Origin of the sequence: Gordonia sp. 852002-50395_SCH5434458 (genome assembly GCF_001665905.1) — a bacterium.
Classification (GTDB): Bacteria; Actinomycetota; Actinomycetes; order Mycobacteriales; family Mycobacteriaceae; genus Gordonia; species Gordonia jacobaea.
Genome location: NZ_LZTC01000090.1, coordinates 1 through 57671, shown reverse-complemented (window position 1 = coordinate 57671; position 57671 = coordinate 1). Strand labels below are relative to the sequence as shown.

50 protein-coding genes, 1 tRNA gene, 1 other RNA gene and 2 pseudogenes (1 of these 54 running past the window's edge) are annotated in these 57671 nt (G+C 66.4%); 22 read left to right on the top strand and 32 right to left on the bottom strand.

Annotation, left to right across the window (positions count from 1 at the left end; translation table 11 throughout):
- The 5 genes from A5785_RS19185 to aceE all read right to left on the bottom strand — a co-directional run.
- Nucleotides 1–996, bottom strand: partial view of a KasA/KasB family beta-ketoacyl-ACP synthase gene (locus A5785_RS19185; RefSeq protein ID WP_005206423.1) — the 5' portion only. Its footprint begins 276 nt before the window's first position; 996 of the gene's 1272 nt are visible here — the first part of the coding sequence; it begins with the start codon at nt 994–996; the stop codon falls past the left edge of the window.
- Entirely contained in the window at nt 993–1304 is a 312-nt protein-coding gene (gene acpM / locus A5785_RS19180; RefSeq protein ID WP_005206424.1) for a meromycolate extension acyl carrier protein AcpM, read from the bottom strand. Before acpM ends, A5785_RS19185 begins: the two co-directional genes overlap by 4 nt.
- Nucleotides 1305–1463: 159 nt before the next feature.
- On the bottom strand, nt 1464–2360 hold the full coding sequence (locus A5785_RS19175) for an ACP S-malonyltransferase (RefSeq protein WP_064868037.1): 897 nt from the start codon (nt 2358–2360) through the stop codon (nt 1464–1466).
- 195 nt (nt 2361–2555) lie between these two features.
- Nucleotides 2556–3806 carry a PucR family transcriptional regulator gene (locus tag A5785_RS19170; protein ID WP_197494428.1) on the bottom strand — a complete coding sequence of 417 codons (1251 nt, stop codon included), beginning with the start codon at nt 3804–3806 and terminating at the stop codon, nt 2556–2558.
- Nucleotides 3807–3926: 120 nt separating this feature from the next.
- On the bottom strand, nt 3927–6821 hold the full coding sequence (gene aceE / locus A5785_RS19165; protein ID WP_064867981.1) for a pyruvate dehydrogenase (acetyl-transferring), homodimeric type: 2895 nt from the start codon (nt 6819–6821) through the stop codon (nt 3927–3929).
- Nucleotides 6822–7012: 191 nt separating this feature from the next.
- On the opposite strand from aceE, the gene A5785_RS19160 reads away from it, so the two are divergent.
- From A5785_RS19160 to A5785_RS19150, 3 genes are all read left to right on the top strand, one after another.
- Entirely contained in the window at nt 7013–7642 is a 630-nt protein-coding gene (locus A5785_RS19160) for a hypothetical protein (protein ID WP_064867978.1), read from the top strand.
- A 197-nt stretch (nt 7643–7839) separates the two neighbouring features.
- Nucleotides 7840–8301: a DUF3052 domain-containing protein gene (locus A5785_RS19155; protein WP_064867975.1), complete on the top strand. Its 462-nt coding sequence runs from the start codon at nt 7840–7842 to the stop codon at nt 8299–8301.
- Nucleotides 8298–8852, top strand: coding sequence for a redoxin domain-containing protein (locus A5785_RS19150; protein ID WP_269449550.1), 555 nt, complete (start codon nt 8298–8300; stop codon nt 8850–8852). Before A5785_RS19155 ends, A5785_RS19150 begins: the two co-directional genes overlap by 4 nt.
- Before the next feature lie 29 nt (nt 8853–8881).
- Here the strand turns inward: A5785_RS19150 and glgX are convergent, their stop codons facing one another.
- Nucleotides 8882–11020: a glycogen debranching protein GlgX gene (glgX, locus tag A5785_RS19145; RefSeq protein ID WP_064867972.1), complete on the bottom strand. Its 2139-nt coding sequence runs from the start codon at nt 11018–11020 to the stop codon at nt 8882–8884.
- A 137-nt stretch (nt 11021–11157) separates the two neighbouring features.
- Between glgX and A5785_RS19140 the strand changes: the two genes are divergently transcribed.
- The gene (locus A5785_RS19140; RefSeq protein WP_064867969.1) at nt 11158–12033 is read left to right on the top strand and encodes an aldo/keto reductase; all 876 of its coding nucleotides are present in this window, start codon (nt 11158–11160) and stop codon (nt 12031–12033) included.
- Nucleotides 12034–12052: 19 nt separating this feature from the next.
- On the opposite strand, the gene A5785_RS19135 is transcribed toward A5785_RS19140, so the two are convergent.
- The 7 genes from A5785_RS19135 to A5785_RS23825 form a co-directional block, all read right to left on the bottom strand.
- Nucleotides 12053–13024 carry a GmrSD restriction endonuclease domain-containing protein gene (locus tag A5785_RS19135; protein WP_082937777.1) on the bottom strand — a complete coding sequence of 324 codons (972 nt, stop codon included), beginning with the start codon at nt 13022–13024 and terminating at the stop codon, nt 12053–12055.
- A 110-nt stretch (nt 13025–13134) separates the two neighbouring features.
- Nucleotides 13135–13206, bottom strand: a tRNA-Val gene (locus A5785_RS19130).
- Between the two features lie 227 nt (nt 13207–13433).
- Nucleotides 13434–14144, bottom strand: coding sequence for a CPBP family intramembrane glutamic endopeptidase (locus A5785_RS19125; protein WP_064867966.1), 711 nt, complete (start codon nt 14142–14144; stop codon nt 13434–13436).
- Nucleotides 14144–15244, bottom strand: a complete 1101-nt coding sequence (locus tag A5785_RS19120; RefSeq protein ID WP_064867963.1) for an NAD(P)H-binding protein — start codon at nt 15242–15244, stop codon at nt 14144–14146. Before A5785_RS19120 ends, A5785_RS19125 begins: the two co-directional genes overlap by 1 nt.
- A gap of 85 nt (nt 15245–15329) precedes the next feature.
- Complete coding sequence (locus A5785_RS19115) at nt 15330–16298, bottom strand: helix-turn-helix transcriptional regulator (RefSeq protein WP_039855806.1); 969 nt, start codon at nt 16296–16298, stop codon at nt 15330–15332.
- A 55-nt stretch (nt 16299–16353) separates the two neighbouring features.
- Nucleotides 16354–16872: an alpha/beta hydrolase family esterase gene (locus A5785_RS23830; RefSeq protein ID WP_231894023.1), complete on the bottom strand. Its 519-nt coding sequence runs from the start codon at nt 16870–16872 to the stop codon at nt 16354–16356.
- A 26-nt stretch (nt 16873–16898) separates the two neighbouring features.
- Nucleotides 16899–17336 carry a hypothetical protein gene (locus A5785_RS23825; RefSeq protein WP_231894022.1) on the bottom strand — a complete coding sequence of 146 codons (438 nt, stop codon included), beginning with the start codon at nt 17334–17336 and terminating at the stop codon, nt 16899–16901.
- Between the two features lie 215 nt (nt 17337–17551).
- Between A5785_RS23825 and A5785_RS19105 the strand changes: the two genes are divergently transcribed.
- The 3 genes from A5785_RS19105 (at nt 17552) to A5785_RS19095 (ending at nt 21045) form a co-directional block, all read left to right on the top strand.
- Nucleotides 17552–18853 carry a family 1 glycosylhydrolase gene (locus A5785_RS19105; RefSeq protein WP_064867960.1) on the top strand — a complete coding sequence of 434 codons (1302 nt, stop codon included), beginning with the start codon at nt 17552–17554 and terminating at the stop codon, nt 18851–18853.
- Between the two features lie 77 nt (nt 18854–18930).
- Entirely contained in the window at nt 18931–20154 is a 1224-nt protein-coding gene (locus tag A5785_RS19100) for an oxygenase MpaB family protein (protein ID WP_064868028.1), read from the top strand.
- A 66-nt stretch (nt 20155–20220) separates the two neighbouring features.
- Nucleotides 20221–21045: a maleylpyruvate isomerase family mycothiol-dependent enzyme gene (locus A5785_RS19095; RefSeq protein WP_064867956.1), complete on the top strand. Its 825-nt coding sequence runs from the start codon at nt 20221–20223 to the stop codon at nt 21043–21045.
- Nucleotides 21046–21161: 116 nt separating this feature from the next.
- Here the strand turns inward: A5785_RS19095 and A5785_RS19090 are convergent.
- Nucleotides 21162–21984: pseudogene (locus A5785_RS19090) on the bottom strand (spermidine synthase).
- A 22-nt stretch (nt 21985–22006) separates the two neighbouring features.
- Between A5785_RS19090 and A5785_RS19085 the strand changes: the two are divergent.
- The gene (locus A5785_RS19085) at nt 22007–23026 is read left to right on the top strand and encodes a cobalamin biosynthesis protein (protein WP_064867953.1); all 1020 of its coding nucleotides are present in this window, start codon (nt 22007–22009) and stop codon (nt 23024–23026) included.
- Here A5785_RS19085 and A5785_RS19080 read toward each other — a convergent pair.
- The 3 genes from A5785_RS19080 to A5785_RS19070 form a co-directional block, all read right to left on the bottom strand.
- Entirely contained in the window at nt 23004–23987 is a 984-nt protein-coding gene (locus A5785_RS19080; protein WP_064867950.1) for an SURF1 family cytochrome oxidase biogenesis protein, read from the bottom strand. The two genes, A5785_RS19085 and A5785_RS19080, sit on opposite strands and share 23 nt — an antisense overlap.
- Nucleotides 23988–24052: 65 nt before the next feature.
- Nucleotides 24053–24529, bottom strand: coding sequence for a low molecular weight protein-tyrosine-phosphatase (locus tag A5785_RS19075; protein WP_064867947.1), 477 nt, complete (start codon nt 24527–24529; stop codon nt 24053–24055).
- Nucleotides 24522–25208 (bottom strand): HAD hydrolase-like protein, encoded by a 687-nt coding sequence (locus A5785_RS19070; RefSeq protein ID WP_049698295.1) that lies wholly within the window; start codon nt 25206–25208, stop codon nt 24522–24524. The genes A5785_RS19075 and A5785_RS19070 overlap by 8 nt, the downstream gene beginning before the upstream one ends.
- 91 nt (nt 25209–25299) lie before the next feature.
- On the opposite strand from A5785_RS19070, the gene cobC reads away from it, so the two are divergent.
- The 4 genes from cobC to A5785_RS19050 all read left to right on the top strand — a co-directional run bounded on the left by cobC (nt 25300) and on the right by A5785_RS19050 (nt 29014).
- Nucleotides 25300–26391 carry an Rv2231c family pyridoxal phosphate-dependent protein CobC gene (gene cobC, locus A5785_RS19065; protein ID WP_064867944.1) on the top strand — a complete coding sequence of 364 codons (1092 nt, stop codon included), beginning with the start codon at nt 25300–25302 and terminating at the stop codon, nt 26389–26391.
- Nucleotides 26381–27538, top strand: a complete 1158-nt coding sequence (locus A5785_RS19060) for a Nif3-like dinuclear metal center hexameric protein (protein WP_064867941.1) — start codon at nt 26381–26383, stop codon at nt 27536–27538. Before cobC ends, A5785_RS19060 begins: the two co-directional genes overlap by 11 nt.
- A gap of 70 nt (nt 27539–27608) precedes the next feature.
- On the top strand, nt 27609–28346 hold the full coding sequence (locus A5785_RS19055; protein ID WP_049698292.1) for a zinc ribbon domain-containing protein: 738 nt from the start codon (nt 27609–27611) through the stop codon (nt 28344–28346).
- Nucleotides 28347–28354: 8 nt separating this feature from the next.
- Complete coding sequence (locus A5785_RS19050) at nt 28355–29014, top strand: histidine phosphatase family protein (protein ID WP_064867938.1); 660 nt, start codon at nt 28355–28357, stop codon at nt 29012–29014.
- A 136-nt stretch (nt 29015–29150) separates the two neighbouring features.
- On the opposite strand, the gene rnpB is transcribed toward A5785_RS19050, so the two are convergent.
- An RNA gene (gene rnpB, locus A5785_RS19045) (RNase P RNA component class A) lies at nt 29151–29554 on the bottom strand.
- Nucleotides 29555–29748: 194 nt separating this feature from the next.
- Here rnpB and A5785_RS19040 point away from each other — a divergent pair.
- Nucleotides 29749–31182, top strand: coding sequence for an RNB domain-containing ribonuclease (locus tag A5785_RS19040; protein ID WP_064868025.1), 1434 nt, complete (start codon nt 29749–29751; stop codon nt 31180–31182).
- A 27-nt stretch (nt 31183–31209) separates the two neighbouring features.
- Here the strand turns inward: A5785_RS19040 and A5785_RS19035 are convergent, their stop codons facing one another.
- The 3 genes from A5785_RS19035 to panB all read right to left on the bottom strand — a co-directional run bounded on the left by A5785_RS19035 (nt 31210) and on the right by panB (nt 34677).
- Complete coding sequence (locus A5785_RS19035; RefSeq protein ID WP_049698290.1) at nt 31210–32706, bottom strand: CYTH and CHAD domain-containing protein; 1497 nt, start codon at nt 32704–32706, stop codon at nt 31210–31212.
- Between the two features lie 46 nt (nt 32707–32752).
- Nucleotides 32753–33721 carry a prolyl aminopeptidase gene (gene pip / locus A5785_RS19030; protein ID WP_064867935.1) on the bottom strand — a complete coding sequence of 323 codons (969 nt, stop codon included), beginning with the start codon at nt 33719–33721 and terminating at the stop codon, nt 32753–32755.
- 86 nt (nt 33722–33807) lie between these two features.
- On the bottom strand, nt 33808–34677 hold the full coding sequence (gene panB / locus A5785_RS19025) for a 3-methyl-2-oxobutanoate hydroxymethyltransferase (RefSeq protein ID WP_064867932.1): 870 nt from the start codon (nt 34675–34677) through the stop codon (nt 33808–33810).
- Nucleotides 34678–34895: 218 nt separating this feature from the next.
- Here panB and A5785_RS19020 point away from each other — a divergent pair, with 218 nt between their 5' ends.
- The 5 genes from A5785_RS19020 (at nt 34896) to A5785_RS19000 (ending at nt 42506) form a co-directional block, all read left to right on the top strand.
- Nucleotides 34896–36410 carry an alpha/beta hydrolase gene (locus A5785_RS19020; protein ID WP_231894021.1) on the top strand — a complete coding sequence of 505 codons (1515 nt, stop codon included), beginning with the start codon at nt 34896–34898 and terminating at the stop codon, nt 36408–36410.
- 85 nt (nt 36411–36495) lie between these two features.
- Nucleotides 36496–37836 carry a type I glutamate--ammonia ligase gene (glnA, locus tag A5785_RS19015; protein WP_064868019.1) on the top strand — a complete coding sequence of 447 codons (1341 nt, stop codon included), beginning with the start codon at nt 36496–36498 and terminating at the stop codon, nt 37834–37836.
- 56 nt (nt 37837–37892) lie between these two features.
- Nucleotides 37893–40901, top strand: a complete 3009-nt coding sequence (locus A5785_RS19010; RefSeq protein ID WP_082937775.1) for a bifunctional [glutamine synthetase] adenylyltransferase/[glutamine synthetase]-adenylyl-L-tyrosine phosphorylase — start codon at nt 37893–37895, stop codon at nt 40899–40901.
- A 19-nt stretch (nt 40902–40920) separates the two neighbouring features.
- A complete protein-coding gene (locus A5785_RS19005) occupies nt 40921–41871 on the top strand; it encodes an endonuclease/exonuclease/phosphatase family protein (RefSeq protein ID WP_064867929.1) in 951 nt (316 codons plus the stop codon).
- Nucleotides 41868–42506, top strand: a complete 639-nt coding sequence (locus tag A5785_RS19000; RefSeq protein WP_064867926.1) for a biliverdin-producing heme oxygenase — start codon at nt 41868–41870, stop codon at nt 42504–42506. The genes A5785_RS19005 and A5785_RS19000 overlap by 4 nt, the downstream gene beginning before the upstream one ends.
- Here A5785_RS19000 and A5785_RS18995 read toward each other — a convergent pair.
- On the bottom strand, nt 42452–43261 hold the full coding sequence (locus A5785_RS18995) for a TetR/AcrR family transcriptional regulator (RefSeq protein ID WP_064867923.1): 810 nt from the start codon (nt 43259–43261) through the stop codon (nt 42452–42454). The genes A5785_RS19000 and A5785_RS18995 overlap by 55 nt on opposite strands.
- 102 nt (nt 43262–43363) lie before the next feature.
- Here A5785_RS18995 and A5785_RS18990 point away from each other — a divergent pair, with 102 nt between their 5' ends.
- Nucleotides 43364–44878, top strand: a complete 1515-nt coding sequence (locus tag A5785_RS18990; protein ID WP_064867920.1) for an MFS transporter — start codon at nt 43364–43366, stop codon at nt 44876–44878.
- Here the strand turns inward: A5785_RS18990 and A5785_RS18985 are convergent.
- The 3 genes from A5785_RS18985 to glnA (A5785_RS18975) all read right to left on the bottom strand — a co-directional run bounded on the left by A5785_RS18985 (nt 44859) and on the right by glnA (A5785_RS18975) (nt 47409).
- Nucleotides 44859–45044 carry a hypothetical protein gene (locus tag A5785_RS18985; RefSeq protein WP_049698283.1) on the bottom strand — a complete coding sequence of 62 codons (186 nt, stop codon included), beginning with the start codon at nt 45042–45044 and terminating at the stop codon, nt 44859–44861. The genes A5785_RS18990 and A5785_RS18985 overlap by 20 nt on opposite strands.
- 85 nt (nt 45045–45129) lie before the next feature.
- Nucleotides 45130–45828 (bottom strand): DUF4189 domain-containing protein, encoded by a 699-nt coding sequence (locus tag A5785_RS18980; RefSeq protein WP_064867917.1) that lies wholly within the window; start codon nt 45826–45828, stop codon nt 45130–45132.
- A 147-nt stretch (nt 45829–45975) separates the two neighbouring features.
- On the bottom strand, nt 45976–47409 hold the full coding sequence (gene glnA, locus A5785_RS18975) for a type I glutamate--ammonia ligase (RefSeq protein WP_049698281.1): 1434 nt from the start codon (nt 47407–47409) through the stop codon (nt 45976–45978).
- A gap of 404 nt (nt 47410–47813) precedes the next feature.
- Here glnA (A5785_RS18975) and A5785_RS18970 point away from each other — a divergent pair, with 404 nt between their 5' ends.
- Nucleotides 47814–48311 carry a hypothetical protein gene (locus A5785_RS18970; protein WP_064867914.1) on the top strand — a complete coding sequence of 166 codons (498 nt, stop codon included), beginning with the start codon at nt 47814–47816 and terminating at the stop codon, nt 48309–48311.
- Here the strand turns inward: A5785_RS18970 and A5785_RS18965 are convergent.
- From A5785_RS18965 to A5785_RS18935, 7 genes are all read right to left on the bottom strand, one after another.
- Nucleotides 48298–48702 (bottom strand): nuclear transport factor 2 family protein, encoded by a 405-nt coding sequence (locus A5785_RS18965; protein ID WP_064867911.1) that lies wholly within the window; start codon nt 48700–48702, stop codon nt 48298–48300. The genes A5785_RS18970 and A5785_RS18965 overlap by 14 nt on opposite strands.
- A 15-nt stretch (nt 48703–48717) precedes the next feature.
- A complete protein-coding gene (locus A5785_RS18960) occupies nt 48718–49461 on the bottom strand; it encodes a DUF4191 domain-containing protein (RefSeq protein WP_049698278.1) in 744 nt (247 codons plus the stop codon).
- 101 nt (nt 49462–49562) lie between these two features.
- A complete protein-coding gene (gene lipA / locus A5785_RS18955; protein WP_064867908.1) occupies nt 49563–50600 on the bottom strand; it encodes a lipoyl synthase in 1038 nt (345 codons plus the stop codon).
- Nucleotides 50597–51328, bottom strand: coding sequence for a lipoyl(octanoyl) transferase LipB (gene lipB / locus A5785_RS18950; RefSeq protein WP_064867905.1), 732 nt, complete (start codon nt 51326–51328; stop codon nt 50597–50599). Before lipB ends, lipA begins: the two co-directional genes overlap by 4 nt.
- 8 nt (nt 51329–51336) lie before the next feature.
- The gene (locus A5785_RS18945; protein WP_064867902.1) at nt 51337–52221 is read right to left on the bottom strand and encodes a TIGR01777 family oxidoreductase; all 885 of its coding nucleotides are present in this window, start codon (nt 52219–52221) and stop codon (nt 51337–51339) included.
- A gap of 7 nt (nt 52222–52228) precedes the next feature.
- Nucleotides 52229–54013: a 2-oxoglutarate dehydrogenase, E2 component, dihydrolipoamide succinyltransferase gene (gene sucB / locus A5785_RS18940; RefSeq protein WP_064867899.1), complete on the bottom strand. Its 1785-nt coding sequence runs from the start codon at nt 54011–54013 to the stop codon at nt 52229–52231.
- A 198-nt stretch (nt 54014–54211) separates the two neighbouring features.
- Nucleotides 54212–55765, bottom strand: coding sequence for a leucyl aminopeptidase (locus A5785_RS18935; protein WP_064867896.1), 1554 nt, complete (start codon nt 55763–55765; stop codon nt 54212–54214).
- 119 nt (nt 55766–55884) lie between these two features.
- Here A5785_RS18935 and A5785_RS18930 point away from each other — a divergent pair.
- A pseudogene (locus A5785_RS18930) lies at nt 55885–56280 on the top strand (CHAP domain-containing protein); the annotation flags it as partial.
- Between the two features lie 58 nt (nt 56281–56338).
- Nucleotides 56339–57448 carry a glycine cleavage system aminomethyltransferase GcvT gene (gene gcvT, locus A5785_RS18925; RefSeq protein ID WP_064867893.1) on the top strand — a complete coding sequence of 370 codons (1110 nt, stop codon included), beginning with the start codon at nt 56339–56341 and terminating at the stop codon, nt 57446–57448.
- Nucleotides 57449–57671 lie beyond the last annotated feature (223 nt).

Genomic DNA, 57671 nt, shown 5'->3' with positions numbered 1-57671 from the left:
GATACCCGCTGCCTCGGCGGTGTCGCCGATGGGGGTCGAGGTGGCGTGAGCGTTGATGTGGGTGATGTCGGAGGGCTGCAGGCCCGCCGTCTGGATAGCGCGGGTCATCGCCCGCGCGTTGCCCTGACCACTCGGATCAGGTGCGACCAGATGGAAGCCATCCGACGTGATACCCGCACCGAGGATGCGCGCGTGGATATGCGCACCGCGTGCTTTGGCGTGCTCTTCGCGTTCGATGATCAGCATGGCTGCGGCCTCACCGAAGACGAAGCCGTCGCGATCCTTGTCGAACGGGCGCGAAGCGCCTGCCGGGTCGTCGTTGCGGGTGCTCATCGCGCGCATCATCGAGAACGCCGCGATCGGGATCGCATCGATGTGTCCTTCGACGCCGCCGGCAACCACCATGTCGGCCTCGCCGAGCACGATGTGACGCCATGCGTGGGCGATCGCCTCAGCACCCGACGAGCACGCCGAGACCGGGGTGATGACGCCCGCACGGGCACCGATGTTGAGTCCGACGACCGCCGCGGGACCGTTCGGCATGGCCATCGAGACGGCCAGCGGCGACACCTTGCGGTAGTTGCCGGACTGTTCGATCGCCTTGACGGCGTCGACCATCGCGTCACCGCCACCCTGTCCGGTGCCGATCACAACGGCCAACCGGTCGGGATCGACCTCGGGCTCGCCCGCCTGCGCCCAGAGGCGCTTGCTCATGACGTGGGCGACGCGCTCGACGTACGCCATGCGGCGTGCCTCGATCCGGGTCACCTCTTCCGCGGGGTCCTTGACCATGCGGCCACCGACGCGGCAGGGGAGCTCACCGTACTTCGTGACGAAGTCGTCGGTCAGCTCACGAATGCCGGTTTCGCCTGCGAGAAGACCCTTCCAGGTCGAATCGAGGTCCTCACCGAGCGATGTCGAAGCAACCATCGACGTGACCACCACGCTGGGGAAGTTGCCCCCCAGCGTGGAGTAATCGCGGAGCGATGAGGTCACGAGCCGGCTTTCTGATCGGACGCGACCTGTGCCTGGATCGCGGCCGCAGCCTCGGGGTTCTCTGCTTCGAGCTTCTGGATGTACGAGACGGCGTCGCCGACGGTACGCAGGCCCGCGAGGTCCTCGTCGGGGATCTTCACGCCGTACTTGTCCTCGGTCTGCACGGCGATTTCCACCATCGACAGCGAGTCGATGTCGAGATCGTCGACGAACGACTTCTCCATGGTCACCTCGGACGGCTCGATGCCGGTGACCTCTTCGATGATCTCGGCGATGCCGGCGATGAGTTGTTCCTGGGTGGCAGCCACTGTGTGGTTCCCTTCGTTGTGCTTGTGAATGTGAACTCCGGAACATCGCTGGCGCGTGGCCACTGATGTTTGGACAACCGGTTCATCCGGTTTCCGGGGGTCGCGGATGAGCGCGACCGCTATCCAAGCTTGTCGACCTTCTCGGTCAGGTTTTCTCGGTCAGATCTTTTCGATGTCGGCGGGGACCTTGAGCGCCACCGAACCGACGCCCTTGAGTTCGCGTTTGGCGATCCCGACCAGCGTTCCGGCCGGCGTCAGCTCGATGATGCTGTCGGTGCCCGCGTCGCGCATGTAGGCCGAGCAGAGATCCCAGCGGACAGGTGAGGTGACCTGCTCGACGAGTTTGCTCAGGGCTTCTGTGCCCGTCGTGACGGGCTGGCCGTCGGAGTTGGACAGCAACGTGCGCGTGGGGTCGGCGGGGGTGATCGACGCGGCCGCCTGCGCGACGGCGTCGCGAGCCGGTGCCATGAAGCGCGTGTGGAAGGCGCCCGCGACAGCCAGTTTGCGGGTGCGTGCCTTCTCGGGCGGATTGGCGATGAGTTCGTCGATCGCTGCGACGTCACCGGCTGCGACGATCTGGCCGACGGCGTTGCGGTTCGCCGGGACCAGATCGAGCTCGTCGAGACGTGCGAGGACTTCCTGCTCGTCGCCTCCGAGGACGGCGGCCATCGTGGTCGGCTGCAGCGAGCATGCCTTGGCCATCTGGGCGCCGCGCACGGCGGCGAGCGTAACGGCCTCGTCGAAGGTGATCACACCGGTGATGGCTGCCGCGGTGAGCTCGCCGACGGAGTGGCCCGCGACGACAGCATCGTCGGGTAGCTCGTGGTTCTTGGCGTACTCGTTGAACGCCAGAAGCGCACTCGCCACGACGAGCGGCTGGGTGACCGCGGTGTCGGTAATCTCGTCGGCAGTTGCGGTCGTCCCGAGCCGTTCGAGGTCGAGTCCCGCGAGTTTGGACCAGATGGCCAGCTGGTCACGCGCGCCGGGAAGCTCTAGCCAAGGAGCGAGCATGCCGGGTGTCTGTGAGCCCTGTCCGGGCGCTAGCAAGGAAAGCACGTGACCAGAGAACACCCTCTGGCGTGAATTTGTGGGTGTTGAGGTCGATGAACCTTCACGAGAGTTTTTGTGGAGTTCCCACAATGGTGACCTCAGTGGCTACCCCATCGTCACCACTCTGAGATTCGTTACACAAATGTGCCCAAAACGCGTCTGCCTGCGAAAACGGTACGGAGGTCTTGTTAACGATGTTTCTCATGTGGCTCGTGACGATGATTCGTTCTTGAAGTGTGTCAAACGTCCTACTGTGGCGGCGATTCGTAGGACATAGCCATCTCGGGAGTGTGTTGGATCACGTCCGGTCAATTCGGCGACCTTCTTGAGGCGATAGCGAACAGTATTTGGATGAATGAACAGTTCGCGTGCGCACGCCTCCACGGAGCCGCCGGTGTCGAGATAGGTCTCGAGGGTCGTCGCCAACGTGGGCCCGCCCTTGGCGAGTGGCCGAACGAGGGTATCGATGAGTGCCGTGGTCGCCGACGGATCTCCATTCAGCGCGCGCTCCGGGAGTAATTCGACGCTGTGTACCGGACGCGGGGCGTTCGGCCAGCCGTCGACGGCGGCCATCGCGGCCATTGCCTCGTTGGCGCTCGCGTGGGCGGCGGTCAGATTGGGCATTGTCGGTCCTATGACGACCGGGGCGTCGGCGAAGTGATCGAGGAGCGCGCCGCTGAAGGCGTCGCTCGTCGCGATCGGTCCGCTGACGATGGCCACCAGCATCGACCCCTGCACGACCGACAGTGCGGCGCGGTCGTGCTGTTTGGCCGTGTTGTGGATGGCGAGCGGCACCGACACGTTCTGTTCCGGCGGGGGCGCTCCGATAATCACGGTCGCAGGCGCATCCGAGTCCCAGTTCAGGGCTGCCGCGCGCGACATCAACTGAGGTCCGCTGTCGCCGCGGACCACGGCGTCGACGACGAGCGCTTCAAGGCGCGAATCCCAGGCTCCGCGCGATTCCGCGGCCGACGCGTAGATCGACGCCGCGGCGAATCCGATCTCACGGCCGTAGCGCAGCACCGATTCGGTCAGGGCACGTAGTTGTGTGTCGTTGCGCGCGAGCAACGGCAGCCACTTCTCGAAGAACTCCATGGCGACGCGAACCATCTCGACCGTCTGAAGCAGCGAGATGCGTCGTGCGAGGTCTTGGGGAACCACCTGGAACGCCTGAACGGTGAACTTGACGTTGCCCTCGGGGTCTTGAATCCACTCCACGAAGTTCACGACGGCGGTCTGGACGACCAACTGCACGCTCGCGCGCTGTGCGGCGTCGAGGTCGGAGAAGTACGGCAGCTGATCGGCCATCGAATGCACGGCCTCGGTCGCCAGTCGGCCGCTGTACTGCTTGACGCGGCGCAACAGTGTGTCGGGCAGTGCGTCGTGAACGGTTGCCGGTGCGGGCACATGAGCGCCCCGCGCGCCGAAGACATCGACGGGCGGGGGCGTCATGTTGGGCTCGGACACACCCTCAATGTAGTCGGGCTCGATGGGCTCAGGGTCCGACTATCGGGCGGACCCGAGGAGAGGACCCTGAGACGACGACCCTGAGACTACGCTGGCCCGACGTTCCTACGCGCTGCCGGTATCGGCGTAGGACACCTCGGCGGCGTTGACGTCGGTGATCCGATACTTCTCCGCCGCCTGAGCCGCCGTGGTGAACGGGATGTTCCCGTCGCGCGCCAAGCCGACCAGGGTTGCGACGACGATCGACTCGGCGTCGACGTTGAACACCCGGCGTGCAGCGGGACGGGTGTCGGAGAATCCGAAACCGTCTGTGCCGAGCGTCAGATAGGTCCCCGGCACATATGCGCGGATCTGTTCCTGGACGCCGCGCATGTAGTCGCTGACCGCGATCGACGGGCCGACGGTCTGCGCGAGTACCTCGGTCAGATAGGGCTCGGGGTGTGTCACGCCCGGTTCGCGCACGGCGGCGCGGTCGAACGAGATCCCGTCACGAGCCAGCTCGCCCCACGAGGTGACCGAGTAGACGTTCGCTCCGACGCCCCAGTCGTCGGCGAGTATCGCCGCGGCCTTCAACGCGTCGGGCATCGTCACGCCGGAGACGAGGATGTTGGCGTAGAGCTGCTTGTCCGACGGCGCCTGCTGGTAGAGGTACATGCCCTTGAGCAGGCCCGCGACGTCGAGGTTTTCCGGCTGCGCGGGCTGGCTGATCGGCTCGTTGTACACGGTGAGGTAGTAGTAGATGTTCTCCGGCTCGTCGCCGTACATGCGACGCAGCCCGTCCTGGACGATGTGCGCGAGCTCGTAAGCGAACGCGGGGTCGTAGGACACGACAGCGGGATTGGTTGCCGCGAGCAGCGGCGAGTGGCCGTCGGCGTGCTGGAGACCTTCACCGGTCAGCGTGGTGCGGCCGGCGGTCGCGCCGATGACGAAGCCGCGTGCCATCTGGTCGGCCGCAGCCCAGAAGCTGTCGCCGGTGCGCTGGAAGCCGAACATCGAATAGAAGATGTAGAGCGGAATCATCGGCTCGCCATGGGTGGCGTACGACGTCCCGACCGCAGTGAACGAAGCGGCCGATCCGGCTTCGTTGATGCCCTCGTGGAGGATTTGTCCCTGCGCGCTCTCTTTGTAGGCGAGCATCAACTCGGCGTCGACCGAGGTGTAGAGCTGCCCGTTGCGGTTGTAGATCTTGAGGGTCGGGAACCAGGAGTCCATGCCGAATGTGCGCGCCTCGTCGGGGATGATCGGCACGATCCGCTTGCCGACCTCCTTGTCGCGCAACAGTTCTTTGAAGACGCGCACCAGTGCCATCGTCGTCGCGACCTGCTGTTTGCCCGACCCCTTTGCCGTCGCTTTGATCGCGCCACTGAGATCGGGTTTGAGTGCTTTCGACGCCGAGCTGCGGGCCGGGAGGAAGCCGCCGAGCTGCTTGCGACGATCGAGCATGTACTGGATCTCCGGCGCATCCATCCCCGGGTGGTAGTAGGGCGGCAGGTAGGGATCCTTCTCGAGTTCGGCGTCGCTGACCGGGATGCGCACGGAATCGCGGAACGCCTTGAGGTCGTCGAGGGTCAGCTTCTTCATCTGGTGCGTCGCGTTGCGACCTTCGAAGTGCTTGCCGAGGGTGTAGCCCTTGATGGTGTGCGCGAGGATCACCGTCGGCTGACCCTTGTGGGCGAGCGCTGCGGCATAGGCCGCGTGGATCTTGCGGTAGTCGTGACCGCCGCGGCGGAGGCGCCAGATCTCCGCGTCGGACATGTCCTTGACGAGTTCCTTGGTGCGCGGATCGCGATTGAAGAAGTGCTCGCGAACGAAGGCGCCGTCGTTGGCCTTGTAGGTCTGGAAGTCGCCGTCTGGCGTGGTGTTCATGAGGTTGACCAGCGCGCCGTCGCGGTCGGCATGCAGGAGGGCATCCCACTCGCGACCCCAGATCACCTTGATGACGTTCCACCCGGCCCCACGGAAGAACGACTCGAGTTCTTGGATGATCTTTCCGTTGCCGCGGACCGGTCCGTCGAGACGCTGCAGGTTGCAGTTGATGACAAAGGTCAGGTTGTCGAGAGCCTCGGTTGCGGCGAAGCTGGCGAATCCGCGTGACTCCGTCTCGTCCATCTCGCCGTCGCCGAGGAACGCCCACACGTGCTGGTCGGAGGTGTCCTTGATACCCCGGTCATGCAGGTAGTGGTTGAATCGCGCCTGGTAGATCGCATTCATCGGGCCGAGGCCCATCGAGACCGTCGGGAACTGCCAGAACTCCGGCATCAACCGCGGATGCGGGTATGAGGGCAGGCCGCCGCCCTCGCCTGCGTGGCTGTGTTCCTGACGGAACCCGTCCATGCGGTCGGCGCTGATCCGACCTTCGAGGAATGCGCGCGCATAGATTCCGGGAGACGCGTGGCCCTGGATGAAGATCTGGTCGCCGCCGCCCGAGTGATCGGTGCCGCGGAAGAAGTGGTTGAAGCCGACCTCGTAGAGCGCTGCCGATGACGCATAGGTGGAGATGTGCCCGCCGACGCCGACGCCGGGCCGCTGCGCCCGGTGAACCATGATCGCGGCGTTCCAGCGGAGGAAGTTGCGGAACCGACGTTCGACGTCCTCGTCGCCGGGGAACCACGGCTCACCCTCGGTGGAGATCGTGTTGACGTAGTCGGTCGAGGTCAGCGATGGGATGGCGACCCGCTTCTCGCCCGCGCGCTCGAGGAGACGCAGCATCAGATACCGAGCGCGTTGGGGCCCTTCGGATTCCACGAGCTTGTCGAAGGACTCGAGCCACTCGCTGGTCTCCTCCGGATCGATGTCGGGCAGATACGACGCCACGCCCTCACGGATGACGCGTACTCGCTGGCTCTGCTGGCTGCCGACCTGATTCGACGCGGCAGTATTTTTCGACGCGTCTGCGGTCCCGCTTCCAACGTCGGTGTTTCCGGTGTTGGTGCTGGCTGCCTGTTCGGTCACGGTGATGCCCACTCCCTCGTTTGGCCTGGGCACGGTGGTGCCCGGCATGACGACAATTCGGCGACGGGTCGCGTTGGTGTGTGGACTCCGTCGTCCATCCATATCGTGCCCCATGTCACGTCGCTTGGCACCGGTCTGGACGGTCTTGCCCGGGATCGTCGATCCCGCCTGCGGTAGCGTTTCGGTGTTTGGTGCCAGATATGGGCAACGGCCGTCGGGGAAACAGCCGTGGGGGAGACATGACAAGAGGACTGCGCTGCCGTGCAACGGGCACGCGTCTGATGCTGCTCGCTGCGGCACTCACGACGTTCACGCTGCAGGGCTGTTCCGCAGTCGGGGGTAGCGCAAGTCCCGCACCGGGAGAGGCTGCGGCCTATCGATCTGATGTGTCGACGTCCCGTCAGGCGCAGTCGCTGAGGGCCGGAGCGGAACTCTGCGAGGCGTCGACGAAGTCGATGGTCGTGATGCTGCGCGGGTACAACGCGTTCGTCGCGCGGCTCAACGAGGTGCAGTCCTACGACAAGGTTGGCGACCTTGGAGACAAAGCCCGAGCCGCGATGATCGCGGGCACCGACATGGTCAAGCCCAAACAGACAGCCGAGGTTCCCAGTGACCTCGGGACCGTCGTCGCATCATTCGTGACCAGCAGCAGCGCGCTGGGCGATGTGATCGGCCGCCGGCAGACCGCCGAGTTGAACACAGCGTCGACCCGCTGGACGGGTGACAGGCGAACGGTGCTCGACGTCTGCCGCGCCTACCTTCCAACGCCTCCCGCGACATCGGCGACCGCGGCGCCGCAGTCGAGCCCTGGCTCATCGGCACCTGGCCCGTCGGCACCGGCCACATCGTCGCCGCGGCCGACGGGCTGACGGGTGCAGGATGATGGCCTGGTCCTCCGTTTGGCCCATCCCTGGTTTGGGTGATGTCCTCCGTTCGGCTGGTGTCGGAGTTCGTGTCGCTAGTTGGCGCGCGGAGTGTCCTCGTGTTGCACTGAGGTCCACTACGCTGTCTCGTAAGCTGAGAAGCGATGAAATCTGAAAACGTACCGGTAGGAGGTCGACACGCGGTGGTAGCCGCCACAGGGAGCAATGGCTCCGAGGGCAGCGGGGGCAGTGGCTCCGAGGGCAGCAACGCCCAGAAACTCGGGTTCGCGCCCGGAATGATGGTGCAGGAACTCGGTTGGGACGAGGACACCGACGACAATCTGCGCGCCGACATCGAGGACGCGATCGACGCCGAGATGCTCGACGAGGACGCGATCGACGTGGTCGACGTCGTATGGCTGTGGTGGCGCGACGACGACGGTGATCTCGTCGATCGCCTCATGGACGCCATCACACCGCTCGCCGACGACGGATACGTCTGGGTCGTGTCACCCAAGACCGGCAACCCCGGGTATGTCGATCCCAGTGAGATCGCCGAGGCCGCTCCGACGGCCGGGCTCACACAGACCAACGTCGTGAGTTTGGGTGAATGGTCGGGTTCACGCCTGGTGCAGCCGAAGGCGCGGTCCGGAAAGCGGGCATGAGCGACGACTCGACCTCCGAGGTCGATTCGGTTGCTCGCGCCACCGATGTGGCGACGACCGATGTTGTTCCAACCCAGCCGCAGGCCGTGTTGTCAGTCGGCGACGTCGCACCCGACTTCGAGCTGCGTGATCAGAACAATCAGCGGGTGAGCCTCTCGCGGTTGCTCGAAGAGCGTCAGGTGCTCATCGTGTTCTTTCCGCTCGCCTTCACTGGAACATGTCAGGGAGAGCTTGGTTTCATTCGCGACCACTACCATCGGTTCATCAACGATGAGGTTGCGACAGTTGCTGTTTCGATCGGACCGCCGCCCACACACAAGGTGTGGTCGTCGGCGCAGGGTTTCCTCTTCCCGATTCTCTCCGACTTCTGGCCGCACGGTGAGGTCGCGCGCAGCTACGGGGTGTTCGACGAGAGCCGTGGCTTCGCCCAGCGCGGGACATTTCTCGTCGGACGTGACGGCCGGATCGTCTTTCGCGACGTCGTCGGGCCCGGTGAGGCGCGGACCGAAACCCACTGGGAGATCGCGCTCGCCGCGGCAGCTACACAGTGAGCGGCGCCGAGTGACTTTGCGGACGGGCGTTACCCGCCGGAGCGTGGAACCACAGAACGCAGGACGACGATAGATCGCGCCCGGACGTGACATGTCGAGCCGACGATCGACGACGACGCGTCGGGTGCGAACGTGTCGACCACGACGTCCCACTTCTGTTGTGCGAGAACAGGTGCCAGCACGAAGTCGACGCCCCGCCACCACGAGTTCAGCAGGATGACGAAATCGTTGGCCGCCAGAAGCGTACGGGCGCCGGCCGATTGCGGTGGCCTGAGCGACCATGCGACGCTGCGCGCAGCCTGGTCCTGCCAGTCGTCGTCGGACATGGGTGTGCCGTCCGGGGTGAACCAGTCGGGTGCGTCGGAGAGTTCGACCGCCGGCCGGCACAGGGCGCTGTGACGCAGGCGTAGTGAGATGAGACTGCTGGTGAATGCGACGAGCGCGTCGTCGCCCGAGGTCCAGTCGAACCAACTGATCTCGTTGTCCTGGCAGTAGGGGTTGTTGTTTCCGCGTTGCGTGCGGCCCCGTTCGTCGCCGCCGAGCAGCATCGGCGTGCCCGCAGAGAGCAGCAGCGTCGTGAGCATGGCGCGCATCTGACGTCGACGTAGCGCGATGATGGCCTCGTCGTCGGTTGGCCCTTCGGTTCCGCAGTTCCACGACCGATTGTCGTCGGTGCCGTCCGAATTGTGGGAACCGTTGTCCGCGTTGTGTTTGCGCTCGTAGGACACGAGATCGTGCAGTGTGAAACCGTCGTGGGACGTCACATAGTTGATCGACGCCGCGCGGCGTCGGATGACCGTCGCAGGATTGTGACGACGGCCCCCGAAGATGTCGGCCGAGCCGGTCAGGCGTCGTGCCATCGGTGCGAGCAGGCCTTCGTGGCTGCGCCAGAAGTCGCGGACGCTGTCGCGGTAGCGGTCGTTCCACTCGCCCCATTCCGGACCGAATGCGCCGAGTTGATGACTGTCGTTTCGACCGACGTCCCAGGGTTCGGCGATCAGCCGCACCCGCGACAGCACGTCGTCCTGGCCGAGTACGCGAAGGAAGGTTGCGGTGGGGTCGAAAGGTCCACCACCCCAATCGTTTCGGGTGCTGTCGGTGCCCTGGCGCGCAAGGGTGGGCGCGAGGTCGAAGCGAAATCCGTCGACGCCCAGCGACGCCCAGTAGCGCAGGGAGTCGGTGACCATGCGCAGCGTCGTCGGATGCGCCACCGCAACGGAATTGCCGCATCCGGTGGTGTCGACGTACGAGCCGTCGTCCGGGTCGAGCACGTAATACGCGCGATTGTTGAGGCCGCGGTGGCACAGTGTGGGGCCGGAGTCGTCGCCTTCTGCGGTGTGGTTGTAGACGACATCGAGGATCACCTCGATCCCGGCGCCGTGCAGAGCATCGACCATGTGGCGGAACTCAGCGACGGAATCCTCACCCCGGCCGGCGCGGTCGGCGGCGCTGTAGGCGTTGTGCGGGGCGAAGAAGCCGATGGTGTTGTAACCCCAGTAGTTCGTCAGGTGCCGTTGGGCGAGTTCGCGTTCGGACACGCTGCGATGCACCGGAAGCAGCTCGACGGCGTTCACCCCGAGCGATGTCAGGTAGTCGAGTGCGGCCGGGTGTGCGAGTCCGGCGAATGTGCCTCGGAGCTCGGCGGGAATGTCGGGGTGGGACTGCGTGAACCCGCGGACGTGCACCTCGTAGATCACCAGCTCCGACGCCGGTCGGCGCGGGCCCGGTGTGGCGGCGGTCCGGGCTACCGCCGGTTGCTCGACGACGACGCTGCGCGGTACGAACGGTGCGGAGTCGAGCGCGCTGGGACGTGAGGGGTCGTCGACGTCGTGGTCGAGGAGCGCGTCGCAGTACTCGATGTCGCCGACGATGCGTCGGGCGTAGGGATCGAGGAGGAGTTTGGCCGGGTTGTAGCGCCGACCGCGCTCGGGTGCGAAGGGGCCGTCGACCCTGAATCCGTATCGGGTTCCGGCACGCACGCCGTCGACGACGCCGTGCCACACGTCGATCTCGCGCCCTGGAAGCAGCAGTCGGGTCTCGGCGCCGGCGTCGTCGAAGAGACAGAGCCACACCGCATCTCCGCCCGAACTGACGGCGAAATTGGTTCCGCGTTCGGTGACGGTCGCTCCGAGGATCGACGGATCTCCGGGGGAGATGGTCCCGGTCATCAACGTCCCTTCTCGTCGGTGAGGGCGGCGAGACGATCACGTCTCGGCGATCGCGCGACGCCGAAGGTGACGATACGGGAGCAAAGCGGTTGCGGCAGCCGTGCCGACTGGGCGGGTGCCTCTGGTAGACCGGAGAGATGAGTGCTCCCCTCATCGAACTGAATTCAGGCATCGAGATCCCTCAGCTCGGACTGGGGGTGTGGCAGTCGACTCCGGAGGAGGCGCAGCGCGCCGTCCGATTCGCGATCGACGAGGCCCGCTATCGACACATCGACACGGCTGCGGCCTACGGCAACGAGTCGGGCGTCGGCGAGGGCATTGCCTCCGCGTCGGTGCTGCGCTCGGAGGTGTTCGTCACGACGAAGCTCTGGAACTCCGATCACGGATACGACCGCGCTCTCGCGGCGATCGACACCAGTCTGCGCGCGCTCGGAACCGACTACGTCGACCTGTACCTGATCCACTGGCCGCTGCAGGATCGCGACCGACTGCTGCGCACCTGGGACGCAATGGAGAAGATCCTTGCCGACGGTAAGGCGCACTCGATCGGCGTCTGCAACTTCGAGCCGCATCACCTGCAATGGCTCATCGATCGCGGGGGAGTGCTGCCCGCCGTCGACCAGGTGGAACTGCATCCGCACCTACAACAACGCGAACTGCGGGAGTTCGCGGGGGAGCACGGAATCGCGATCGAGTCGTGGAGCCCGCTCGGCGGAACGTCGGGGTCGGGGTGGGGTCCGAACTCCAAGCCCAACACCGTCTTGACCGACCCGACGATCGGCGACATCGCGACCAAGTACGGACGGTCACCCGCCCAGGTGGTCCTCGCCTGGCACATCAAGCTCGGGCTGATCGTGATCCCGAAATCGGTGCACGACGACCGCATCAAGCAGAACATCGACGTGTTCGATTTCGAACTCGACGACGAGGACATGGCTCGGATCGCCGCTCTCGACGACGGTCAGCGGGTGGGCATACACCCGGACGAGATGAACCTGGGCGCGCCCGACTGATCGCGGCGACGAAACCTGCTCATTCGCACGCGACCCCGTCGCCGTCGCGGTCGAGCTTCGCGGAGTAGCCCGGCTGCCCGCGGTGCAGGGGCGCGACGCCGGCCGCACGTGCCTGGGCGCAGTTGGCGTAGGTGGTGCTCGACGGTGCGACCTGCGGCGGGGCCACGGCCTCTGGCGGTGCGGTCTGTGGGGCCGGGGCGGGCTTGGGTGAATCAGCTTCGGGTGCAGAGCAATTCGACAGGATGCGGATCATGGCCTGCTTCTCTGCCGCGGTCACCCACAGGTGGTAGTTGGCTTTGACCGCGATCTGCCGCTCGACGTAGGTGCATCGATACGACTTGTTGGGCGGCAACCATGTCGCGGCATCGCCGGCACCCTTGGCCTGGTTGGTGCGGCCGTCGGTGGCCTGCAGATTGCGCGGATCGTTGGCGAGGTTGCGGCGCTGCTCGGCCGAAAGCTGTTGCGCGCCTTTCTGCCACGCGTCGGACAGCGCGACGACATGGTCGATCTGGACCTTCGACGACGTCGCCGAGCCGCGCGTGAAAGCGATCGACGTTCGCGTGTACGGATCGTCGAGCGTTCCCGACAGCACCACACATCCGTTGGTTCCGGGTTTGAGGGTCACGCCGGACAGATCACGTCCGAGGATGTCGTTGCGGGTGTCGCACCCGTTGTGGCCGTCGGCGACCGAGACGTCGTCGGACCATGCCTGTCCGAATTGTGACCGCTCGTAACCGGTCTTCGGCGCGCGTCCCTTCACTGCGAGCGACTCGAGCGTCGTGCGCGCGCTCGACTGCGCCACCTGAGATGGGGTGACCGGCGCGGGCGCGGCGTGCGCCGTCGCGGCGGGGACCAGCGCGCTCGCGGCGAGAACGGTCACGGCGATGGGCCAGACGATGTCGGCGCGTCGGGAGGCGCGAACGTTCTGCGCGTCGTCGTGTTGCATACCGTCGTGCGGCAAAACGTCGACCGGCGCGTCTTTGATCAGCATGGCGGAAACGTATCAGCCGGTACCGACAGCGAGCCCGAGCGAGTGGGTGCGGAGGTGAGATGCCCTGATCACGCTGCTGGAATCACACTGCCGGGATGATGATGAATGTGTGCGCGCAAAGGGATTCGAACCCCTGACCGCTGGTGTGTAAGACCAGAGCTCTACCGCTGAGCTATACGCGCTCGACGCGTCGTCGGGCCGAGGCCTCGCGCGTCAACACACGAATCTAGCCGGTCGGCTGGTCGGAACCCAAACTGCAAGCCCCGGGCGGCCGAGCGGCACCGTAAATGTGTGTCGAATCGAAGGATGTGGATGCTGCAGCACACACATCCTTCGATAAGACACACATCTACGACGCGGGTCGGCGGTGGAGGGCCGGAAGCGTCCTGGGGTCAGCCGCAAACCGGGGTCACCCGAAAATCGGCGGCAGGGCGAACAGAACGATCGTCGACCAGACGACGTGCGTGCAGATCGGTGCCACCACTCCGCCGGTGCAGCGACGCAGGATGGCGCACACCGCGCCGAGGAGTATCGCGGCGAATCCGAGCATCACGTTTCCGCTGGCCAGGGTCGCGATCGTGTAGACGACCGTGGACACGACGACCGGGTGATGCGGCCGCACCGCCGAGTACACCGCGCCGCGGAAGAACAATTCCTCGGCGGCGCCATTGATCAGGGTGATCGCGGTGACGACCGCGATGCTGCCGTAGTCGGCGAAGGCGAGCACGTTGCTGACGAGCTCGCTGAGCGGTCCGATCAGCTTGGTGAGGAATGCGCCGATGACGAACACCGCGCCCATCGCAACGCCCGCGACCACTCCGAGCGCAACGGCGCCCGACGTCGAGCCCTCGCCGTCGAGGGAGAACCTTCCGGCAGAGAGCCTGCTGGTGGCTATCGCCCCGATGATCCAGGTGGCCGCGAGGCCGAGCGTCAGCGGGTAGAACGCGGTGTCGCCGGGTGTCACCGAGAGAGAGACCCCCAAGAAGACGGCGCCGATGAGCAGGAATCCGACCACGGCGAGGCGACGGCGCGTCGAATAGATGGGTTGATCTGTGTTGCGGTCGACGGCGACAGCGTCGAGGAGTCGGGTCACCGACCGGGGCAGGGAGGCGGTCGACATCAGGGCAGGAACTGCCCGAGAACACGCCGGGCGACGAGCGTCACGCCCGCTACTGTTCCGATCACGCCGACCGCCGCGCCGAGTGCTGCGCGGCGGGCCCGCAGTAGGTCGCCGCCCGCCCAGTCGGGGTCGGTGTCGGCGAGGTGGTGCAGATCGTCGAGCTCGGAAACCGGACGGGGATAAGGCGACTCGACCGACGCGCGAATGGCGTCTCGCATGGTGGTGAGACCTCCGGTCGGTGGGGACACGAACTCGGTGATGCGGTGCTCGGAGGCGCGCATCGGATACCGCAGCGACGTGACCAGTTCTTCGGTCAATGCTGCTGGGGCTGGCGTGATGATGCCCCCGACCTTACCCGCGAGCCGGGTGCTGATCGACGGAACGCGCACGCGTAGGCGAGGCATGCGGACCGCGCGGAGATACTCGTCGAGGATCGATCGGTAGACGCCGGTGTCCGGGCCGGCGATGTCGTAGGAGCCCGCCGGTAGTGACGGGTCGGCGGCCGCGACGAGGTAGTGGATGACGTCGCGGATGGAGATCGGGTCCATCGGATTGTCGATCCAGCCGGGCTCGGGGATCACCGGGAAGCGGTCGGCGAGGTAGCGCAGGATCTCGAACGACGTCGAGCCCGCCCCGAGGATCACCGCTGCACGCAACCAGACGAGTTCGGCGCCGCCGTCGATAGCGAGTCCCTCACCGACGTCCGCGCGGCTCTGTAGGTGCGCCGACATCTCGTCGCCGTCGGGCACGAAACCGCCGAGGTAGATGATGCGGGGGATGCCTCGACTGCGCGCCGCCTGTGCGACGGCCCGTGCGGCGGCGCGGTCGCCGTCGGCGAAGTCGGCCTGCCCGATGCCGTGCACGAGGTAGTACAGGGCGTCGACCGGGTGGTCGTCGGGGCTGGCCGCGTCGATGGCGGCACGTACCGAATCGGCGTCGTCGACGTCCATCTCGACCGCGGTCACATCGTCGGACCATCCGTACCGCGACAACCGCTTTGGCGATCGTGACGCGACGACCACCTCGTGGTCGGACGCGAGAAGGGCGTCGACGAGTCGTGAGCCGACGTATCCGGTTGCACCGGTGACCAGGAGCCGCATTGTCGCCACACTAGCCAGCACACCGCGGCGTGGCCCACTCGTGATTACGGCATCACGGACGCATCACGGCGACATCGCGCGGGGGTCAGGCGCGGCGGTACCGTTCGGCGAGCTGCACATGGCGTTCCGCGACGGCCCGGCACTCGTCGCGCAGTGCCGCGGGTTCGAGAACCGAGAAGTCGGAGTCGAAGGCGTGTAACCAGCGTGCGATCGAGGTGAGCGAGGTGCTGTAGATCGTGAGCTCGCAGCTCGAACCATCGCCGAATTCGATTGTGCCCCAAGCATCGTCGACCATCTTCTCGACAACGGCCAGTGGTGCGTGAATGCGCACCCGCGCGGTGGCGGACCGATACGCAGCGCCGAGGCTGCGCGCCAGATATGCGGCGGCACCACCTTCGGGGAGTTCACGAGGGACGAAACGTGCCCCGTTGGGTGTCTTGACCGTCATGCGGTCGACGCGAAACGAACGCCAGTCGTCGCGGTCGGGGTCCCAGGACACCAGATACCACCGAGATCCCTTGCGCACCAGTCTGTATGGCTCGACCTCGCGTCGACTCTCGGTTCCGTCGTGGCGTCGATAGTCGAATCGCAGGCGTTCCGTGCGGTGGCAGGCGGTCGCGATGTCGGACAGCACCTCTGCGGCCACTTCGGTGTCGCGCGGTCCCTGCGGAAGGGAATCGAGCGTGAGCGCGTCGAGTCGATGCCGCAACCGTGAGGGCATCACCTGCCGCAACTTGGCCAGTGCACCCGAAGACGCCTCGGTCATATCGCTGACGGCGGCGCTGCTGATCGCGTTGAGTCCCAGCGCGACGGCGAGTACCTCCTGGTCGTCGAGCAACAGTGGGGGCATCTCCGCTCCCGCGCCCAACCGGTACCCGCCTCCGACACCGACTGTCGAGTCGACGGGATATCCGAGGTCGCGCAGCTTGTCGACGTCGCGCCGGACCGTCCGCTTGGTGATGTTCAGTCGCGTGGCGAGATCGTCGCCCGACCACTCCTGGCGCATCTGGAGTAGGGACAGGAGCTGGAGTAGTCGCGCAGACGAATCGAGCATGGGGTCATTGTTGCGCGCATTGCGGACAATTGTGGTCCGCAATGCGCTGATCGTGTCACTTTGTGTGGCGGGTGAAGAACTGCCAGATCAACGACGTTGCCGAGATCGAATTGCTCATCTGCCCGGCCTGTGACGGGCTTCCGGTGGAGCCCGGCCACACGTGCGCGCCGCCATTGACGCGGTAGTGGGTGATTTCGTGACCCGACGCTGCGCAGAACGGCCAGTCGATACGGGTGACGTAGCGATTGACCGGAAACTTGAGCGGCTGCGGCAGGCAACCGTCGCGTGCCGCCCACCCCGACAGCCAATCCATCACGGGCGTATAGGCGCCGCCGTGGCGAACGCCGCCGTCGTAGTGGATCGTTCGGTCGGCCGTGCCGTGGAAATCGATGATGGACGCGGGCGGGGCACCGGGACAATTCGGGCGCCCGGCGTCGTAGAACGCCCCGCTCACCACCGCGTAGGCGGCGAACTCGGCGGGCAGCCTGCACGCGAGCATCGCGACGAGTCCGCCACCGTTCGACCGGCCCGCCGCGTACGTGCGGCTCGAGTCGATACATGCCGCCGCCCGCATCTCGCGCAGGATCGTTCTGGTGAAGGCTATGTCGTCGGCGCGCGGCGAGGAGTACGGCGCCCCTTGCCACGAGACGAGCCATCGGTGCCGCGCAGTCCCTCCGGATAGACGACGATCGCGGGGAGCTGCGCGAGACCGGTGAACCGTGCAAAGGTCGCTGCGGGTTCGGCGTGCCCGTGAAACGCCAGAATCAACGGGTACGTCGACTGCCCGCTGTAACCGGCGGGCACGTTGACGCTGTAGGTGCGCTCGACGCCGCCGACAGTCGTCGTATGCTTCGACGTCCCCGGTGCGAGGCGGTGCGGCCCGGCGCAACCGGTGAGGTCGGCCACGTGATGACGTGGTTCGACGGCGTTCGCCGCCGGGACGGTCTCGGCAACCGAGGCAACAGCGACAGCGGTGAGAACGCCGAGGACGAGTGAGAGTGCAGTGCGCCAGGCACGGCGTCGGGCGGATCGCGGCACCCGGCAAGAATAGTGGGTCGGCGCAAACATCGGTGTGATCCGTCCGGGGGATTCACGTGCCGGCGCAGCCTCGCGGTGCAGTCGTGCCGATTCGGCACGACCGAAGCGTCTTGTTTGCGATGCTGAGCGCCATGATGGTGCGTCGCCCGGCCCACACACCGATCGGCAGGGGAGTCTGTGGGGTTCTTCGTCGGAAATACGCTGGCACACCGCTGATGTTGCTGGTGGTCGCCTTGCTCGCGGCGGTGTGTGCTCTTCCCGCCCAGGCAGGAGCGCAACCGCCTGGAGCGCATCCGTCGGCAGGTGGACCGGGAACCCTGCCTCCGGGATTCCTCTGGGGAGTGTCGTCGTCGGGTTTCCAGTCCGAAGGATCGTCACCGGACAGCAACTGGACACGATATGTCGCGGCGGGAAAAACCGACGACAAGGTGGGGTCGGCCGTCGACTTTCGTCATCGGTATCGCTCGGATATCGCGCTCGCGAAGTCGCTCGGTGTCACGGTCTTTCGGGTCAGCGTCGAGTGGGCCCGCATCGAGCCGAAGCCCGGAGTCGTCGACCGTCGTGAGCTCGCCTACTACGACGACCTCATCGCAGCGATCGTGAGCGCGGGGATGCGGCCGATGATCACCCTCGACCACTGGGTCTACCCGGGATGGGTCGCAGCACGCGGTGGGTGGGCAGATGCGTCGACTCCGCGGGCGTGGCTGCGGAACGCGCGATTCGTCGTCGACAGGTACGCACGTGCCAATCCGCTGTGGATCACGATCAACGAGCCGACGATCTACGCCGTCAACGAGTTGCGCATGGGTGGGCTTCCCGTGTCCGCGAGCGTGACGATGCGCGATCGGCTCATCGACGTGCACACCTCGATCTACCGATACATTCACCAACGCCAGCCCGGCGCCATGGTGTCGTCGAACATCGCATACGTCCCGACAGTCGAGCCGATCGTCGACGCCGCGTTCGTCGATCGGGTGCGCGATTCGCTCGACTTCATCGGCGTCGACTATTACTACTCGGCATCGGTCACCGATCTGAGCGCGATCAACGCGGCCACCGGAAAGAACTGGAACGCAACGGTATCGGCCGACGGCATCTACTACGCCCTCCGTGATCTCGCGCGGCGCTATCCCGGCACGCCCCTCTACGTCGTCGAGACGGGCATGCCGACCCAGAACGGCGCACCGCGCCCCGACGGCTATCGGCGCGGCGATCACCTGCGTGACCTCGTCTACTGGGTCGGACGGGCGCGCGCAGCCCACATCCCGGTCATCGGGTTCAACTACTGGAGCCTGACCGACAACTACGAATGGGGTTCGTACACACCACGATTCGGGCTGTACACCGTCGACGTCAAGACAGATCCGACGCTGCGCAGACAACCGACCGACGCGGTGGCGGCCTATCGCGACATCACCGCGCGCAACGGGGTGGGGTCGACGTATCGTCCGACTCGCCCCGCCCAGTGGTGCTCGCTGGTCGCCGCTCCCGCGAGTTGCGACCAGCCGGTGCGCTGACCCGCAGCGATCCGTGTGTCGGACAAGTGGTCATTGCGGTGAGTGAGACAGATTGTTAGTTTAGTCTCATGTCGGTCATGGAACGGCCCGAGGGCTCGGCGATACATCCACCATTGCGATTCCACTCGGCCGAGCGACGAGGTCGACGAATCGGACGCATCCTGAAGGTCTCCATGCGCCTGCGTGAGCCGACCACCGCCGAACTCGACATCATCGGTCAGCGCATGATGATGCGCGACGAACCTGCTGCCGCTCTGGTCCGGGCGATGCGCGCACCACGGGATTCGGCCGATCGGGTCAGCATGCAACAGTTCCGCGACGCGCTCGAGGAGGTTCCTGCCGATGCACCCCCGGCCCTGCGCGAGTTCTTCGCCACCGTCGAGAACACGCCCGAGTGGGTTGATTCCGACCTCCTCGAGCGAGGCGCCGGTGTGTACAGACGGCTGGGACAGAACGCCAACGATGTCCTCCTGCAACTGTCGTTGATCGGAGGCTATCGATTCGGTGGGCCTCCCGATCTCCTTGTCGCCACCGGAGGCCTCACCGGATCGACCGTCATGCGCAGGCTCGGCGAAACCCAGGCCTGGGGGATCGAGGTCGGCCGCCGTGGCGGCATGCAGCGTAGGGGCGAAGGCTGGAAACTCACGGTTCACGTGCGACTCATGCACGCACTGGTCAACCACTCGTTCGAGAACAACGGCCGGTGGGACGTCGCCCGTCACGGGCTACCGATCAATCAAGCCGACCTGGCCGGAACGCTCAGCCTGTTCAGCGGGACGCTCCTGATGGGTGTGCGGGCGCTGGGAGTGCCTGTCAGTCGCGAGGACTCTCGCGCGTTGATGCATCTGTGGAAGTACGTGGGGTGGCTGGTCGGTGTCGACGACGACTGGTTGTTCGACGAGGAGGTAGCCCAGCATCAGTTCAGCTACGCGGTGCTGTTGGCGCAGGGTGACGTCACCGACGCCGGAGCGCAGCTCACGACAGCGCTGGTCGATTCGCAGAAAGATCTGAACTACAAGTGGTTTCCCGCTGCGTCGGCAATCTACACCCGGCTCCGACTGCTCAGCATGCTGCAAGCTTTTCTCGGCCCTAGAGGAATGCGAGATCTGGGGCAGCGACAGGCACTTCCGTGGGCAATCGGTTCCGCGTGGCTGCGCAATACGGTGAACCACCGCATCATCGGCAAAACGCCGGTCGGCGAACGCTACCTCGAGTTTCTCGGTGCCAAAGCCGTTGAGCGCGCCCACTTTCGCCATTTCGGCGACCGCCAACCGCACCTCGGAGCCCTCGAGAACCGCTAGTGTCAGCGGTGCATTGACAGCCCCGCGCGCAGGCGCACAGCGCCGCAGGACCCGAAGGACGAGAACATGCCACTCACCGTCGTCGACAAGGACTCGATCACCGCGGCACTTTTCGCCGAGTGGTCCACTGTGCGGTCACTCGCGGCGCAACTGAGCGACGAGCAGTGGTCGGCGCCATCTGTGCTCCCGGGCTGGACCAACGCCGACATCGTTGCGCACATCATCGGCACGGAGAGCATGCTCGCCGGCCGGGATGTCGAGGCTGCCGACGACATCGCCTCGCGAACGCACGTGAAGAATCCGATCGGCGAACTCAACGAGCGATGGGCCGATCACTTCCGTGACAAGCCTCGGGAAGAGGTACTCGCCGCACTCGACGAGATCATCGAGGTGCGCACCGCAGCACTCACGGCGATGACGCGGGACGAGTTCGACGCGCAGACGGCCACTCCGGCCGGGCCCGACACCTACGGGCGATTCATGCGCATCCGCGTCTTCGACTGCTGGATTCACGAGATCGATCTGCGTGACGCCCTTGCCGACGGCGTGCCGTCCGATCCTGTCGCCGCGGGCGTCGCACTCGACGAGATCTGCTCGTCGTTGCCGTTCGTGGTGGGCAAGCGTGCGTCGGCGCCCGAGGGCAGCAGGGTTCGGTTCGAGATCGGTGGTGTCGCACCTCGTGACGCCAGGGTCGCGGTGGAGGGGCGTGCCGGGCTCGTCGAGTCATTCGACGGTGGCGACGACGCCGCGGACGTCACCCTGCGGGTCGACGGAGTCGACTTGGCCCGCCTGGTCGGCGGTCGGCGTGATGCGGATCCGAGCACGGTGCACGTCACCGGTGACGAGGGGCTGGCGAAGGACGTGCTCGCTCGGCTCGACTATGTGATCTGAGACGTCGAACGGGTTTTCTATCGGGTTTTGAGATATCGCATCGGTCAATTTTAGTTACCCAAGAAAGTGTCATCTGAACGATCGATACCGGGGGTATCGGGGGGTATTAAATACCCCTATCGCACACCTTGTTCGGGATCGCGAAGTTGCTTTCCACGCCCGAACGCTCGGGCTTCGCTTCCTGCAATCGTGCGTGCGGGTAGAGGATCGCTCAGCAGGGTGCGCACCAAGGTCGACGACGGACCGAGGTCGTCGTCGCTGCCCACGACGACGACGTTGCCGGTTCGACGTCCCTTGAGCATCGCGGGATCGGCGATCAGCATGACATTGGCGAAGACCTCCGCGACTGCTGCGGCGTCGGCGCGCACCAGGTCGAGAGTTCGCGCATCGCCGCAGTTGGCGAGATAGAGCCCGCCGGGAGTCAACACTCGTTTGACCGCCTGTACGAACTCGACGGTCGTCAGATGCGACGGCGTACGCGCGTCGGCGAAGGCATCGCGGATCACCACGTCCCGCGACCCCTCGGTCAGCGACTCGGTCACGGACCGCGCATCGCCGACGCGAATACGTAACAGCGGTGCGCGGCAGGTCGAACCACTCCCGCACCAATCGGGCGAGCTCCGCGTCGATCTCGACCGCAACCTGCCTCGCCCGCGGGTAGCGGTCGGCCAGGTTCCGGGGAAGCGCGCACGCCGCCCCGCCGAGGTGGAGAACTCGTAGCGGCGTCGACGTATCGGGATATCTGTCCTCGATGACCGCCGCCATCTGCCGGAGATATTCGAAATCGAGTGCCGACGGATCGTCGGGGTGGATGTGCGAACTGTGTGTCCCGTTGATGAGGAGCAGCCAGCCGCCCGAGATGGGATCGGCAACCACCTCGGCGGTGCCGCTGTCGATCGGGTGGCTACCCGGGACGGGTGCGGGACGGGGTTTGGCCATGAGGTGACGATACGATCGCGCGGTGCGTCGAGCCCCATCCAGTACCAGTCCGCGCGCGTTAGGTCCGGCGGGTCGAGCACTCGACGTCCCCGTCGGCCTGTGCGTCGGCTACCTCCTCGACCGCGCACTGGGCGACCCACGCCGGTGGCATCCCGTCGCCGGTATCGGGCGCGCGATCGGCCGACTCGAGCGCAGCGTCTACGCCGACTCGCGCTCGGCGGGCGTAGGTTTCGCCGCGACGTCGGTCTGTGCGGCGATCGCCGTCGGCGTCGGAGTCGACAGCGCCACCAGGCGCGTCGATTTCTCCCCTGTGCGGATTGCGACCATTGCCGCGGTGACCTGGGCAGTACTCGGTGGCACCACGCTCAACCGGGTCGGGCGCGAGGTGGCGGACAGTCTCTCCGTCGACGACATCGACGCCGCCCGCGCCCTGGTACCCAGCCTGTGTGGTCGCGACCCCGAACACCTCGACGCTGCCGGGATCGTGCGTGCCGCAGTCGAATCGATCGCCGAGAACACCTCGGATGCTGCTGTGGCCCCGCTGTTCTGGGGTGGCGTCGCGGGTGTGCCGGGGCTGATCGCGTACCGAACCGTCAACACCCTCGATTCGATGGTCGGCTACCGCAGCGACCGGTACCGACGGTTCGGATGGGCTTCGGCGCGACTCGACGACGTCGCAAACCTCGTGCCGGCACGGCTCGCCGGGGTGTTGGTCGTTGTGCTCGGAGACGACCGCGCAGGCGCTCTGCGCGCGTGGCGACGCGATGCCGCGGCGCATCCGAGTCCGAACGCGGGCGTCGTCGAATCGTCGTTCGCGGGAGCGCTGGGGCTTCGTCTGGGCGGTCGCACGGTGTACCCGCACGGCGTCGAAGAGCGTCCCGCGCTCGGAGACGGTCACCCGCCGGAGGTTGCGGATCTGTATTCGACGACGCACCTGTCGCGGCGGGTACAGCTCGGAGCTCTGGCATCGAGTGCGTTGATCGCGTGCGTGCTCGGCGCAGTTCGACAGCGTCGGCTGCTCAGCCGCCGTAGCGCTGGGTGAGCTTGTCGCGGACGTCGTCGGGCGCGTGTTCGGTGTCCGGACCGAGGCCGATCCGAGTCGTCTCGGAGTGGTCGGAGTCGTCGACGGCGGTGTCGCCACGCAGTTCTGCGCGCAATCGTTTGCGGCGCGCGGCGCGTTCGGAGGTGACACTCGCAGAGGTCGCGGCGGCGGGGGGCTGCGAATCCGTGGTCACCGCAGCGGAATCCGTCGACGCCGTGCCGCGTGTCCGGCGACGCTGCTTGATCTCGGCATAGATGAAGTACCCGGCCCCGAGCGGAGCCATGATTCCGAACGCGAGCCACTGCAGCCCGTAGGAGAGATAGGGGCCGGAATCGAGTTGGGGAAGCGGGATCTCACCGAGCGCTCCCGGCTGGTTCGGCGAAATCTGGATATAGAAGGGGTCCATTGCGGTGGACGTCGCGCGCGACAGTTCACCGGGGTCGATCGTGTACACCGACAGCGCGCCGTCGACGACCGCCGCGCCCCGACCCGGCGACGTGCCCTCGCCGGCCCTGATTCGACCGTCGATGGTCACCTCACCCTGTGGCGGTGGGGGAACGACCGGAGTCTGGCCCTGCTCGGGTCGCACGTATCCACGGTCGACGACCAGCACGCGGTCTGAATCCGCGACCCGGAACGGTGTCAGGACCTCGACGGCCGGGCGCTCGCCGACCGAACGCAATCGCACGAGGGCCTGCTTGTCGGTCAGGAAGGTGCCGGTGATGTGAACCTCGCGCCACTCGGTGTCGGATCGGAATCCGCTACCGGCAGGCGCCACGGACGCCAGGGGAACGGGCGCGATCGACACCGCCTGCTCGATGAGGTGGTTGCGGTCGCTGGTTTTGCTGTTCTTACCCAGTTGCCACGGAGCGAGGATGGAAAAACACAGCGCCGCGAATGCCACGACCACCACGGCCAGGGCAATCCACCCAGGTCGGAGGAAGGTTCGCAGCACACGCATGCCTCAACGGTACCGAGGTGCCCGCAGACGTCGCCTGTGCGGGGCGCCGTTCGACGCCGCGGCGGCTAACTGTTGCCCAGGCGGTCGTTGACCCAGGCCAACATACCCGGAACGGCCGCCTCGATCTGTTGACGGGTGAGCGCGAAATCTCCCTGTGTCCCGTAGTACGGGTCGGCGACGTCGAGGTCGTCGCCTGCGTCGGGGTCGAAGCTGCGCAGCAGGCGCACGCGGTCGCCGAGCCGTTTGCGTTCGAGATCCTTGGCGTGGCCGGAATCCATCGCGACGAGCAGGTCCGCATCGAAGTCGTCGGGGGCCAGATGTGCCGCGGTGTGGGCGTCGGAGTAGCCGTGGGCGAGCAGTTCGGTGCGTGCGCGATTGTCGGCGGGTTCGCCGACGTGCCAGCTACTGGTACCCCGACTGGTCACTCGGACCCTGTCGGAGAGCCCGGCGTCGTCGATGGCGGAGCGGAAAATGTTCTGCGCCATCGGCGACCGGCAGATGTTGCCCGTGCACACGAAACAGACGTGTAGTTGATCAGACACCTAGGACCTCACGCAGATCGACAACAGAATCGACGCGCCACGAGGCAGCGTCCCCTTCCCCGGCCCGAGCGTAACCCCACGAGACAAAGACCGTCGGGATTCCGAAGCTCTCGGCACCCTCGACATCGTGCGAACGGTCGCCGATCATCACGACGGGGTGATCGGGAAGTCCGGTGTCCGGGTCGGGCGCGATGCCCGATTGCCTCAGTGCCCACGCGATCACGTCGGCCTTGCTGCGACGTGAACCGTCGTCACTGGCACCGCAGATCGCCTCGAAGTGGTCGGCGAGCGCAAAATGCTCGAGGATCGCTCGCGCCGTGTTCTCGTTCTTCGACGTCGCGATCGTCATCTTCCGGCCTCGGGCCGCCAGATCCTCGACAAGCTCGCGGATCTGCGGGAACACCGAATTCTCGAGCCATCCGACGTCGGTGTAGCGCTTGCGATAGGCGCGCATCGCCTCGTCGGCGGTCTCCTGATCGAGTCCGAGGCCGGTGAGCGTGTCGATCATCGGCGGTCCCGCGACTCCCGCGACCACGTCGTCGGGTGGCTCGGGCGCTCCGACCTCGGCGAGGGCGTACCGGAAGCTGTTGACGATGCCGGAGAAGCTGTCGGTGATCGTGCCGTCGAGGTCGAACAACAGTGCTGTCCGCGGATCACGCGGATCTGCCGGAGAAGTCACGGCTCCATCGTGACATGTACCGCCGTGGGTGTCCGAATAGCGTGGTGCGGTCGGGGTGTCCGTCGGCCCTCGACCGTTAGGCTCGACGGTTATGACAGCAGGCTCGATTCCGCAGGACGGCGTGTACCGGCTCAGCCGACACGGCGACGTCGACGTTGAGCCCGGCGTCGTCGATTTCGCCGTCAACGTCCGCGGCGAGGCGCCGGAGTTCGTCCGCGCAGCGATCGTCGACGCCTGTGCACACCTCGCGTCGTATCCGAGTGCCGCGCACGCCGATACCGCGATCGCTGCGATCTGTGCGCTGCACCAACGGGATCCGAGCGAGGTCATGCTGCTCGCGGGTGCCGCGGACGGGTTCGAGATGCTGCCGCGGCTCGGCTTTCGGCATGCCGCGCTCGTCCAGCCGTCGTTCACCGAGCCGGAGATCGCGCTGCGGGCAGCCGGAATCCCCATCACCCAGGTGGAATTGCCGCCGCCGTGGCGCATCGACCCCGACGACATCGCCGACCGTATCCCCGACGATGCCGACCTCGTCGTCGTCGGCAACCCGACCAACCCGACGTCGGTGTTGCACAGTAGAGCCGCGCTCGATGCCATGCGCAGGCCGGGTCGAATACTCGTCGTCGACGAGGCGTTCGCCGACCTCACCGTCGACGCGGTTACCGGAGAGCGTGAGCCGGAGTCCGTCGCGTCGATGCGAGCCGACGACGTCGTTGTGATCCGCAGTGTGACAAAGACCTTCGGACTTGCCGGCCTGCGCGCGGGGTACCTCCTGGCGTCACCCGAGATCGTCGAACGGTTGAGCCGAGGGCGTCGACCATGGCCGTTGTCGACGCCCGCGCTCGCCGCGCTGGCGGAGTGCGTCGGTCCCGCCGGACAACGCTTCTGCGACGACGCCGCTCGCGCCGTCGCGGCCGAGCGAGAATTCATGCTGGAGCGGCTCGCACTCGCGGGGATCAGGGTGTGCACACCACCCACCGCGCCGTTCATCCTCATCGAGATGCCGAATGGCATCGCGGTCAAGAATGCCCTTCGCGCAGCGGGTTTCGGAGTGCGGAGCTGCGCCAACTTCGTCGGCCTCGACGGCGATCACCTGCGGCTCGCGGTACGCGACAACGCCACTGTCACCGCGATGGTCGACGCACTCGCCCGCGCACGAAAGGACGTCGACGATGACGCATGAGGATGAGTTCGCAACGGGGACATCAGGGGTTGAGACATCAGTGGGGTCGGTTGCCGATCTACTCGATCGCGTCTACCCGCCGAGGTTGGCGGAAGCGTGGGACTCGGTGGGACTCGTGTGTGGGGATCGCACGGAAGCCGTTGCGCGGGCGCTGATCTGCGTCGACGTCACCGATGCCGTCGTCGACGCGGCGGTCGCAGGCGACGTCGACATCATCGTCGCGCATCATCCGCTGCTGTTGCGGGGCGTCGATTCGGTTGCCGCCGACACCGCGAAAGGCTCTGTGCTGCATCGGCTGATCCGCTCGCACACGGCGTTGTTCACCGCGCACACCAACGCCGACAGCGCGCGTCCGGGGGTGTCGGATGCGCTGGCAGACGTACTCGGTGTCGTCGACACGTCGCCGCTGCAGCCGGCGCCGCTGGCACCGATGGACAAGTGGGTGGTCATGGTGCCCGAGGGCAGCGCCGAGCAGGTCAGCGAGGCGATGTTCGCCGCGGGAGCCGGGGCGATCGGTGAATACCGCGACTGCGCGTGGTCGGTGGTCGGCGTCGGGCAGTTCGAGGCGCGAGGTGCGGCCAACCCGACGATCGGGTCGCTGGGCGAACGTACGCATGTCGACGAAGCGCGGGTGGAAATGGTCGCGGCGCGGGGGCTGCGCCGCTCAGTGCTTGCCGCGTTGCGCGCTGCTCACCCCTACGAGGAGCCCGCGTTCGACATCCTCGCCGAGGAAGCCATCGACTCTGATACCGGTCTCGGCAGAATCGGGCGGCTCGCATCGCCGTCGACGGTCGGGGAGTTCGTGACGCGAGCCGCCGGCGCGCTGCGCTCGCCGTGGGGAGTGCGTGCAACCGGTGAGCCCGACCGTGTAGTCGAGACCATTGCTGTGTGCGGCGGGGCCGGCGACTCGCTGCTCGATACGGTGCGGGGCCTCGGCGTCGACCTGTATCTGACCGGCGACCTGCGGCACCATCCGGTCGACGAGGCACTACGCGCCGGCGGACCGGTGCTGGTCGACGCGGGGCACTGGGCCACCGAATTCCCGTGGTGCACACAGGTTGCCGAACTGCTGGCGGACAAGCTCGCGCTCGACGTCGAGGTCTTCGCGACGCCGACGGACCCGTTCACGGTGCATGCGGATTGCTGAGCCACGGCGGGTACCGCGTACCGTTGACCGAACGTGTGAACCGAGGAGGCCCCATGAAAGTCGATGCCGAGTGAAGGCCGACCCGTCCGCGCAGCGGCAGTTGCTCGACCTTGCCGACGCCGATGCCGTCGTTGCCCGCGTCGACCATCGCGGCAGATCACTTCCAGAGGTAGCCGAGATCGCCGAGCTCACCACCCGGATCGACTCGACTCGCGACGACCTCGTGCGCGCCGACATCTCCGCTGAAGACCTCACCCGCGAGTATCGACGCGTCGACAGCGAGGTGACCGGGATGGCCGACCGCGAGCGCAAGGACTCCGCGTTGCTCGCCGGCGGGGGCCTGGCGCCCAAGGCATTGTCGGAGTTGCAGCACGAACTCGGCAGCCTCGCGCGCCGCCGCTCAGTCCTCGAAGACGACCTCCTCGGCGTAATGGAACGACAGGAAGCCGTCGAAGCAGAACGGCAACGCGCCTCGGCGACAGTCGAACATCTGCAGACCCAGCTCGCCGACGCCGAGAAACGACGCGACGAGGCCAAAGCGACCATCGACGCCGATCGTGAGGTCGCGACGACGCGCCGCGAGGCGATCGCCGGTGACATTCCCGCCGACCTTCTCGCGATCTACGACCGTCAGCGCGCCGCGGGCAAGGTTGGCGCGGGTCTGTTGCGGGCACGACGCTGCGGAGCATGCCGGATGGAGCTCGACCGCGGGACCCTCGCGTCGATCGCCGCTGCCGCCGCAGACGACGTGGTCCGGTGCGAGGAGTGCGGCGCGGTTCTCGTCCGCACCAACGAGTCCGGTCTGTAGGCGTAACCGTGAGCTCTGGCTCCGTGGCCACACCGTCGTGGCAGGGACAGCGCGCAGAACCGACGCGCCTGGTGCTCCTACGTCACGGCCAGACGCCGCTGTCGATCGAACGACGTTATTCGGGGCGGGGCAACCCGCGGCTGACCGAGCTGGGGGAGCAGCAGGCACTCGCCGCGGCGTCGAGAATCGCCGCGGAGGTCGAGGTCGCCGCCGTGGTCAGTTCGCCACTCGACCGCGCACGCCAGACCGCGCAGGCCGTTGTCGACCGGATCGGCGGCGAGGTGATCGAGGATGCCGGCTTCATCGAGAACGACTTCGGTGGCTGGGAAGGGCTGACGTTTTCCGAGGCCGCTGCCCGCGACCCGCAGATACACGCCCGCTGGCTCGGCGACCACACCGCCCCGGCACCGGACGGCGAGAGCTTCGCGCAGGTTGCTGAGCGGGTGGTCGCCGCGAAAGACCAACTGGTGCAGAAGTATTCGGGGCAGACCGTTGTGGTGGTGTCGCACGTGACCCCGATCAAGACGCTGCTCCAACACGCGCTGACGGTCGGGCCGGAGCTGCTGTTCCACCTCCACCTCGACCTCGCGTCCGTATCGGTCACCGAGTTCTACCCCGACGGCGGCTCGGTGGTGCGCTCGGTCAACGAGACCGCGCACCTGCCCTGACCGGGCCGACTGGGCGTCGCGTACCGCCGACTGGGCGTCACACACTGTCGACTGGGCGTCACACACTGTCGACTGGGCGTCGCATACCGCCGAGTGGGCGTCGTGTAGTGCCGAGTGGGTATATCAGGACCGAGGGCGAACGAGTCGGCGTGTAAGCCGGATCCTGTGCCGACACGAAGTCGGCGGCGACCATCCATCTGGACACACCGTTGCCGGGTGCCTCGAGCGGCCAACCCACGGACTCGGGCGAGCAGCCCTCGATCATCCGTGCACACGCACCTCACGGTCCGTGCTTCGGCCTTGCTCCGGGTGGGGTTTACCAAGCCGGCGCGGTCACCCGCGCCGCTGGTGCGCTCTTACCGCACCGTTTCACCCTTACCGACCTCGCGGTCGGCGGTCTGTTCTCTGTGGCACTGTCCCGCGGGTCACCCCGGGTTGCCGTTGACAACCACCCTGCTCTGCGGAGTCCGGACTTTCCTCGGCGCGCGGCATTACCAGTGACCTGGCCGTTCCGCTCGCCGCGGCCGCCCGGCCGACTCGTTCGCCCGTACAGCTTAGCCCGCTGACACGCGCGCACAGCACGCCCGGTGAGCAGTGGGGAGCGCACGATCGACGTCCTGCTGCGCCCAGTCGACGGTGAGAGGCGCCCAGTCGACGGTGAGAGGCGCCCAGTCGGCGTTCTGGTGCGCCCAGTCGGCATTCTGGAGCGCACGGTCGGCGATAGTGTCGAGTGTGTGCAGCGCAGATTCTCCGCCCCCGATATCGACTTCGAGTCGATCCGCACCGAGCTGGGGATCTGCGAGGACTACGGCGAAGCCGCGCTCGACGAGGCGGAGCACGCGGTCGACGCACACGCCGCCGAGCGGGTTGACCGCCGCGACATTCCGCTGGTCACGATCGACCCGCCGGGGTCGATGGACCTCGACCAGGCGGTTGCGATGTCGTTCGACGCAGACGGTTTCGAGGTCCACTACGCGATAGCCGACGTCGCCGCGCTCGTTCGGCCTGAGCATGCACTCGACGCCGAGAGTCGACGCCGCGGCGCGACCATCTACTTTCCCGACGGCTCGGTGCCGTTGCATCCCAGGGTGCTGTCGGAGGGATCGGGATCGCTGCTCCCCGGCGTGACGCGTCCCGCGGTGCTGTGGACGATTCGCGTCGCACCCGACGGCGAAGTGGCCGGAGTGCAACTCGAGCGCGCACTCGTGGAATCGGTCGCACGACTCGACTATGCGGGAGTGACCGCGGACGCCGCCGCGCGCACCCTGCATCCGTCGATCAGCGCGCTCCCGGCGTTCGGTGAGCTCCGACGTCGAGTTGCGTTGGCGCGCGGAGCAATCGAGCTCGACCTTCCCGACCAAGAGGTGACCCGCGTCGACGACGGCTGGGTGCTCTCCCTCGCGGCTCGCACGCCCGCCGATATGTGGAACTCGCAGTTGTCGTTACTCACCGGCACCTGCGCGGGAACGATCATGGCCGACGCAGGAATCGGTCTGCTGCGCACGCTGCCGCCGGCGCCAGCAGATGCCGTCGACAAACTCAGGGCGACCGCCGACGCTCTCGACGTGACATGGCCCGACGACGCGACTCCCGGACAGTTCCTCGCCGGACTTCCGGTCGACGAGCCGTCGACCCTCGCCCTGATGTCGCAGGCGAGTTCGCTGATGCGTGGCGCGGGGTACCTGCCGCTCGGTGTGCAGACCGGCGAGGCGAACACGGCCCCTGCAACGCGCGACGAGATGGTGCACTCGGCGATCGGTGGGGTCTACGCACACGTGACCGCGCCGCTGCGACGCCTCGGCGATCGATTCGCCACCGAGGTGTGCCTGGCCGTCACATCGGGAAACCCGGTGCCCGACTGGGTGTTACGTGCGCTGCCGACCCTGCCGGGCATCCTGCGATCCGCCGACTCGCTCGGGTCGTCTGCCGACCGGGAGAGTCTCGACCTCGCCGAGTCGGTGATCCTCGCCGACCGTGTCGGAGAGCGCTTCGACGCCGTGGTCCTCTCCGAGGCGACAGCGAAGAAGCGCGCGAAGATCTTCATCGAGCAACCGCCGATCCTCGCCGAATCCGAGGGTTCTCCGACCGCGGCCTCCAACATCGAGGTCACCCTGACCGCAGCCGACCCGACGTCGCGGACGGTCCGCTTCGCGCCATCGGACGCCTAGCGATCGCTCGCATCGGACGCTTGGGCGTCAGAGATCCTTGGATGCCTTGCGGTATGCGGCAATCGCCTGCTCGCCGTTGGCCTGTTCACGAGCGTCGATCCGGCCGAGCACGAACAGGTCCAAGCCCGACAACTCGCCCGACGCCGCCAGCTCGGCCAGCCGCGCGCGGTTGATCCGCGAGTCGTTGTAGTCGCCCAACGCCGACTGGAGTTCTTTGGCCGTCTGCGAGATCTTCTTGTACTTCTTCTTCTGCAGGGGCTCGGCGGCATCGGTGCTGTAGCGCAGTCGTTTTGCGCGCTTGCGGATGGTGTGCAACTGCTCCGACCACTCGTGCGATCCCTCGGTCAGCTCTGCGAGTTCGCGTTGGGATTTCCGAATGTGCTTGCGGCTCTTGGTGATCGCCTTGTCGACTGCGGTGGTCGCGGGCAGGTCGGCGTCTGGTCCGGCAGGCGGATCGGCGATCAGTTCGTCGATGGCGTCGAGTAGTCGGAAGTAGCGTTCCGAATTCATCGCCGCGTGGGTCGCGGCGACGGCGCGGTCGTGTGCCGCGGATTCCTTGCCCGCCAACGCGTTCACCAGCGTCTCCGACGCGACCTCGTCGCGCAGCAGAGCGCTGTCGATCTCCAGTTGCACCTCGGAATCGCGTGCGTCGCCGAGAATGCGTGCCAGCAGTTTCAGTTCGCCTGCGATGTGGTCGGTGCGCGCGGCGTCGAGCACCGTCGGAAAGCCGGAGAACACACTGCGCATGCGGCGTGCGGTCACGCGCATCTGGTGCACGGCGTCGTCGGCGTCCTCACGAACCAGCGGATCCCAGGCGATGAGCGAGTTCCGGTGCCGGGTGACGTCGGCGATCACCAATTCGAGCGCCGACGGGTGACGGCCCAGTGTGGCAGGCGGTGTCACCGCAGGCGTCGAGCCGATGGCTCGTGCGAGTTTCGACGCACTCGACGGTTCCCGACCGCCCGCGCCACGGAGCAGTTTGTGTGCGGCCTTGAGCAGTTTCGGGGTGCCGCCCTCGAGGAGTTCGATCTCCCACTCGGACCACTGCTGCGACGACCCGCCCGGCAGCAGCGACTGCGCTGTCACACGGTCGTCGGCGAACTCGGCGAGCTTCACGCCGTCGGTTCCCAGCAGCGTCGTGATCGTGCGGACGGTCGAGATCGCCGCCACGGGCATCAGTGGCCGATGTCGGGTGTAGACGAGTACCGGGTCGACGAGTGCGTCGGGGATGTCGCCGTCGGCGGGCGCGTCGTCGAAGGTCACCTGCAGTTCGCGTCGTGCGCCGGGGACATCGGCGGGCCGCTTGAGGTGCCACCCCTCGTCGTGCCCACCGCGCCTGCGCCGCATGGTGATTCGGTTCGACGCCAGGTCGAGGTTCTCTGTGTCGAAGTACGTCGCGTCGAGAGTGAACGTCTCCGGCTCCGTGGCCGCCACCACGCCCGGGAGGACGCGAAGGTCGGGCGGTGTGATGCCCGGATCGACATCGAATTTGAGCTCCACCTCGACCTGCTCGCTTGCGGGCAACTCGTTCTCCTGTCGGTATTAGGTGATTTGAGTCTAGGCGACCGGGTCAGCGATCGGCGAAGACATCGGTCGCTTCGACGAGGTGATGTGCGATGCCCGGCTCGAACGATGCGTGGCCTGCGTCGGCGACGACGTGCAGGGTCGCCGACGGCCACGCGCGGTGGAGATCCCAGGCGCTGCGCATCGGACACACGACGTCGTATCGGCCCTGCACGATCACCGCCGGTATGTGTGCGATGCGGTCGATGTCGCGGAGTAGCTGGCCATCCTCGAGGAAGCCGTGATTGACGAAGTAGTGATTCTCGATCGAGGCGAACGCGAGGTCGAACCGCGGTCCCGCGTCTTCCTTCGACGCCGCTGCCTCCTCGGGCTTGGGGATGAGGTAGCTCGTCGCCTGCTCCCAGCCGGTCCAGGCACGTGCGGCGGCAACCGCGACGTCGGGGTCATCGGAGGTGAGTAGTCGGTGATAGGCGGCGACGAGGTCACCGTCGCGTTCGTCTTCGGGTATCGGTGCGAGATACGACTCCCACACGTCGGGGTAGATACGCGCGGCACCGCCGTTGTAGTACCAGTCGATTTCACTGCGACGCAGCAGGAAGATGCCGCGGAGCACCAACTCGGTGACGCGGTCGGGGTGTGCCTGCGCGTAGGCGAGCCCGAGCGTCGAACCCCACGAGCCGCCGAACACCTGCCAGTGCTCGATGCCGAGGTGTGTGCGCAACGACTCCATGTCGGCGATCAACTTGGGAGTGGTGTTCACCGAGAGGTCGGCGCCGTCGGCGATGTGGGGACGCGACTTTCCGCAGCCGCGTTGGTCGAACAAGACGATCCGATAGCGCGCGGGGTCGAAGAAGCGACGTTGATCGGGGGAGGTGCCTCCGCCGGGACCGCCGTGGACGAACACCGCCGGCTTGCCCTCGGGATTGCCGGAGGTCTCCCAATAGATCTCCTGGCCGTCGTCGACAGCCAGATGTCCCGACGCGTAGGGCTCGATGGGCGGGTAGAGGCTTCGCATGCCCTCACCCTATGCCGACCTGATTCGGATCGGCCGCGCCGATGCGAATCAGACCGGCCGCGCCGGGTGTGGATCAGATCTGTCGGTCAGTAGCTGTGCTCGGGAGCGGGGAACACTCCGCGGCGCACCTCGTCGGCGTAAGTCGCTGCGGCTGTGCGCAATTCGCCGCCGACGTCGGCGTACCGCTTGACGAACCGTGCGGTCTTGCCGTGCGTGAAGCCTGCCATGTCCTGCCAGACGAGCACCTGGGCATCGGTTTCGTTGCCCGCTCCGATGCCGACCGTCGGGATGGTGAGTTTGCGCGTGATCTGTGCCGCGAGTTCTGCGGGGACCATTTCCATGACGACGGCGAATGCACCGGCTTCCTGGACGGCGATCGCGTCGGCGATGAGCTGGTCCGCCGCGTCGCCGCGACCCTGGACGCGGAAGCCGCCGAGTCCGTTGACGCTCTGCGGGGTGAAACCGATGTGCGCCATCACGGGGATTCCGGCTGCGGTCAGCGTGGCGATCTGGTCGGCAACGCGTTCTCCGCCTTCGAGTTTGACCGCGTGTGCTCCGGTCTCCTTGAAGAAGCGGACGGCCGTCTCGAGTGCCTGCTGCGGGCCTGCTTCGTAGCTGCCGAACGGGAGGTCGGCGACGACGAGCGCGTGGGGTGCGCCGCGGACGACGGCGCGCGCGAGCGGGATCAGCTCGTCGATCGAGACGGGGATGGTGGTGTCGTAACCGAGGACGACGTTGGCGGCGGAATCGCCGACCAGCAGAACCGGGATCTCGGCATCGTCGAAGATGCGGGCCGTCGAATAGTCGTATGCGGTCAGCATCGACCACTTCTCGCCTTGCTCTTTCATCTGTGCCAGATGATGGATGCGGGTGGTGCGTCGACGCGGAGCGGCTTCGCCGGATGTTGGAGCGCCACCGTAGATGGGCGCGTCGGAATGAGCTGCCTCGTGGGACATCGTTGTCTCTTTTCTTCCTCGAGTCCCGCATGGCGGGTACCCGGGCTGTGTTCGGACGCCTCCATGGTCCCACCGAAGCGCTCCGCGAAAACCCCCGGTAGACGTGTGATTGCTCACATCTGGAGTGCGGGTGTTGTCGGGGCGGCGATGCTCGCGCCCGTACCATCACCGTGGTGACCTGCTCTTTTCTTGCGCGGCGGCCTGTGCGGTCTCGGCGTGTGTCAGGCCGGCGTCACGTGCGGCTGCTGACCGCGGTGATGGTGGGTCTGCTGGTGTGCGCGGGTTGCGCGTCGACCGAGCACGCCGCCGACACCGGGGCAATCGAGTGGGGAGTGTGCGCACAGGGTGTGGGCACAGGCCCGTCCGCCGCGCGGGTGGAGTGCGGGACGCTCGCGGTGCCACTCGACCCGGCAAAGCCGCAGGGCCGCACGATCACGCTCGCGGTCGCCCGGCTGCGGGCATCGCAGCGCAGCGACTCGACGGTGGTGGTCAATCCTGGAGGACCCGGCGCGTCGGGCGTCGACTATCTGCTGGGGGCGGCGGATCGTCTTGCGGCGCAACGATTCACGACGCACAGCGACGTGGTCGCGTTTGATCCTCGAGGTGTCGGTGCGTCGGCGCCGACGGTGCGGTGTCGGACGGCAACCGAACTCGACGCCGAGCGCGAGGCCGACAGCGGGGATCGTTCGCCGCAGGGAATCGCCGCCGCCGAGGCGACCAATCGTGGCATTGCACGCAAGTGTTCGACGCGAACCGGCGACGAGTTCCTCGGACTCGTCGGTACGTCGCAGGTCGTCGACGACGTCGACCGACTCCGCGCTGCACTCGGCCGCTCCCGGATCGACTTCATCGGATTCTCGTACGGCTCGAAAATCGCGCTCGAGTACGAGCAGCGCTACCCGGACCGACTGTTTCGGATGGTCATCGACGGCGCGGTCGACCCCGCCGCGAATCCGGTCGACACCTCCGTCGCGCAGGCGAGGTCGTTCCAGGAGGTCTTCGACGCCTTCGCTCGTGACTGCACGCGGATGCCCGGGTGCGCGCTCGGCGCCGACCCCGCGGGCGCGCTGGTGCAGTACCAACGTCTCGTGCGGCCGTTGTCACAGCGCCCCGTGCCCGCAGGAGGCGGCCGGACTCTCGACTTTCAATCGGCCGTCGACGGCACGAGCATGGCGCTGTATCGCACCGACCTGTGGCCGACGCTGCGCTCAGGACTCGCCGACCTCGCTGCCGGACGTGGCGGGGAGACGCTGATGTCACTCGCCGACCTGTTGGAGGGCCGTGGACCCGGCGGAACCTACGACAACTCCGCCGACGCCTACCTCGCGATCGGGTGTGCCGACGGGCCGCGCATCACCGACCGCGCCGCCAACGACGACCTCGATCGCAGACTTCGCGCCGCCGCGCCCTACTCCGACGACGGCCGCGGCACAGGGCACGCCCCGCTCGATCCGTGCGCCTTCTGGCCGCCGGAGAGCGCTGCCACGGCTCGGTCGGAGCCGGGGGTGGCGTCGAGTGTGCCGACTCCCACGCCGCTGATCGTCGCGGTGACGCACGATCCGGCGACCCCGTACGCCGTGGGCGAGGAGATGGCTCGGCGGACACACGGCACGTTGATCACCGTCGACGGATACGGCCACACCGCGGCGCTACAGGGTAATCGGTGTGTCGACGAGGCCGTTGACGATTACCTTTTGAATCTCGATGGGTTGAACGGACCTCTCGCATGCTGAGATGGCCGCGCCAAATGTGCAGGTTGTCGAGTTTGAATTATGAACGTAACACCGATTTAACAGGCTACTTCTAATGTCGGCGGTCATGGATCGCCAAAAGGAATTCGTGCTGCGGACCCTCGAAGAGCGCGACATCCGATTCGTTCGTCTCTGGTTCACCGACGTCCTGGGATATCTGAAATCCGTGGCGATCGCGCCCGCAGAACTCGAAGGCGCGTTCTCAGAGGGTATAGGTTTCGACGGCTCGGCCATCGAAGGTTTCTCGCGTGTCTCCGAAGCCGACACCGTCGCCAAGCCCGATCCGTCGACGTTCCAGATCCTGCCGTGGACCACGTCGTCGGGCAGACACCACTCGGCACGCATGTTCTGCGACATCGTGATGCCCGACGGCACGCCGAGCTGGGCCGACTCGCGGCATGTGCTGCGTCGCCAGCTCAACAAGGCTGCCGACCAGGGATTCAGCTGCTACGTCCACCCCGAGATCGAGTTCTTCCTCCTCAAGGACGCACCCCTCGACGGCAGCGTGCCAACGCCCGCCGACAGCGGTGGCTACTTCGATCAGGCCGTTCACGACGCCGCTCCCAACTTCCGCAGGCACGCGATCGAAGCGCTCGAGTCGATGGGCATCTCCGTCGAGTTCTCGCATCACGAAGGTGCGCCGGGGCAGCAGGAGATCGACCTGCGTTACGCGGATGCGCTCTCGATGGCCGACAACGTGATGACGTTCCGGTACCTCATCAAGGAGGTCGCGATCGGTGAGGGTGTGTGGGCGACGTTCATGCCCAAGCCGTTCAGCGATCACCCCGGATCGGCGATGCACACCCACATGAGCCTGTTCGAGGGTGACGCCAACGCCTTCCACAACCCCGACGATCCGATGCAGTTGTCGGAGACCGGCAAGAAGTTCATCGCGGGAATCCTGCACCACGCCAACGAGATCAGCGCGGTCACGAATCAGTGGGTGAACAGCTACAAGCGCCTCATCTACGGTGGTGAGGCTCCGACAGCGGCCACCTGGGGTGGTGCGAACCGCTCGGCGCTCGTGCGTCTGCCGCTCTACACGCCGAACAAGGCGTCGTCGCGTCGCGTCGAGGTCCGTAGCCCTGACTCCGCGTGCAACCCCTACCTGACCTTCGCGGTGCTGCTCGCCGCTGGGCTGAAGGGGGTCGTCGAGGACTATGAACTGCCCGATGAGGCCGAGGACGACGTGTGGGCGCTCACGCCCGCGGAGCGTCGTGCAATGGGCTACAAGGAACTGCCGGGCAGCCTCGCCGATGCACTGCACCAGATGGAGAAGTCGGAGTTGCTGGCCGAGACACTCGGCGAGCACGTCTTCGACTACTTCCTGCGCAACAAGTGGGCTGAGTGGGACAACTATCGCAGCCTGGTCACGCCGTTCGAGCTGAAGAACTACCTGCCGCTCTAGCTCCATGTTGGCAACCCGTGTCCGGTATCGGTATGCGGGACGCTATTTTCTTAGGTGTGACAACACTTCGAGGTCGGGGCGGCGTACCGGCAGCAGGGCGTCTGGGTCTGCTTGACCCCGACGCCGAGAAGAATCTCTCCGACCTCGGCTGGAACAACGAGGAGTCCATCGAACTCCTGTGGTCGCTGTCGCGTTCTCCCGACGCCGACCTCGCACTGCGCGCGATTGTCCGGATGCGATCGCAGTTGGGCGACGACTGGTCGGAGATCGACACGCTGCTGCGCACCGACAAGGGTTTTCGCGGCCGGTTCCTGGCAGTCCTCGGCTCGTCGGACGCCCTCGGCGACCACATGGTGGCCGAGCCGGAGGCGTGGCGACGTCTGATTCCGGCGGAACTGCCCGACACCGCGGAGATCAACCGGCAAATGCTCGCGGCCGTCGACGCGGTCGCCGAACCGGGCGAGATCGAGCGCGGCAACAAGATTTATCGTGCGGGATTCAGTGGTCCGAAGGCAGTGGTCGCGCTGCGGGCCGCCTACCGCAACCTCGTCTTGCAGGTCGCGGCGCACGACGTGGCCTCGACTGTCGAGGACGAACCGGTCATCTGGTTTCCCGAGATCGGAGCGCTTCTCGCCGACCTCGCCGACGCAGCACTGACCTCCGCGCTCGCTGTCGCATTCCGCGAGGTGTGTGGCGACAAGCCGATCCCGGTCCGACTCGCGGTGATCGCGATGGGCAAATGCGGTGCGCGAGAACTGAACTACGTCAGCGACGTCGACGTGGTGTTCGTGAGTGAGCCGGCAGACGGGACGTCGGCGCGTATCGCGGGGGAGATGATGCGCGTCGGGTCGTTGGCCTTCTTCGAGGTCGACGCCGCGCTGCGCCCGGAGGGCAAGTCCGGGGCGCTCACCCGCACGCTCGATTCACACGTCGCGTACTACAACCGGTGGGCCAAGACGTGGGAGTTCCAGGCGCAGTTGAAGGCGCGACCGATGACCGGCGACATGGAGCTCGGTCAGCGCTATCACGACGCCATCAACCCGATGGTGTGGCAGGCCTCCGAGCGCGACGACTTCGTGCCCGAGGTCCAGGCGATGCGACGTCGTGTGGAATCGCTTGTGCCCGAAGAGGAACGCGACCGCAACCTCAAGCTCGGAAGCGGTAGCATCCGCGACGTCGAGTTCGCCGTGCAGATGCTGCAGATGGTGCACGGCCGCGTCGATGAGACGTTGCGGGTTCGCTCGACCGTCGAGGCACTCGATGCGCTGACGGCAGGCGGATACGTCGGCCGCGATGACGGCGCCAACCTCAACGCGTCGTATCAGTTCCTGCGACTGCTCGAACACCGCCTGCAGTTGCAGCGCATGTCGCGGACCCACCTGCTCCCGGAGTTCGACGACGACGACAACATGCGGTGGCTGGCACGCGCCGCCCACATCAGGCGCGAGGGCGACCTCGACGCCACGTCGGTGTTGCGCAGGCAGATCAAGCATCAGAGCCTGCGGGTGCGACGACTGCACCAGAAGCTGTTCTACCGTCCGCTGCTCGAGGCGGCGGTGCGCCTGGACACCACAGAGCTGACGCTGACCGACGAGTCGGCGCAGCGGCGCCTCTCCGCGCTCGGCTACGCGCAGCCCGAGCGGGCGCTCAGTCACATCCGCGCGCTCGCATCCGTGTCGGGGCGACGTGGCCAGGTGCAGCGGTTGATCCTGCCGCAGCTACTCGAATACATCGGCGACACACCGGATCCCGACGCCGGTCTGCTGAACTACCGCAGGCTGTGCGACGTGATGGACAACGACTGGTTCCTGCGTCTGCTGCGTGACGACGGCGTCGTCGCGGCTCGCCTGATGCATGTGCTGGGCACGTCGGAGTACATCGCCAACCTGTTGATGCGCTCACCTGAGGTGATCAATCTCTACACCGACGGAGCCGACGGTCCACGACTGTGCGAGGTGCGACCCGAGGACGTGGCGAAGGGACTCGTCGCGTCGACGGTCCGACAGCCCGACCTGCGTCGTGCGGTTGCGGCGGCGCGGTCGCACCGGCGCGCCGAACTCGCACGCATCGCGTCCGCGGATGTTCTCGGCCTGCTCGACGTACCGCAGGTATGTGAGGCGCTGTCGAGCGTGTGGGCCGCAGTTCTCAACGCCGCGTTGACGTTTGCGATCCAGGACTCCGAGCGCGACGAGGGTCGCCCCGCGCCCGCGCGGATCGCGGTGATCGGTATGGGCCGGCTCGGCGGTGGCGAACTCGGCTACGGTTCCGATGCCGACGTGCTCTTCGTGTGCCAACCGAACCCCGGCGAGGACGAGACCAAGGCCGTGCGGTGGGCGCAGACCATCGCCGAGGTGGTCCGCTCGATGCTCGGAACGCCCAGCGACGACCCGCCGCTGATCGTCGATACGGGGTTGCGTCCCGAAGGACGCAACGGTCCCGTGGTGCGTACGCTCGCCGCGTACGCCGCGTACTACGAGCAGTGGGCGCAGGCGTGGGAAGTGCAGGCATTGCTGCGTGCCCACCAGGTCGCGGGCGACGAGGATCTCGGAATCGAGTTCCTGCACATGGCCGATCGCATCCGCTACCCCGAAGGCGGCGTCTCCGCCGACGCGGTCAAGGAGATCCGTCGGATCAAGGCACGTGTCGACGCCGAGCGGTTGCCGCGCGGAGCGGATCCGGCCACCCACACCAAGCTCGGCCGCGGCGGACTCGCCGACATCGAGTGGACCGTCCAGTTGCTGCAACTGAAGTACGGGCACCGCTATCAGTCGCTGCACAACACGTCGACGCTGCAGTCGCTCGACGCGATCGGGTCCGCAGAGCTGCTCGCCGAAGACGACGTCGCGCTCCTCAAGGACGCGTGGATCACCGCGACCAAGGCACGCAACTGCCTGGTCCTGGTACGTGGCAAACCCGTCGACCAGCTCCCCGGCCCGGGCAAGCAGTTGCGGCAGATAGCGTTTGCCGCAGGCTGGCCGGAGGACCAGGCGGCTGAGTTCCTCGACCACTACCTCCGGGTCACGCGCCGCGCGAAAGCCGTTGTGCTGAAGGTCTTTGGCGCGTGATGAGAGTATTCGGGGCTTGATGCGTCGGTTTTTCAGGTTCGCACTGCTGCTCGTCGGCTGGGCGATGGTGGTCGCAGTCGGTGTTGCGGTCTGGCTGCACTATTCGCGCTCGCGCGGCGAGCTGACCATCTTCCTCACCAGCGCTGTGCCGTTCGCGATCGTTCCCGGTGTGCTGGCTGTCGTCGTGTTCGTCGTGTTCCGACGCTGGTTGATCCTGCCGGTGGCCATTGCCGCGGTGCTGGCGCTGTGTTTCACCCAGTTGCCGTTGTGGGTCGCACAGACGCCGCCTGCGGGGGAGAGGTTCACCGTGCTGACGGCCAATCTGCTGTTCGGCCAGGCCGACGTCGACCAGCTCGCCGATGTGGTGACGCGCGAAGGCGTCGACCTCGCGTCGTTGCAGGAGGTCACACCCGAGTCGCTCGCGCGTCTGAACGCCAGCGGTGTCGCGAGGGAACTCCCGTACTCCTACGCCGTGCCCGGCACGTTCGCGATGGGCACCGCGATATTCAGTCGTACGCCGCTGAGCGGGCAGGGCGAGATGGATCCGAACACGGTTCTGCACAATCTGAAGGCACGTACTGACCTGCCGGGAGCGCGCGACACCCAGGTGTTCGCGATGCATCCCGGAGCTCCATTGCGAGGCCGGACGGACGTCTGGGTACGCGACATGGACCTCCTACACACTCGGATGCAGTCGATTCCGGCTGGGCGGGCGATCATGGCCGGTGATTTCAACGCGACGTGGGATCAGGTTCGTTATCGCGACTTCCTCCAGAACGGATTCGCCGACACCGCCGAGCAATCCGGCGCGGGCTTCGTGCCCACCTATCCGACGGACAAATGGGGCGGTAAGCCGTTCCTCGCGCTCGATCACGTCGTCGTTCGTGGCTTCACCGCGTCGTCGGTCGATACCTTCGATCTCCGCGGTTCCGATCACCGCGGCGTGGTGGTATCACTGGTTGCACCATGACGACCATCTCCCAACGATTGCGCGAGGCAACCGCCGTCGCCCACCGGCAGGCCGAAAGCGCCACCTTCATCGACGATCTGCTGTCCGGCCGCCTCGACGCCGATCAGTACGGACGGCTGGCCGCTCAGTTGTACTTCGTGTACCGCGCGCTGGAAGAGGTCGGCACCGTGTTGGCCGGAGATCCGATTGCCGGCGCCGTACTCGACGATCGGCTGCGTCGGACCGAACGGCTCCGCTCCGATCTCGTCGCGCTCGGCATCGACCCGCAGACCATCACACCGCTGCCCGCTGTCGAACGGTACGTCGCCGCGATCGAGGCGACGATCAACGAGCCGGCACGCTACATCGCGCATCACTACACGCGGTACCTCGGCGACCTGTCGGGCGGGCAGGTTGTCGCTCATCGGATGCGTGAGCACTACGGTCTCGACGCGTCGACGCTGAGCTTCTACTCGTTCGACGGTATCGACAAACTCAAGCGCTACAAGGACGCCTACCGGGATCGGATCGACGCACTCGACATCGACGAGAGCGGCGTCGACAACCTTGTGGCAGAAGCGATCTCGGCGTTCGAGTTGAATCAGGAGCTGTTCGCGGATCTCGACGCCGCGCGCGTGGGTGCCCGACCGGCCTGAGCGCGCGAGATCATTGCCTCGAGTCCGTCGAGGAGCACTCGCAGCCCGAAGTCGAACTGTTCGGTGAAGTAGTCGTCATCACCATCGTGCATCTGAGATACCGCCGCCGTGAGCGCTGGAAACCGCTCCGCGTCGACCAGGGCAAGCATCGTCGTCTCGTAGTCGTTGCCACTCCCGGACGTATCGGTGTCGTTTGGCTGTCCGAGCAGTCCCATCTGAGTCGCCTGGCGTACATGGTGGCGCACGAATCCGTCGACGAGTAGCAGCGCGTTGAGCTTCTCCTGACCCGACAGTTCGACGTCGTCGAACGCTCGCACACCCGCTTCGGTCCACGACACGGTGTTGGGACCCATCGGCGGGCGGGACATCGGGATCTCGGTGATCCACGGCCGGGCCCGCAGTACCGTTGCCGCCGACCTTGCCCACGCACCGACCCGGTCGCGCCACGGCCCCGATGCGGTCAGTTCGGGGTCCGGAAGGCCGTAAGCCTCATCGACGAGGAGGTCGACGACGTCGTCCTTGCCGTCGACGTAGCGATAGAGCGACATCGTGGAGAGTCCCAGCGAGTCGGCGATGGCCTTCATCGACACCGCTTCCCAGCCGCGCTCGTCAGCGATGGCGACCGCGGCGCGTGCGATCTCGCGGATCGTCAGCGACGGTTTGGGCCCCCGTCGGACGGCGACGGGTTCGCGTCCCCAGAGTTGCGCGACCGAGCGGGGGAGCTGTGAGGGTGTCGAATCTTCCGTGGTGCTCATGCCGCCATCCTACAAACTGCTTGTGCTGTACGCAGTTAACCGCTTAGTATCTGCGTACTACATAAACAGTCTATGCAATACGCAGAAAGAGGTGGTGGTGTCATGTCTTCTCGTTCACCGTGGGCAGCGCTAGCGGCGCTGTGCATGCCCATGCTGATCGTCTCGATGGATGTCTCGGTGCTGTTCTTTGCGGTTCCCTTCATCGCTTCGGACCTGAATCCATCTGCAACACAACAGCTCTGGATCTTCGACATCTACGGATTCGTGTTGGCCGGCCTGCTGTTGACGATGGGCTCGCTCGCCGATCGTGTCGGACATCGGCGCTTGCTGATGATCGGTGCCGTCGGATTCAGCGGCGCGTCGATTCTTGCTGCTTTTGCCCCGACGGCTTCGCTGCTGATCCTGGCACGAGCGGTGCTGGCGGTGTCCGGTGCGACGCTCATGCCGTCGACGTTGGCGTTGATCCGCCACATCTTCCTCGACGACGCCGATCGGGCCAAGGCGATCGCGGCGTGGAACGCGGTGCTCGCGGGCGGGGTCGCGGTGGGCCCTATCGTCTCCGGCCTGCTGCTCGAACACTTCTGGTGGGGATCGGTGTTTTTGATCAACGTTCCGGTGATGGCCGTGCTGCTCGTTGTCGCGCCCCTGCTCCTACCGGCCGATACCGCGGTCGTCGATCGGCGCGTCGACATCCTCAGTGCGCTGCTCGTCCTCGGAGCGATACTGCCGACGATCTATGCGATCAAGGAATTCGCCGCGGAAGGATGGTCGGTGGAGCGTGGGTTCGCACTCGTGGTTGGGTTGACGCTCGGGACGGTCTTCGTCGCGCGCCAAAAACGACTCAGCGATCCGATGATCGACCTCGGGCTGTTCGACGATCGGCGCTTCTCGGTGTCGATCTGGACCAACGTCGTGTGTATGTTCGCGTTGCTCGGGAATTCGATCATCGTGACGCAGTACCTGCAGTCGGTCCTCGGCTACTCGCCGCTGAAGGCCGCGCTGTGGAGTATCGCGCCCAGCGCGCTGGTCGCGGTGGCCGCACCACTCGCAGCCGTCGCCTCGGTGCGATGGGGCAGACCGATGGTGATGATCGCCGGATTGCTGACGGGAGCAGCAGGATTCGGTGTGCTCGCGGGATTGCTGGGAGTGCACACGCTTCTCGTTGCGCTGATCGGGTCGACGTCGATCGCGACAGGAATCGTCTCGGCGTCGTCGGTGATCGCCGACTACGTGATCGGTGTGGCGCCCGCTGAGCGCGCCGGTGCGACGTCGGGACTCTTGGAGACCTCGAGCGAACTCGGCGGGGCAGTCGGTATCGCGGTGCTCGGTAGTGTGTTGAACCTGGTGTACCGCATGGCTTTTCCCGCGGATCTGGCGGTGGGGCAGGCGGGTACGAGCCTTGCGGGTGCAGCGGCGACCGCAAAGCATCTCGACAAGGTTCAGGCGTCGAATGTGCTCGACGCTGCCCGCGGAGCATTTGTCGAAGGGGCGTCGGTCGCGGCCTGGGTCGGCGTCGGGGTGCTCGTGTCCACAGCGCTACTCGTGGTGTGGATGACGAGGACGTCCGACGTGGCCGATCGTCAGGAGAGTGCTGAACTCAGAAGACTTCGATCTTGACGCCGACGTCGACGATCATGTCGGTGCGACTGTCGGAGCTGTGTGCGAGTTCGATGAGTCGCTGAGTCTCTCCGTGGGGCACCTGCTTGCGGACGACGGCCTTGATCCCGTCGATGCTGATGCGGTCACCTGGCACGAGATCTTCAACAAAGAGCATGCGGGTCATGACCAAGAGATTACGTGTAGTTGGCATGTCGTGTGAGGGTACGAAGGCCCCATTAGCCCCTGTGAAGTGCATCACCGGCGTGGAGTCAGCCCGCGTTGGAGGTGCAACGACTGAAGATCACCTTTGGTGAACCGCCGGTCAGTCGCGTGGCTGCCGCGTCGCTCGCGGCCCGTTCGGTCGTCGCCCATGCCCATCCCCACGACAGGTCGGCCTGGGATTGAACGATGGCACCGCAGGCGTTGCGCCACCAGATCGCCGCCTGACAACTCGACACTCCGCACTGAGAGAGAGCGTTACGCTCGGCCTCCGCCCGCGACAGCGAGTTGACGGCATAGCCGACGTCACTGGTTTGCGTCGAGACCGCGATGGCGCCGTAGTAGTCGACAGGAGCAGGGGCCGGGGCCGCGGGAGGGAGGCCGGGAGTAGCGGTCGAATCCAAGTCGCGGGTCGTCGGCGCGCTGTAGTCATCGGTCGTCGTCGTGGTCGTCGTGCTCGACGACGCAACGGTCGACGAGTCGTCGGAGCGGTTGGACGCCCAGATCACCACACCGACCACCGCGACGATCGCGAGTACGACGAGCACTCCCACGGCCGCAAGGATGGCGACGAGCCCGCCGTTGCCGCGTCGGGGCGGCTGTGGGGGTCCTCCGAACCCTCCGCCTCCGTATCCTCCGCCTCCGTATCCCCCTGGTCCCGGACCGCCAGGGTAGGAGGGATAGGGGCCCTGCGGTGGAGGTCCTTGCGGGGGCCACGGTCCGTTTTGTCCCGATCCTGGGTAGGTCATGGAAACAGCATCGCATGGGGTCGGATGCGGGTCGGAGTCGAGTTCTGTTGTCGGCGTCAGGGTCTGCCGTGTGGATGACGCCCGACGCACACCGCCCGCCAGACCAAGTGGTCGGGCGGGCGGCGTGCGGTGCTGTTGTGCTGCGACTCAGCAGTCGTAGTACAGCGCGAATTCGTACGGGTGCGGGCGGATCTGAACCGGCTCGATCTCGTTCTCACGCTTGAGCGCGATCCAGGTCTCGATCAGGTCCTCGGTGAATACTCCACCGGCGGTGAGGTATTCGTGATCCTCTTCGAGCTTGTCGATGACGGCGCTCAGCGAGGTCGGTGCCTGCGGGATGTTCTTGGCCTCCTCCGGGGGAAGCTCGTAGAGATCCTTGTCGACGGGCTCGTGCGGCTCGATCTTGTTCTTGATGCCGTCGAGTCCGGCCATCATCATCGCGGCGAAGGCGAGGTACGGGTTGCCCGAGCTGTCGGGGCAGCGGAACTCGAGGCGCTTGGCCTTCGGGTTGTTGCCCGTGATCGGGATACGCACACAGGCCGACCGGTTGCGCTGGCTGTACACCAGGTTGATCGGAGCCTCGTAGCCCGGCACCAGACGCTTGTACGAGTTCACGGTCGGGTTGGTGAACGCCAGCAGCGACGGCGCGTGGTGCAGGATGCCGCCGATGTAGTAGCGAGCCAGATCCGACAGCCCCGCGTAGCCGGCCTCGTCGTGGAACAGCGGCTTGCCGTCCTTCCACAGCGACTGGTGAGCGTGCATGCCCGAGCCGTTGTCGCCGAAGAGCGGCTTCGGCATGAAGGTGACCGACTTGCCGTTCGCCCACGCCGTGTTCTTGATGATGTACTTGAACAGCAGCACGTCGTCGGCCGCATGGAGCAGCGTGTTGAACTTGTAGTTGATCTCGGCCTGGCCGCCGGTGCCCACCTCGTGGTGGCCACGTTCGAGCTCGAAGCCCGCGTTGGTCAGGTTGGTCGACATCTCGTCGCGCAGGTCGACGTAGTGGTCGTACGGCGCCACCGGGAAGTAGCCGCCCTTGGGGCGGACCTTGTAACCGAGGTTCGGCGAACCGTCGGGGTCGACGGGCGAACCGGCGTTCCACCAGCCCGACTCGGACTCGACCTCGTAGTAGGTGCCATTCATCTCCGAGCCGTAGGACACGCCGTCGAAGATGTAGAACTCGGCCTCGGCACCGAAGAAGCAGGTGTCGGCGATACCGGTAGAGGCCAAGTAGTCCTCGGCCTTACGGGCGACGTTGCGCGGGTCGCGGCTGTAGGCCTCACGGGTGAACGGGTCGTGGACGAAGAAGCTGACGTTCATCGTCTTGGCCTTGCGGAAGGGATCGATCTGAGCGGTTGCCGGATCCGGCAGCAGCATCATGTCCGACTCGTTGATGGACTGGAATCCACGGACAGACGAACCGTCGAAGGCGAGGCCCTCTTCGAAGACGCTCTCGTCGAACGCCGTTGCCGGGATGGAGAAGTGCTGCATCACGCCGGGCAGGTCGCAGAATCGGATGTCGACGTACTCGACACCTTCCTTCTTGATGCCCTCGAGTAGTTCTTCTTTGCTGCTGTACACCGTGCGGTGACTCCTTCACTATTTCGCCGGCGGGTGGCCACGAGACGGTCACCCGACACGCTCGTCCGCCACCGAGAGACAGCAGCGGATCTCAGCTCAGACCGTATGGATCGGACGTTGCCCGCGCGTCAAGGACGTGTTTCTCCTGTGTTACACACCGCGGACGTGGGACACCATAACTATTCCTGATTCCGGCCTTGCGCGCGTGGTGAATCTGACCACTCATCGGCGATACGTACGGAAGCTCGACGACGAGTGCCGATGCCGACCTGTGCGGGGCTGCCGGTGCTCTCATGTGCGGGGCATACACTGACGTGCAAGGACGAGCGCTTTGCACGGGCTCGTCGGGCGTACATCCCGCCGGCGGTTCACCTGTCGGGGGTCGAGGAGAGAGGGTGCCTGCGATGGGCCGCGCTACCGGATCATGGCTGTCGGGGCCTCAGGCTGGGCACGACGTCGACGTCGAATACCGTGGCGCCGACCTCGGGCTCCCCGAGACCGGTCCCGGCTCGCTCGCGGGTGGCTGGCATCGCGTCGCCGGATTGATGGTCGACTGGCTGATCGCAGGCGGGCTCTCGTTGCTGTTCGTCCGCTTCGGTTCACCCGACATGGGCACGGTCATTCTGGCGGTGTGGTTCGTCGTCGGTGTCGTCACCGTGACGTTGTTCGGCTTCACGCCGGGGCAATTCGCCGTGGGTACCCGCGTGGCCCGCGTCGACTACGGCGCCGATCGCACCTCCGCAGAGGTGAGCGGCTCCGAGCACTTCGCAGCGGTCGGCCCGATCCGCGCGCTTGCGCGCCAGGTGCTGATTGTGTTCATCGTGCCCGCGCTGATGAACGACTACAACGGCCGCGCGCTGCATGATCGCGCTACCGGCACAGCGATGATCAGGACCCGCTGAGCTCTGCCGTCGCCTCTGCGCGAATCTGGTCGAACTGGGCGCCCATCGCCTCGGAGAGGGCCATCGCGGCCGACAACGGCCGCACCATCACCGTGAAGTCGACAATCCTGCCGTCGTCATCGAGGTGGAGGAAGTCGCAACCGGACACGGTCTTACCCGACACCTTTGCCTCGAACAGCAGTGCATGGTCGCGCCCGTCGGGATCGCCGATCTCTCGCACGTAGTGAAAGTCCTCGAAGACCCGCATCACGCCGCGCAGAATCGCCGCCGTGATGGCCTTGCCCTCATACGGCGTGAAGGCGACCGGGCTGGTGAAGACGACGTCGTCGGCGAGGCATGCGGCCATCGCGGCTTCGTCGCCGCGCTCGACCGCTTCTCTGAATTCACGCATCGGGGTGCCGCGAGCTCAGCTACGACGACGCGCGGTGCGCTGCATGCTGCGCGTCTTCGCGTTCGCGGGCAGCGGGCCCTTCGGCATCGCAGGTCCGGAGCCGCGGCTGCTCAGCGCGCTGAGCCGACCCTCGAGGGCGTCGATGCGCTTGCCGTCGATGTTGCGGGGCAGCTTGTTGAGGTGGCGTTCGAGCTTGGAGAGCGGCACCTGGTCGTCGTCGTTGCCGACGTACACCTCATAGATGGGTGTGTCGCCGACGACGCGTGCGGCCTTCTTCTTCTCCTGTGCCACCAACGAGCGCACTCGGGTGGGGGAGCCCTCGGCGACGAGGATCACCCCGGGCTTGCCGATCACGCGATGCACGGCGTCGAGGTGGCTGGTGCCCGCGACGGCCTGGCTGACCCGCCACTGCCCGCGCATGTTGCCCAGCGCCCAACCGGCTGCGCCCGGTTGTCCCTCGGCCCGCGTGTACACCGTCTTCTGGACACGACGACCGAACAGGACGAACGCCGCGAGCAGACCCAGGATGACGCCCACCGGGATGAACAGCCACGGACTGCCGAACACGAATCCGAGAACGACGAACACCGCCACGACCAGCAAGAAGACACCGACCATGTACGGGATGAGCCGCTTGTCTTCTTTACGCTGCATCTGGAACGCCTGCCAGAGCTGCGTGTAACGCTCGCGCGAGGCCTTACGACGAGCCTTCTTCGCCGCGGCCTTTTCCTCTTTGCTTGCTGCAGACGCCTTTGCCATGCCCTCTAGGATACGTCCGACCGCCGACCGGCACGCCGGGGGTTGGCCGAGCTTTCAGGCGTCAGGGCTTTTGGAGCCGACGCCTGAGGGTTCGTCGGAAATCAGCGCGCGAGGCGTGAGAGGACGCTCGACGCTTCCTGGCTCGCCGACCCCTCGTTGGCGAGATGAGCCATCGCGGTGGGGATTTCGCGACCGTGATGGGCCATCGCCTGTGCATAGAGACGCCCGGCACGATACGACGAACGAACCAGCGGTCCGGCCATCACACCGGCGAACCCGACCTCACGCGCGAAGTCGGAATGCTCGACGAACTCCTCGGGCTTCACCCAGCGCTCGACGGGATGGTGCCGCGGAGACGGCCGCAGGTACTGCGTGATCGTGAGGATGTCGCAGCCCGCCTCATGCAGGTCGACGATGGACTCGCGGACCTCTTCGGGTGTCTCGCCCATCCCGAGGATCAGATTCGACTTGGTGACGAGCCCGAAGTCGCGTGCCTGGGTGAGGACGTCGAGCGACCGCTCGTATCGGAACGCAGGCCGGATGCGCTTGAAGATGCGGGGGACCGTCTCGAGATTGTGCGCCAGCACCTCGGGACGTGCGTCGAAGACCTCGTCGAGAAGGTCGGGCTTGGCGTGGAAGTCGGGAATCAGGTTCTCCACACCGGTGCCGGGGTTGAGTCGGTGGATTGCTCGCACAGTCTCGGCGTAGAGCCACGCGCCCTCGTCGGGGAGGTCGTCGCGCGCGACGCCGGTGATCGTCGAGTAGCGCAGACCCATCGCCTGCACGCTCTCGGCGACACGTCGTGGTTCGTCGCGGTCGAGATCGGCCGGCTTACCGGTGTCGATCTGGCAGAAGTCGCAGCGTCGAGTGCACTGTTCGCCACCGATCAGGAAGGTGGCCTCGCGGTCTTCCCAGCACTCGTAGATGTTGGGGCACCCCGCTTCTTCGCAGACCGTGTGCAGCCCTTCGCGTTTCACGAGTCCCTTGAGCTCCGAATACTCGGGGCCCATCGTCGCGCGCGTCTTGATCCACTTGGGTTTGCGTTCGATCGGGGTCTGCGCGTTGCGGACCTCGAGACGCAGCAGCTTGCGGCCGTCGGGGGCGGTGGGAGTGGAGGCTTGTGAATCAGACACGGTCACCGCACCGATGCTACGCCCGGCGCGACGCTCGCCTGCTGGTCCGTTACCCCGATCACATCGGCGCCGACGTCACGGTGGTCGAATGCCGAGCGCACCGCGTCGACGATGTCGACGAGCACCTCGTCGACGGTGATCTCGTGGCCCGCTTCGAGTGCGAGCGAGGTGACGCCTGCGTCGGCGATGCCGCACGGGACGATGGCGTCGAATGCGCTCATGTCGGGGTTCACGTTCAGTGCGAACCCGTGCAGGGTGATTCCGCGTGCAACCCTGATGCCGATCTGGCCGAGTTTGCGTTCGCCCGCGTCGTCGCAGACCCACACTCCCGACCTGCCGTCGACGCGCCCGGCGCTGACGCCGAACCGCGCACAGACCGCGATGAGCGCCGACTCGATGCGTCGTACGTAATCGACGACGTCGAGCGGCTGGGCGAGAGCGACGATCGGGTAGCCCACGAGCTGGCCGGGACCATGCCAGGTGATGCGTCCACCACGGTCGACGTCGACGACGTTGGCGCCGTTGGTCGGGAGGTCGGACGGCTCGGTGCGCTTGCCCGCCGTGTATGTGGAGGGGTGTTCGAGGAGCAGGAGGAGATCGTGATCGAGCGTGCCGTCGGCGCGCTCGGCCGCGAGGGAGTGTTGGGTGTCGTAGGCGTCCTGATAGTCGACGACGCCGAGGGTGCGTACCTCGAAAGGGGTCTCAGGATCGGTACGGATGGATTCGCGTGGCATGGGGATCCCTACCGGTTCGCGTAGGCCAGCCCGGAGTCGATGTCCGGGTGGGTGAAGGTGAAGTCGTTGTCGCTGAGCACTCCGGGTGCAACGCGCTGACTGAACAGAATCATTTCCTGCGCCATCTCGCCGCCGACGAACTTCGCGGCGAAACCGGGCACCCGTGCGATCGTCGGACGGTGTACGGCCCGACCGAACGCCGACACGAAGTCGGCGAACGGTACCGCGTCGGGAGCGGCGAGGTTCACCGGTCCGCTGATCGTCGACGACAGAAGGAACTCGATGGCGCGGATCTCGTCTTCAAGCGTGATCCACGAAAAGTATTGGCGCCCACTGCCGATGGTGCCGCCGAGGCCGAGCTTGAACAGGGGTCGGAGCTTTGCGAGCAGCCCGCCGGAGCCGGAGAGCACCGGAGCTGTGCGCAACAGCACGACGCGAGTGTCCTCACCCGCGTTGCTCACCGCTGCGTCCTCCCAGTCGACGACGAGATCGGCGAGGAAACCGCCTCCGGGGCCGTCGGACTCGATCGCCGCGTGTTCGCCGGTATCGCCGTAGTAGCCCGACGCGCTGGCGCTGAGGAACGTCGGGACTCCCGCGGTCCGTACGGCTTCGGCGAGCACCTCGGTCGGAGTGATCCGGGTGTCGCGCAGCTCCTGTTTGAACCGGCCCGTCCACAACTGGTTGCCCACCCCGACGCCGCCGAGGCTGACCACAGCGTCGACACCGTCGAGGGCTTCGGCCGGGACCCCGAGAGTCTCGGGGTCCCAACCGAATTCGTCGTCGGACAGCGGTTCGTGACGAACCAGGCGTCGGACCGTGTGGCCGGCTTCGGTCAGCGAGGTGACCAGAGCCGAACCGATCAGCCCATGAGAACCCGCGACGGCAATCAGCATGCGAGCCTTACAGCCCCAATTCCGCTGCGAACGCGCCTTCTTCGAGACGCTTCTTGATGGTCGTCAGGAAGCGGCCCGCATCGGCACCGTCGATGAGGCGGTGATCGTAGGTCAGCGGGAAGAACGACATCGAGCGCACCGCGATCGACTCCGAACCGTCGTCGCCGGTGATCACGACCGGACGCTTGACGATCGCGCCGGTACCGAGCATCGCCGCCTGCGGCGGAACGAGGATCGGGGTGTCGAAGAGCGCGCCCTGGCTGCCGATGTTGGTGATCGTGAACGTGCCACCCGCCAGCTCGTCCGGCTTGAGGCCGTTCGAGCGAGCCCGCGCCGCGATGTCGGCGATGGCGCGTGCCAGACCTGCGAGCGAGAGGTCGTCGGCGTTGTGGATCACCGGGGACAGCAGTCCGTTCTCGGTGTCGACGGCGATTCCGAGATGCACCTTGTCGTAGTAGGTGATCTCCTTCTTCTCCTCGTTGATCGACGCGTTGACGTTCGGGTGCGCCTTGAGCGCCTCGACGACGGCCTTCGCGATGAACGGGAGGTAGGTGAGATTCACACCCTCGGCGGCCTTGAACGACTCCTTGGCCGCCTTGCGCAGGGTGGCGACCTTCGACATGTCGATCTCGAAGACCTGGGTGAGCTGTGCGCTCTCCTGCAGCGACTCGCGCGTCTTCTTCGCCGTGATCTGCCGGATGCGGTTGATCTTCTGCGTGGTTCCGCGCAGCTCGGCGAGCTCGGGGCGAACCTCGGGGCCGTGTGCGGCCGGCGCCGATGCGGCAGCAGCCGGAGCCGACGATGCCGCCGGTGCAGCAGCGGGCGCGGGTGCCTTCTTGGCCTCTGCTGCCGCGAGCACGTCCTGCTTGCGGATACGGCCACCGACACCGGTTCCCTTGATGGAGTTGAGGTCGATGTCGTTGTCGGAGGCCAACTTACGGACCAGCGGGGTCACGTACGGCGTGGATTCGACGGTCGGCGGATCAGAGGATTCCTTGGCCGCTGGCGCAGTGCTGGCCTTCGCGGGTTCGGGTTCCGGAGCAGCCTTGGCGGGCTCTGGCTCTGGCTCTGGCTCGGGTTCCGGCTCTGGCTCGGGTTCTGCCTTTGCCGGCTCGGGCTCTGGCTCCGGCTCGGGTTCTGGCGCCGCGCCGGCCGCAGACTTGTCGCCGATCACCGCGAGCTTGCCGCCGATCTCGACGACATCGTCTTCGTTGGCGACGATTTCGATCAGTGTGCCTGCGACGGGCGACGGGATCTCGGTGTCGACCTTGTCGGTCGAGACCTCGAGGAGTGGCTCGTCCTCGGCGACCTCGTCGCCGACCTGCTTGAGCCAGTTGGTGACGGTGCCCTCGGTGACGGACTCGCCGAGTTCCGGCATCAGGACGTCGGTTCCGGATGCCGATCCGCTGGGCGCAGCCTGCGCGGCGGGCTTCTCGGCGGGGGCGTCGGCGTCGGTGGACGGTGCCTCGGGCTCCGGCTCGGGTTCGGCGGCCTGCTCCGGCTCGGTGCCGCCTGCCGAATCCGAATCCGAATCGTCGGACGGGGCTGCTTCACCCTCCTCGCCGATGACCGCGAGCTCGCCGCCGATCTCGACGACGTCGTCCTCATGGGCGACGATCTTCGTCAGCACACCGGATGTCGGAGCGGGGATTTCGGTGTCGACCTTGTCGGTGGAGACTTCGAGCAATGGCTCGTCGGCCTCGACGGTGTCTCCCTCCTCCTTCAGCCACCGGGTGACTGTCCCCTCTGTGACGCTTTCACCAAGGGCTGGCATCTGGACGGAGAAGGCCATCGTTGTTGACTCCTCGACTCGACGTATGTGTCTGGGTTATGTGTGGTCTGTCGCGGTGGTGTGTGCGCCTCCGAGACACGGGCGTCGGCGGGTGGCCGATGCCCACGCGCTAAACCCTACCCGCCACCGGCCCGCGCCATGTGGCGTGTCGACGCAACTGCGTTGGCGAGTCGGGGATGGTGGCGGATAGGGGTGCGCTCAGCCGTTCTCGGCGATGTCTTCGATCACGCGCGCGATGGTGCGGACCGGAACGCCGGTTCCGCCCTTGGGGGTGTAACCCCACGGCGCTCCGGAGTTGAAAGCCGGTCCGGCGACGTCGATGTGGGCCCACTGCACGCCGTCGGCGACGAACTCCTTGAGGAAAAGGCCCGCGGCGAGCATGCCGCCGTTGCGGTGATTGGTGACGTTGGCGAGATCGGCGACCCGGGACTTCAGATCGGCTCGCAGTTCGGAGGCAAGCGGCATCGGCCACGCGTTCTCGCCCACCTCTTGCGAGAGCTCGGCGACGCGGTCGCGGAACTCCTCGGTGCCCATGACACCCGGTGTGCGCGCTCCGAGCGCGACCATCTGGGCGCCGGTGAGCGTTGCGGTGTCGATGAGGTAGTCGGGCTCGTCCTCGCATGCGCGCACGATCGCGTCGGCGAGGACGAGTCGACCCTCGGCGTCGGTGTTCAAGACCTCGACCGTGGTTCCGCCGTATTGCGTGAGTACGTCGCCGGGACGCTGGGCGGTGCCCGACGGCATGTTCTCGGCCATCGGCACCGTGGCGGTGACCGACACGTCGACGTCGAGACGAGCGGCCAGGATGGTGGCCGCGATGACGGCGGCGGCACCCCCCATGTCGGAGGTCATGTGATCCATGTTGGCTGCGGGCTTGATCGAGATGCCGCCGGTGTCGAAGGTGATGCCCTTGCCGACGAGCGCCACCTTCTTGGCGTCCTTCTTTCCCGTGTGCGTCAGCCGGACCAGTCGCGGCAGGCGTGAACTGCCCTTGCCGACGCCGACGATCCCGCCGTACCCGCCCTTCTCCAGCTCGGTGTCGTCGAGGATCTCGACCTTCAGGCCGACTTTGCTACCGAGGTAGCGGGCGCGCTCGGCAAACTCCTCCGGATAGAGGTGGCTCGGCGGGGTGTTCACGAAGTCGCGGGCGATCGCGGTGGCATCGGCGACGGAGACGGCGTGCTCGAGCTGCGCGGTGGCAGCTTTCCCGGTGTTCTCCACGAGCAGGCGCACCGAGGTCGGCGGAGTCTTCGTGGGAAGCGTTTTGGCAGAACGGAATTCGTCGAACCGATAGGCGCCGAGGAAGAAGCCCTCGGCTACGGGCTCGATGCCCCCCGCCGCGAGAGTGGTGGCGACCTGCTCGTGACCGTTCAGTGCTCGAGCCACGATGCCCGCGGCTTGGCGAAGCTTCTCGGGATTCTCGACGTCGTCGGACGAGCCGAGGCCGACGGCCACCACGGCGTCGACGCCGAGCGACTCGGGGGCGGGAACGGTCGAGACATCCCCGTGTGCGCCGCTGGCACCGACCGCGACGAGCGCGTCGCTGATGGCCGACGCCTGCGCGTCGTCGAGGAGTCCGTCGCCGATGAACAGGGTGGGCGCCGCGTCGGAGTCCGTTTTCGTGGAGTCCTCGGGTTCAGAACTCTCGGGTGACACGAGCCCGATGACGAGTACCTCGTCGTTCTTGTCGAGGGAGGTTGCCAGTTGGATCTTGGGACCGCGTGTCCGGTCGACGCTCTCGTTCTTACTCACCCGCTCAACTCTGCCACGTCATTCCGCGGACCGACACGATCTCCGCCGAGCGGGTCCGACACCGGCAACGCTGCCTACGGTGACCCGGTGAGCGTGAGTTCGAAGAGGCGCGCCTGGCCGTCGCGAAGGTCGGCGTGGGTTCGTCTCGTCAGGCGTTCCCCGCGGTCGACACCAGCGGAGTGGATCCGGTGCGCTCACGGATCGTCGACATCGTGCACTCTGAGTACGACCGCAACGCGGCGGGCACGACCTACTCCGAGGGGGTCGACGAATCGTGGTGTGCCGACTTCGTCAGCACGGTGATGCGCAAAGCCGGTGTGCCGTTTGACAATCCGAACTCCGGATCATGGCGAATTCCCGGCGTCGCGACGCTTACCGACTATCTGCACGCGAGCGGGCGGTGGCGTCCGGCCTCGCGGGTGACGACAGTGGGCGGCGCCGAAGCGCAGGGGATCACTGTCGACCACTTCGATCTGCGGACGGTCGAGGGCGTGCAGGGCTATGGCGTCCCCTGAGCCGGTCGTCGTGTCGTGCGAGGTGCGCGGGCTCGACGTCGATCGGTAATCTGCCCGCATGACCGAATTGCTCGCCGGACCCATCGCCGACCGTCACTACGCACTCGGTGCCACCTTCGCCGAATTCGGTGGATGGCATATGCCCGTTTCGTATGCCGGCACCGTCGCAGAACACAACGCCGTCCGCGAGGCAGTCGGCATCTTCGATGTCAGTCATCTCGGCAAGGCGCTCGTGAAGGGTTCTGGCGCAGCAGATTTCGTCAATTCGACGCTGACGAACGATCTCGGGAAGATCCACGCGGGCAAGGCGCAGTACACGCTGTGTTGCAACGAATCCGGGGGAGTGGTCGACGACCTCATCGCGTACCTCGTCTCCGACGACGAAGTGTTCCTGGTGCCGAACGCCGCGAACACCGCGAAGGTCGTCGCGGCGCTACAGGCCGTCGCGCCGGAAGGTGTCGAGATCACCGACGCACATCGTGACTACGCAGTCTTTGCTGTCCAGGGGCCGAAGAGCCCCGATGTGCTTGCCGCCGTTGGTCTTCCGACCGACATGGAGTACATGGCGTACGCGGATGCCGACCTCAAGACCGACGATGCGTCGTATCCGGTGCGGGTATGCCGGACCGGATACACCGGCGAGCGGGGGTACGAAATCCTCCCGCGATGGAGCGACGCCGGCCCCGTGTTCGACGCTCTGCTCACCGAGGTGACAAACGCCGGAGGCCAGCCGGCCGGGCTCGGCGCCCGTGACACGTTGCGCACCGAGATGGGCTACGCGCTGCACGGCCACGAACTCACCGAAGAGATCACGCCCAACCAGGCACGCAGCGGATGGGCGGTCGGGTGGGACAAGCCCGCGTTCTTCGGGCATGACGCTCTTGTGGCGGAGAAGGAGGCCGGGCCGGCCCGACGCCTCTACGGGCTCAAGGCAACAGGTCGCGGCGTTCCGCGTGCGGGACTGACGGTGCTGGCCGGGCCGGGTGGCGAGACCGTCGGCGAGACGACGTCCGGGACGTTCTCGCCGACCCTCAAGCAGGGCATCGCGCTCGCGCTGATCGACACGGCGTCGGGCATTAAGAAGGGTGCGGAGGTCGTGATCGACGTCCGCGGGCGTGAGCTGACCTGCGAGGTGGTGATCCCGCCGTTCGTCGAGTCGCATGTGTGATCTCGACAAGCTCGATCAGCGGTGGGGCGTCTCGATCAGCGGTGGGGCGTCTCGATCGGGGTGATCTCGACAGGCTCGATCAGCGGGTCGGGCGTCGATCAGCGGTGGGGCGTCGATCAGCGGGGGGCGTCTCGATCGGCGGAGGGGCGGGCCTCGGTCGGGGTGATCTCTGTCTCTTATACACATCTCCGAGCCCACGAGACTAGCGCTCATCTCGTATGCC

Excerpts from the sequence above, each read along its gene's own strand:
- A5785_RS19170 (WP_197494428.1), bottom strand. The coding sequence starts at position 3,806 with ATGACGCCCCCGCCCGTCGATGTCTTCGGCGCGCGGGGCGCTCATGTG.
- aceE (WP_064867981.1), bottom strand. The coding sequence starts at position 6,821 with ATGCCGGGCACCACCGTGCCCAGGCCAAACGAGGGAGTGGGCATCACC.
- A5785_RS19160 (WP_064867978.1), top strand. The coding sequence starts at position 7,013 with ATGACAAGAGGACTGCGCTGCCGTGCAACGGGCACGCGTCTGATGCTG.
- A5785_RS19150 (WP_269449550.1), top strand. The coding sequence starts at position 8,298 with ATGAGCGACGACTCGACCTCCGAGGTCGATTCGGTTGCTCGCGCCACC.
- glgX (WP_064867972.1), bottom strand. The coding sequence starts at position 11,020 with ATGACCGGGACCATCTCCCCCGGAGATCCGTCGATCCTCGGAGCGACC.
- A5785_RS19140 (WP_064867969.1), top strand. The coding sequence starts at position 11,158 with ATGAGTGCTCCCCTCATCGAACTGAATTCAGGCATCGAGATCCCTCAG.
- A5785_RS19135 (WP_082937777.1), bottom strand. The coding sequence starts at position 13,024 with ATGCTGATCAAAGACGCGCCGGTCGACGTTTTGCCGCACGACGGTATG.
- A5785_RS19125 (WP_064867966.1), bottom strand. The coding sequence starts at position 14,144 with ATGTCGACCGCCTCCCTGCCCCGGTCGGTGACCCGACTCCTCGACGCT.
- A5785_RS19120 (WP_064867963.1), bottom strand. The coding sequence starts at position 15,244 with ATGCGGCTCCTGGTCACCGGTGCAACCGGATACGTCGGCTCACGACTC.
- A5785_RS19115 (WP_039855806.1), bottom strand. The coding sequence starts at position 16,298 with ATGCTCGATTCGTCTGCGCGACTACTCCAGCTCCTGTCCCTACTCCAG.
- A5785_RS23830 (WP_231894023.1), bottom strand. The coding sequence starts at position 16,872 with ATGCGGGCGGCGGCATGTATCGACTCGAGCCGCACGTACGCGGCGGGC.
- A5785_RS19105 (WP_064867960.1), top strand. The coding sequence starts at position 17,552 with ATGTTGCTGGTGGTCGCCTTGCTCGCGGCGGTGTGTGCTCTTCCCGCC.
- A5785_RS19100 (WP_064868028.1), top strand. The coding sequence starts at position 18,931 with ATGGAACGGCCCGAGGGCTCGGCGATACATCCACCATTGCGATTCCAC.
- A5785_RS19095 (WP_064867956.1), top strand. The coding sequence starts at position 20,221 with ATGCCACTCACCGTCGTCGACAAGGACTCGATCACCGCGGCACTTTTC.
- A5785_RS19080 (WP_064867950.1), bottom strand. The coding sequence starts at position 23,987 with ATGCGTGTGCTGCGAACCTTCCTCCGACCTGGGTGGATTGCCCTGGCC.
- cobC (WP_064867944.1), top strand. The coding sequence starts at position 25,300 with ATGACAGCAGGCTCGATTCCGCAGGACGGCGTGTACCGGCTCAGCCGA.
- A5785_RS19060 (WP_064867941.1), top strand. The coding sequence starts at position 26,381 with ATGACGCATGAGGATGAGTTCGCAACGGGGACATCAGGGGTTGAGACA.
- pip (WP_064867935.1), bottom strand. The coding sequence starts at position 33,721 with ATGCGAAGCCTCTACCCGCCCATCGAGCCCTACGCGTCGGGACATCTG.
- panB (WP_064867932.1), bottom strand. The coding sequence starts at position 34,677 with ATGTCCCACGAGGCAGCTCATTCCGACGCGCCCATCTACGGTGGCGCT.
- glnA (WP_064868019.1), top strand. The coding sequence starts at position 36,496 with ATGGATCGCCAAAAGGAATTCGTGCTGCGGACCCTCGAAGAGCGCGAC.
- A5785_RS19005 (WP_064867929.1), top strand. The coding sequence starts at position 40,921 with ATGCGTCGGTTTTTCAGGTTCGCACTGCTGCTCGTCGGCTGGGCGATG.
- A5785_RS19000 (WP_064867926.1), top strand. The coding sequence starts at position 41,868 with ATGACGACCATCTCCCAACGATTGCGCGAGGCAACCGCCGTCGCCCAC.
- A5785_RS18995 (WP_064867923.1), bottom strand. The coding sequence starts at position 43,261 with ATGAGCACCACGGAAGATTCGACACCCTCACAGCTCCCCCGCTCGGTC.
- A5785_RS18990 (WP_064867920.1), top strand. The coding sequence starts at position 43,364 with ATGTCTTCTCGTTCACCGTGGGCAGCGCTAGCGGCGCTGTGCATGCCC.
- A5785_RS18985 (WP_049698283.1), bottom strand. The coding sequence starts at position 45,044 with ATGACCCGCATGCTCTTTGTTGAAGATCTCGTGCCAGGTGACCGCATC.
- A5785_RS18980 (WP_064867917.1), bottom strand. The coding sequence starts at position 45,828 with ATGACCTACCCAGGATCGGGACAAAACGGACCGTGGCCCCCGCAAGGA.
- A5785_RS18970 (WP_064867914.1), top strand. The coding sequence starts at position 47,814 with ATGGGCCGCGCTACCGGATCATGGCTGTCGGGGCCTCAGGCTGGGCAC.
- A5785_RS18965 (WP_064867911.1), bottom strand. The coding sequence starts at position 48,702 with ATGCGTGAATTCAGAGAAGCGGTCGAGCGCGGCGACGAAGCCGCGATG.
- A5785_RS18960 (WP_049698278.1), bottom strand. The coding sequence starts at position 49,461 with ATGGCAAAGGCGTCTGCAGCAAGCAAAGAGGAAAAGGCCGCGGCGAAG.
- lipB (WP_064867905.1), bottom strand. The coding sequence starts at position 51,328 with ATGCCACGCGAATCCATCCGTACCGATCCTGAGACCCCTTTCGAGGTA.
- A5785_RS18945 (WP_064867902.1), bottom strand. The coding sequence starts at position 52,221 with ATGCTGATTGCCGTCGCGGGTTCTCATGGGCTGATCGGTTCGGCTCTG.
- sucB (WP_064867899.1), bottom strand. The coding sequence starts at position 54,013 with ATGGCCTTCTCCGTCCAGATGCCAGCCCTTGGTGAAAGCGTCACAGAG.
- gcvT (WP_064867893.1), top strand. The coding sequence starts at position 56,339 with ATGACCGAATTGCTCGCCGGACCCATCGCCGACCGTCACTACGCACTC.